A 56,162-nucleotide genomic window follows, 5' to 3' on the forward strand; every position below is an offset into this window, starting at 1 on the left:
GGAGATCCCGGACAGGGCCTGCGTCTCGGCGGCGGTGAGCGCCGCCTGCTGCACGATGCTGCGTCCGTGCAGCCACACGCCGGCCTCGATGAGCCCGAGCACGATGAGCATCAGCACCGGCGCGAGCACGCCCCATTGCAGTGATTCGCTCAGGCCACGCTCGTCGCGCCGACGTCGCACGACGACCGACCGCGACCCCCGGCGGGTGCGGCCGGCCGCCTCACTTGGGCATATTGGATTCGACATAGCTGCGCACGGCGGCGATCACGATGCCGGCAACCACCACGGCGCCGGCCAGCAGCACGGCGTTCTCGGTGGACTGCGACAGGCCACGTTCATCGTCGCGGGCGCCGTGGTCGTCGCGGACCGCCGGCGTGGGCATCGCGACGAATCCGACGACCAGGGCGGTGAGGCGGCTCAGTGTCTCCAGTGCTCTGCTTGCCATGTGGATCAACTCCTTGTGGGGGGCGACCCCGGCGGGTGCCGGGATCGGTGGGGATGGTTCAGGTCAATTCCGTGCGGGGCGCCCTCATGCCACACCGGCCAGGCGCATCAGGGGCGGCGCGATGAACGACAGGCCGAAGACCATCACCGGCAACGCCATCCACAACGTCATGCGTTCGCTGACCTCCTGGGCCTCCATGCGCCCCGCACTGAGGTGGGCGTCGCGCAGTTCCTCCACGCGGGCGGCCAGCGCCTCGGTCAGTGAGGCGCCCTGCTCGTCGAGCTGCATGATGTCGGCGAGGTCCTCCAGGGGAGGTAGGCGCAGGTCGTGGGCCAGCCGCCGCAGGCCGTCCCAGGGCGGACGCTGTTCGAGTCCCGCCTGGGCCAGCACGCCACGCACCCGCCGGAAGATCGCCACATCGGACACCGATGCGGCTGCCGACAGGGCCTGGGTGGCGGAGCGATTGGCCATGCGTTCCAGCATCACGAGGTCGAACAGCGTCAGCAGCGCCTCGTCGGCCTCGAACCGGGTGCGCTTCGACCCGGCCCGCAGCGACAGGTCGGGCCAGCACCAGCCCAGTGCGCCCAGTGCCAGCGCCACCAACAGGGTGGGGGCACGCAGCGGCGAGCCCATCGCCGCGCTGACCGCCGTGACGATGGTGGGCAGCGCCAGGCCGGCCAGGCACAGCACGATCTTCTCGGCCATGAAATCGCCGATCGACCGGTCGCTGAGCTGCAGCATGCCTCGTGCGCGACGCCCCAGGGGCAGGTGCAGACGCGCATAGGCGTAGGCACCGAGGCGCTCCAGCGAGGAATCGGCGTCGCGCACCAGGTCTTCTTCGGGGCCCTGCCGGCCGGCCACGGTGCCATCCAGCGCGGCAAAGGCGTCGCCCATGCGCACCGGACGACGTGCCCAGCCGGCGAGCACGAGGAATGCGCCCAGTCCTGCCACGGCACCGGAGATGATCACCAGGATCGCTGGGTCAGGCATCGTCACCCCCGGCGGGGGCCAGCTCGACGCCGTCGCCCTGCAGGATGCGCTCCCGCTGCTCGGGCGTCGACATGCGGCGCAGCATCACCAACGAGCCCAGGTAGGCGGCCAACAGGCCGGCACCGAGCAGTTGGCCGGTCGGTGTGAGGTAGGGCGCCACATAGTCGGGGTTGAACACGGCCACGCCGACCAGCACCACGACGGTGATGAGCGTCACCTGACGCACCACGATGCGCGGTTTCGCCCGCTCGGTGGCGATCTCGCGCAATGACTGCAGGCGACGCCGGGAGTGCTGGCCCAGTGCCCGCAGGGCGTCGCCGGTGCCGGTGCCACCGCGGCGGGTGGCCACGATGAGGGCGGCGATGATGGCGTCGGCATCGGGGTGGGCCAGGTCATCGGCCATCGCCCGCAGTGCCGAGGCGGTGGACCAGCGGGCATCGAGCCTGGCGATCAGCCCGTCGACGGGGGCCCGCAGCACCGGCGCCACCTGGTTGCGGGTGGCCCGGATTGCGTCGGGCACCGACTTGCCGGTGGACACTGATCCGATGAGCAGCCGCACCCACCGATCGCAGGCCTCCAACACCTCGACGTCACGGTTCGGGGGCGCCGACAGCAGGCCGGGCAGCACCAGGATCAACGCGGGCACGCCGCCGGTAACCAGCAGCGATCGTGTGAGCAGGTAGCCGACGAGCGCGCCGGCCACCGCCAGTGACCAGCTGATCTGTTGGGCACGGGTGGCGCCGTGCCACCGGGCGCGCACCAGCACCGGGATGCCCGGGCCCGAGACATCGCCACGACGACGCGGCCTGCGCACCAGCCCCTCCACCACGGCGAAGACACCGAAGATGGCGGCGGCACACAGCGCGACGAGGACCGGGTTCATCGCCCACGCTCCCGCGACGCCGGGTCGCCGGCGCTCCGACGATGGGTGGCCGGAGCGCCGGTGGGCTCCGCGAAGGGGGCCAGATCGTCGAGCAGGCCCTGGCCCGGGTCGAACACCTGCGGCTCACCGGTACGGGAGGTGGCGTAGACGAGGTGGGTGGTGGGCTGGCCATTCTCCATCGATCCGGTGAGTGCGCGGATCTCGGAGATGAAGCGCTTGCGCACCCCGCCGCGCCAGGTGTCGTCCACCAGCGAGACATGCACCAGCAGGTGCACGTTGTAGGCGATCTGGCGATAGGCCTCGTCGAGGCGCAGCACACCGCCGGCCGCCACGCGTGCCGCGAGCCGGTCGATGGTGGATGCCGCTGAATGCGAGTGGGTGGTGGTCAGCGCGCCGGCGCCGGATTGCATGGCCTGGAGCATGGCGCCGGCCTCGTTGCCACGTACCTCACCGATCACCAACCGGGACAGGTTCTGGCGCAGGGCCTCGGGAATCAGGTCGGCGACCGTGTATTCGCCGATGCGGCGTCCGTCGACCACCTCGCCCAGGCCGATCTTGGCCTGCAGGGCCACCATGTTCTGACGGCGCGATTGCAGGTGGGTGAGCAGCTCGTAGTCGGTCTCCAGCGTGCCGAATCGCTCGGTGGCCGGGATCGCGCCCACCATCGCGCGCAGCAGCGTGGTCTTGCCGGCACCCTGGTCGCCGGAGATCACCACCGACTTGCGGGCCAGCACGCAGCGACGCAGCAGGTCGGCCACCTCGGTGGGCATCATCGAACCGTGGGCCAGTTGCTTGAGGCTCACCTCGGTGAGCAGGTGCTGACGGATGATCACCGAGGGACGATCGGCCAGCCCGAAGGCCACCGCATGCAGCCGGAACTTGTTGCCCAGCGCCACGGTGATGGTGGGGTGGGCGTCGTCGAAGGGCCGCGGCGGATCGGCGTTCTCGCCCAGGAAGCGCACGGCGGCCACGAGTTCGTCGTCGGAGTCGGCCACCGGGTCGAGCCGGGTGCGGCGCCCGTCGCCGAATTGGGCGAAGACGCAGTCGTAACCGTGGATCTCGATGTTCTCCGCCTCGGAGACCTCGAAGATCGGCTGCATCCGTCCGTAGCCGAAGATGGCGTCCTCGACGGCCTTCACGTACCGCTGTTCCAGGGCGATCGGCCACAGGGCCCGGCCGGCGCGGTTCAGCTCGTCGGCGTAGTCGTGCACGGCGCGCCGGATCAGCGAGCGGCCCATCAGCCGGCGATCATCGTCGGCCATGCGTCGGTGGTGTTCCTGCTCCCACCGGGCCTGTTCGGCGGTGATGAGCTCGCTGATCGTGGACCGCAGCTGGGCGACGATGGACCAGTCAGTGGTTTGGTGGCCCGACGGGCCGGGGACACCGCCCGCACCCGGACGCTGATTGTCGGCGGCCTGCATCGGCGTGCCGACGGGACGCCCAGCGGGCACCGTGCCCGGGGTCCGCACGCGGTGGGCTGCTCCTGCAGAGGTGGGGGCCGACTCGGATTCCTGCGGGACCCCACGCTGCGGGAGGTCCACCGGCTGCGTCCCGAGCGGTGAAGCGGACGCGGAAACGTTCGCCGGGGTCGTGACGACCTGGTCAAGGAGCGACAGGGCGTCGGCCAGGCCACCGGGGGACGGGCCATCCCCCCGGTCAGGGTGCGGTGCCCCATCCCCCGCGTGGAGCGGTGGCGCAGCCTGCCCCGGACGAAGGAACGGAAGGGCTCGTCCCGGGCCAAGGGGCGGCAGATCGGACGCGCGGTGGGTCATGGTCGGGGCCTCCCGGTTGCCAGCGGCGGGTCCACGGGGCCGGCCATCCGATCGCGAGCGCCCGGGGTGACGCCGGCGGACTGTACGGGTGCCCGGCCGATGCTCCCTGTCAGCGGGTCATGCGATCGGGAGGTCCCCGTCGCGAGGTCACGGGAGGAATTCGGTGTGGCGATCACGCGGGCCGAGACGGCCGATGCCGCCGCACTGGCACTGCGCATGAATGAGCGCTCACGGAAGCGGCGCGGCTCGTCGCCACCCTCGCTGAGCACGGCGGCCTCCTCGGGCTGCCAGGCCATGTCGGCAACCACCGGCACGCCGAATTGGGCCTCCACGTCGCCATCGGAATAGGGCCGCGAGGGGCCCACCACGAGCAGCCCCAGCTTCGCCGCAGGCGCCAGGGCTGCCGTCCGCTCACGAAGGGGCGGCAGGTGGAGGCGGGCGGCGGCCAGTGACCGCAGTGAGCTCCGCACCACCATCAGCACCACGTCCGCGGCACCCAACAGCGCCGAAGGCAGGCCCTGATGGCCGACGCGCCCGGCATCCACGATCACGTCGACCCCGCTGCCGGCCAGGCCGGCGAGGGCCTCGGCGACTTCGGGCCAGACGGGATCGAAGACCGCGACCGATCCCGGATGGGAGAACCCGGGCAGGAACTGCCGGGCGACGGGGCGGGACTCCGCCACGGCCGGGGCGCCGGGCCGCTGGTCGGCGATGGGCTGCCCCGTAGCATCGAACCGGCCCATGGCCTGGTCGGGAACGCCAGCCGATCCGGCGGGCGCGTCGTCCAGCAGGGAGACCGTGCGGTCCCACAACAGCGGGGCCACCGGACGCATCTCGCGGTGCGCCTGGGCAAGTTCGACCAGGCCGCGCGTGGCCAGCGGCCGTGCGCCGAGCCAGCCCGCCTGCACGGTCTGGGAGACATCGCGATCAGAGTCGACCAGCAGCACATCGCGCGGCCAGCACAGGGTGAGTGCCAGGGCACTGGTGGTCACGCCGGGTGATCCGGTGGCGCAGGTGAGCAGGACGATGGCCATCAGGCTGCCGTCCCGTGCACCACGACGAGACGTCCCGCCGCGGCCAGCGTCGCGATCCGCAAGGAGGCACCGGCCGGCACGTCCAGGTCGAAGTTCCAGGAGCCGTCGGACTGACGGCTCGGGGTGCCCACGATGGTGGCCGGCACGCTCAGCTGCTCAGCCCTGAAGCTGGCGTCATCGGTGGGCCCGGGGGCGGCCGAGATGATCACGGCCGAACCGGCCACAAGATCACCGGGAACGCGGCCGGCCACGAGGTGGACCCCCACGTGATGGCGCCCGGGACGCACGGTCTCCTCGCCCAGGGCGCTGGCCGGCACCAGCATGCCCTGCTGCAGTTCCACCAGGGCGGTGGTGCCGATCAACGTCGACAGCTGTTCGGCCCCGATGGTGGCGACGCCGGGCGCCGAACCGATGCTCGTGGTGCCCAGGTCGGCGCCGTCAATGGTGGCGCCACGCGGCACGGCGCGCACCATGACCACGACCTGGCGGGCGTCGGTTGCCTGGTGCCAGGCCACGGCGCAACCAAGTCCGCCGAGGCAGGCACAGAGCACGCCGATAATGAGGGTCTTCTCAGATGAGGGTGTAGGTCGGCCGGGCGCGTCGGTCCGCAGATAGACGTCGAGGTCTCCCGACGATGGAGGTTCCTACGCCATCCATCCGAAAGACCTCGACGTGTCCGACGCTACCCCGCCGGCCGGCTTCGGCCGCCCTGACCTGACCGCCTTCGCTCGACTCGACGGCCTCGGTCTGAGCGTGACCGGACAACGACTTGAACCGGATCGTGCGGTCCTCGCGTGCCGCGTGGTGGAACCAGATCAGTGGTGCCGACGGTGCGGCAGCGAAGGCGCTGCTCGTGACACCGTGATCCGGCGGTTGGCCCACGAGCCGCTGGGCTGGCGACCGACCGTGCTGGAAGTTGTAGTGCGCCGCTACCGCTGTGCCGACTGCGGACACGTGTGGCGCCAAGACACCAGCGCCGCGGCGGAGCCACGCGCGAAGCTCTCGCGCACCGGGCTGCGGTGGGCGCTGGAAGGGATCGTGGTCGCACACCTCACCGTCGCCCGTGTCGCCGAGGGACTCGGGGTCGCGTGGGACACCGCCAACAACGCGGTCCTGGCTGAAGGCAAGCGGCTGCTGATCAACGACCCCACGCGGTTTGAGGGCGTGAAGGTCATTGGCGTCGATGAGCACGTCTGGCGCCACACCAGGCGTGGCGACAAGTACGTCACCGTGATCATCGACCTCACCCCGGTCCGCGATGGCGCCGGCCCAGCAAGGCTGCTGGACATGGTCGAGGGCCGGTCGAAGGCGGCGTTCAAGACCTGGCTCGCCGACCGCGACGACGCCTTCCGTGACGCGGTCGAGGTGGTCGCGATGGACGGCTTCACCGGGTTCAAGACCGCCGCTGCAGAGGAGATCCCGGACGCGGTCACGGTGATGGATCCCTTCCACGTCGTGCGCCTGGCCGGTGACGCCCTCGACAGGTGCCGGCGCCGGGTCCAACTCGCGATCCACGGGCACCGTGGGTTCAGGGACGACCCGCTCTACAAGTCGCGGCGCACGCTGCACACCGGCGCGGACCTGCTCACCGACAAGCAGAGCGACAGGCTACGCGCGCTGTTCGTTGATGACGCTCACGTCGAGGTCGAGGCGACCTGGGGTGTCTACCAGCGCATGATCGCCGCCTATCGCCACGAGGACCGGCAACGTGGCCGCGAGCTCATGGAGAAGCTGATCACCGACCTCAGCGCCGGCGTCCCCAAGGTGCTCACCGAGCTCACCACCCTGGGCCGGACCCTGAAGAAGCGAGCCGCTGACGTGCTCGCCTACTTCGAACGACCCGGCACCAGCAACGGGCCGACCGAGGCGCTCAACGGACGGCTCGAACACCTGCGCGGCTCCGCACTCGGGTTCCGCAACCTGACCAACTACATCGCCCGAAGCCTGCTCGAGACCGGCGGCTTCAGACCCCAACTCCTACACCCCCGATTGGGATGAGCCGATAATGATCAACCGCGGACTTCTGCGCGCACGCAACGACGGGACTGCCCGGCGTGTGAGCTCGGAAAGTGATTTGCGGGGAAATGCCACCATGGAGAGATCCCTTTCGGCACGGGCCGGGGGGACCCGTGCGTGAGAAACATAGATGAATCCCATTCCGCAACTCAACTCAGATTTGCACCATTGTGGACGACCGCATAGTTATCCACAGGCATTGACATCGACGAATTCAGGCGTGTCGCCGACCCCGGCCAACGAGGAACTAAACCTGCGTCCCCCAAGAGATTGATGGCATTCACCCTTGTCATCACCGCAATGACGCCCAGCGGGCCGGCGAACCACAGCGATGCCATTCATCGCGCGGCACGGGCCCGCTGAATCCCCTTGGGGGAAACCGGAAAGATTCCTGCCGGCACGACGCCGAATCACCGCCAGCGGCGACCATGCCGAACTTCAGCGTGCCCCGCTCATGGTTGACGCCGCACTGCGCCGGGGAAGCCCCGTGAACGGCCACTGGACACGGCGCCCACGCCCGCACGGCCAGCACCCGCCGCGCACCATCAACGACAGCGTCCGGCCGGGAATTCGCCAGCACCGCCCGGGATGGAAACGCGCCGTGGAAGGGGCCGGTCAGACATCTTCACCAGATCCGGAAAGGTGGAGAAAAGCGGCCCACCACTAGGCCTTTCACCATGTTGGCTAACGACGCCTGATCCGGATATATCTCCGGAAGTCCTTGCCCTTGAAGGGATTGGAGATCGAGCACGGAAGCGTCCAACCGCGCCAGGCGGAGACGATCGTCAACAGGCTGCCGACAGCCATCGCAATCACCGCGCCCCACGCCGAATCGCCCAGCTTGTAGAAAATCACCACGAGAACCGATGAAACCAGCGCCGACGTGGCGTACAGGGTGTTGTCACCGAAGATCACGGGCATCTTGCGGCTCAACAGATCGCGCAACATGCCACCACCGGTTGCCGACACGACGCCCAACAGCACCGCCTGCACGGGGCCCAGCCCGAAGACCAATCCCTTGTGCGTTCCGGTGTAGGCCCAGGCACCCAGTGCCAACGCGTCCATCAGGGGGAACAGCCGTTCCTGGAAGACCTTGCGGATGGGCACGACGAAGGCCACCAGCGCCCCGACGGCCGCCAGCGGAATGTAGATCGGGTTGGTGAGCGCCACCGGTGTGCCGCGACCGAGCAGCACGTCGCGCAGGATGCCACCGCCCAGCCCGGTGGCCAGTGCGAGCACGGTGAATCCCACCAGGTCGAAGCGCAGTCGCTTGGCGGTGATGCCGCCCAGGATCGCATTGGCCAGCACTCCGATGAGGTCGATCACGAGGAATGCCTCGCCCATGATCGGCAAGGTGCCTGCACCGATGGGCATGAGGGGCTCCCGCTAGAGGCTTGGCCGGAAGGCGGTAGAAGTGCCTGATTTCACCGCGTGGACGCTCGCATCGTACAAGGCTGGCGCACGCCCACGATGCAGCCCGCAGCTTGTGGAACACCACCACCGCCGCGTCCACAGGGCCCCCTGGTCAGCCCCCTGAGCCCTACCATGGTGCCGTGCCCGAGCAATCCCGCAGCGTCCGCAGCCACCAGGCGATCATCGATGCCACTGCCGACCTGATCCGCACCCGTGGGGTGGCGGGCACCTCCATCGCCGACATCATCACCGCGTCGGGAACCTCGGCGGGCTCGATCTACCACCACTTCCCCAACAAGCAGGCGATCGTGGTGGAGGTGGCGCACCAGACGATGCGCTGGCCACTCACCGCCATCGAGGCCTACCTCAACCGTCCCGCACCACCCGCCGACCTGTTCGGCTACGCCCTGGACGCCCTGCGCGTGGCTCCCGAGCTGAGCGACCTGCTGGTGCAACTGGGCTCGGGCTCCCTGAGCGACGATGAGCTCGGCCGCCAGCTGCGTGCCGAGTTCAGCCAACTGCGCGATGCCCTCGACGAGACCCTGGCCGTGTGGGCCACCCGCAACGGCCTCACCGACGACCGGGTCGCCGGCCTGGGCCAGATGCTGGTGGGACTGGTGCTCGGCTACGCCGCCCAGCGCGTGCTCATCGACCAGTTCGATGAGGAGGCCTATGTGTCCCACGGCAAGGCGATGCTCGACGCGGCGGTCTGCCGACCCGGCAACGACCAACTCCCCGACGGGCGCTGACACCGGCCCGGCAGCGTGCATGCGTGCATTTCCACCCTCAAGAACCATTGACTGGCGACGCGCAGGTGGGAGAATTGAACTGACAACACAGCGGTTGTCACCCGGCCCGCAAGGCCGCGGCCGCATCGGTTCCGAAGGAGGAATCATGATGCACAGTCGACGCAGGCTCGTCTACAAGTGGGTAACGATCACCGTCCTGATGCTGGGCCTGGCCGTGGCCATCGACGTGATGATCGGCGATCGTCGCTCCGACATCGAATACCTGATGTGGTCCGTGACCGCCGCCGCCATCGGATATGCCGGATCCTTCGGTCACGACTGGTGGGTGCGCGCCGGCTTCTCCGGACGCCACCACCCGCTCGCCGGCTGAGCCGCACCAGATCGGCCCCACGACATCGGTCGCGCGACACCAGTCCGGCGTCGCAGGCCTCAGAAGATCAGCTTGCGCACCTCGGCGCGCGCGTCGGTCATGCCCGGGCCGTACCAGGCCATCGGACGCTCGGGCATGATGCGCACATCCATGCCCTCGAACGCCTCGGGCCCGTCGGTGGGGCTGAACGCATAGGGCTGGTCCATGAGCAGCACGCGGTCGGCGCCGCTGGCCTGCAGGGCGTACAGGTCCACCTTGGGATAGCGGGCGTTCTTCCAGTCGTCCACCGGCAGCGGGGCCAGGTCGACGCCGCTGCGATGCAGCACATCGGCCACATAGGTGTTGGGGCCCACGACCATCCACGGGTCACGCCAGATGCAGACCACCGCGCTGGCGGTGACGGTGGGATCGGGCTCGGCCCAGTTCTGCTCGGCACGGGTCAGCCAATCGGGCCGTTCCCTGCCCAACGCTTCGGTGAAGAGCCTTGTCAGGCTGGTGATCGCGCTGTCCACGGTGTCGATGCTGGTAACCCAGACGGGCACGCCATCGGCCCTCAAGTGCTCCACGTCGAACGCCCGGTTCTCCTCCTGGTTGGCCACCACGAGGTCGGGGTGCAGCTGCTCGATCACCGTGCGATCGGGATTCTTGGGGCCGCGCACGCGCGTGACCGGATGGCCGGCCACCTCGTCGAGGTTCTCCGGACGCACGCAGAAGTCGGTGGCCCCATAGATGATTTCGCGGGCGCTCTCGGCAAGCGCCTCGGTGAGCGAGGGCACCAGGCTCACGACGCGCTCCACGGGGCGGGAAATCCGCACCGGGGCCCCCAGATCGTCGGCCAGCAGGTCGCCGCCCATCAGTTCGTCAGACATCAGTGCTTCCTCTCGCTTGTGGCCATCATGGCACCGCGACCAAGGCCGCCCTGCGTCAGCCCGCAGAGGGCTCCTCGGCTGCGCCGGGCTCGCGCGATGCGTCAGGCGCACCGGGCTCGTCGGGCGCGTCGGGGGCGGTGTTGGCCGCCTCCTGCGGGTACAACATGCGACGCCCCTCCATGATCGTCTCGCCGAGATCGGCCAGCTGGCCGTCGGGGGTGAGGATCAGGAACACCGGCACCCACTGCAGCATGGGATTCGAGGCGCTCATCTCGGTGACGTCCTTGCCCACCTCCACCAGCGTCGTGTCGACGAACTCGCCCTCATAGGGCGAGCCGGTCTGGATCGCATTGATGAAGCTCTGGCGCCCGGTGGGGCGTCGCAGGCGGCCGCCGGCACCCAGCACCACGGGCCACAGCGAGGGACGCTGCATCAGCTTCGAGAACTCGGTGACCACCGGCAGGATGAGCAGGCCCTGCTGCTCACCGCGCAGGCTGAGTCGTGCCGTCAGCTCACGAAAGTCCTTGGCCACCTCTTCGAGCTCGCCGTCGGGACGGTTCGTCAACAGGGTTCCGTCGGGATTGACCGACACCCGGTAACCCTGGACCTGCCGGGGCGCCTTGCCACGCTGGGGGCCCTTCGGCCCTGTGCTGCGACTCACCGTGCTTCTCCATTCGATTGCCCATCGGGACCGTTGGCTCCAGCCCGCGCATGGGTCCACATTAATTGGACGCTCCCACAGCGCCAGCATCCCCCCGGTGCACAGCCTGCGCCGACGCCTATTTGATCCAGCCCTTGTGCAGTGCGTAGGCGAGGTCAACCAGCTTGCGGTCAGGGGTGATGAGGATGAATCCGGGCACCCAGTGCACCCGCTGGTCGGCGGCGTGGGAGGCCTCCGCGAGGTTCAGGTCATTGACCAGCGTGCCCACCTGCGCCAGCGTGACGTCGTGGTATTCGCCGTCGTATGCCTCGTTGGCCCCGAAGGCATCCATGAACGCATCGGGGTCATCGGGCGACACCAGCGCGCCGGTGGTGGCCACCATGATGGGACGCGGTCGCGGTGCGGCCATGCCGTCGCCGAAACCGGTGACCACGGGGATCTTGGTGACGCCGCGCTGGGTGAACTGCTGGTCGAGGTCGTCGAACAGCACCGCGAAATCGGGGGCGATCGTGTGGTACTGGTCGTCGTCCTCCATCTGAGCGATGCTTCCGTCAGTGTCGACCACCACCGAGAAGACCTCCAGGCCGGTGCCGGGGGTGCTTACGCTCATCGTGGATCTCCATTCGTCAGGCCGTATGCGCGCCACCTGTGGCGTGACTCATCAGGCAGAATGCGCCACCATCCGTGGCGCCGCGGGCCCCTCCACACTAGGGGGCACGGGGCCCTGGGCTGCCGGGGCCCCGCCGCGGGCCCGTGCCACGCGCGCCGCCCGGATGCCGTTGGCGATCACGATCACCTCGGCGCCCTCATGGATCAGCACCACGGTGGCCAGGCCGAGCACCCCGGTGATGGCCAGCGGCAACAGGGTGGCAATGATCAGCAGGGACAGGGCGATGTTCTGGTTCATGATGCGCCGCCCGCGCCGGGTGAAGGCGAAGGCCCCGGGCAGCAGCCGCAGGTCACTGCCGGTGAAGGCGACGTCGGCCGATTCGATGGCGACGTCGGATCCGCCGGCGCTTCCTTGTCCGCCGCGTGCACCCATCGCGATGCCGAGGCTGGCCGCCGACAGGGCCGGCGCGTCGTTGATGCCGTCGCCGATCATGGCGGTGGGCGTGCGCCGTGACAACTCGCTGACCGCGCTCGCCTTCTGTTCGGGACGCAGCCCGGCGCGCACATCGTCGATGCCGGCCTGACGCGCCAGTGCCTGCGCGGTGCGTTCGTTGTCGCCGGTGAGCATGGTGACGCCGATGCGCTGCTCGCCCAGTGCGCGGATGGTCTCGGCGGCCTCCGGGCGCAGCTCGTCGCGGATGCCGATGGCCCCGAGCGGCTGTCCGTCGCGGTGCACGAGCACCACCGTCATGCCGTCGGTCTCAAGCTGCTCAACGCCGGCGGCCCGCGCGCCGGGCGCCAGCCAGCGGGGACTGCCGACGGTGATCTCGTGGCCCTGCACACGGCCCCGGATGCCCCGGCCGGGGAGCTCGGTCACGTCGGTGGCGCCGGGCGCGTTCGTCGCAGCGGCGACGATGGCGGTGGCCAGCGGGTGGTTGCTGCCGCGTTCCAGCGCCGCGGCGGCGTCGACCACCTGCTGCTCGCTGACGCCGGCGGGGCGGGCGTCAGCGGTGGACGCCGTGCTGGTTGTGGACGCCGGGTCTGTCGTGGACGCTGCGTCACTCGTGCGCACGCTGTCCTCCATGGACCCACCGTCCACTGTGGACGCTGTGAGCACGCGCCCCACGCAGGGGCTGCCCTGGGTGAGGGTGCCGGTCTTGTCGAAGGCGACATGGCGCACGGCCCCGAACTCCTCGAAGGCGGCACCGCTCTTGATCACCAGGCCGAACCTGCTGGCGGCACCGATGGCGGAGACCACCGTCACGGGCACGGCGATGGCCAGCGCACACGGCGAGGCGGCCACGAGCACCACCAGGGCCCGGCCGATCCACACCTCGGGGCTACCCAGCAACGAGCCGAGCACGCCCACCGCCACGGCCAGGATGAGCACGCCGGGCACCAGGGGTGCGGCGATGCGGTCGGCGAGGCGGGCGCGACGGCCCTTCTTCGCCTGCGCCTGCTCGACCAGGGTGACGATCGTGGTGAGCGAATTGTCGCTTCCGGGCGCGGTGGCGCTCACCTGCAACGGACCCGAGATGTTGATGCACCCGGCGGAGACCGCGTCGCGCGAGCCCACCTGCACCGGAATCGACTCCCCGGTGATGGCCGAGGTGTCCAGCGAGCTGGCGCCGTCCCGCACGACGCCGTCGGTGGCGACGCGCTCGCCGGGGCGCACCAGCAGGAGGTCACCGACCTGCAGCTGCGACGCCTCGACGTCGGTCGGCTTGCCGTCCACCAGCACGGTGGCCGTCTTCGGGGTGAGCTCGAGCAGGGCGCGCAGGCCGCTGCGGGCCCGGTCCATGGCCTTGTCCTCAAGCGCCTCGGAAATGGAATACAGGAAGGCCAGGGCGGCGGCCTCGGCCACCGCACCCAGGATGACCGCACCGATGGCGCTGATCATCATCAACAGGCTGATGCCCAGGCGTCCCTTCAGCAGGGCCCGCAGGGCACCGGGCACGAAGGTCGACGCGCCGAGCAGCAGGCCGGCCCAGTAGAGCACCAGCGAGGCCGTATTGGCCTGGGCCAACGCGCTGACGAAGCCCGCGGCCAGCAGCACGCCGGAGCCGATCGGGAAGATCACCTCACGGTCGCGCCACCAGGCGAGCTCGTCGTGGTCGTCCGCGCCGGCGGGCGCATCGTGGTCGCAGCACTGCGTTGCGGAGCTCATGCCCGGGCCTCCAATTCGATCGGCTGGTCGGCCTCATTGAGGCAGGAATCGGTGGGTGTCACATCGAGCGCCACCTGCGCGAGCTGCACCAGGGCCGCCGACAGGTGCGCGCCGGCAATGGCATAGCGCACCCGGCGCCCCTCATAGGTGGCACTCACCAGGCCGCAATCGCGCAGGCAGGCCAGGTGGTTCGACACATTGGCACGCGACAGCTCCAGGTGCTCGGCCATCTGCGCCGGATAGACCACGCCGTCGACGATAGCCAACAGCAGGCGGCACCGCGTGGGATCGGCCAGGGCATGGCCCACCCGCGCCAGAGCCTGTTCGCGCGTCTCATGAATCATCACGGACGCAATAGTAAACCCTCGGCTGAACCATCACAACGGATTCCCATGCCGGACGCCGCCCCACCCGCGCCCCGCTCCCCAGCACGCATTCGATCCGAGCCGCCCCAGTCGGTAGGGTCGGGCAGGTTATGTGGCTCCCCTCATTCTTCAGCCGCACGTTCGGACGCGCGGGCAATAATGGCCGAATGGCATCTGCTCCCGGACACGTGCGGGTTCGCCCCTACATGGACTCCGACGCCGGCATCACGCGGTCGATCTTCCTGCAATCGGTCACGCTCACCGCTGCCGAGGACTACACGAAGCAGCAGATCGACGCCTGGGCCTCGCCCCAGGACCGCCCGCTTGACGAGTGGAACCGCGACCGGCAGGAATCGGGCACCCTGGTGGCCGTGGTGGCCGGCGTGGTGATGGGCTTCACCGACATCCGCGAGACCGGCTACATCGACATGTTGTTCGTCTCGCCCAAGTTCGTGCGTCGTGGCATCGGCTCGGCGCTCCTGCGGGAGGCCGAGAACCGGGCGCGCATCGCCAAGGCACCCCTGTTGTACTCGAATGTGAGCATCACGGCGCGTCCCTTCTTCGCCCACCACGGCTTCGTGGAGGTGGCCGAGCAGCACCCGATCATCCACGGCGTGCAGGTGAAGAACTACCGGATGAACAAGCACCTGTTCTGACGAAGCCCGTCGCCCGGGCCGGGGCCAACGTTGCGGGCAGGTCCGCCGCAGCCAGCAGCGCTGGACGCCATCACCCCTTGTCGGGGCCGGATTCCTCGTCGGCGCTCGCCTGCGGGGCACCCTGCGTCCCGGGCTCCTGCCCACCATGGTTGCGGCGCTGCACGGCATTGAAGTACTTCGCGTCCAGTGGCACCAGCCGACCGTCCGACTCCTTCAGCACGAACAACGGCACCCACAGGGTGTCGGGCAGCTTCTGGTTCATCTCGCCCACCACGACACCCACCCGGGTGAGCGTCACATCGTGGCGATAGCTGCCCTCATAGGCCGAGCCCTGCCGGATGGCGGTGGCGTAGGCATTGCGGTCCTCGGGCTCGTTGAGCACCCCGTCGCGGGTGACCTCCACCAGCATCGACTTCACCGGCTTCGTGCCCTTCTGCAGGCCCACCACGATCGGCAGCATCAACAGTCCCTGCGCGCGACCCACCGGGTCGGACTCGCGGGCCAGCTCGGCGAAGTCCGCCGCCACCGGCGTCACCTCGTCGCCCTCACGCACGGCAACCTCACCGTCCGCCTGCACCAACACCGGGTGCAGGTCGATCTTCAGATGTTGCGGCTCATCAGCCATGGCATTCCTCCACCCACTCGTCGCACATCCCAGCCCAGGGACCCCCGGTACCCGACCTCCCCGACGCTAGTTCGACGCGGGCTCACAAATCGGCCGTCTCAAGCTGGCGCGCCACGGCCTCGCGTGCCTCCTGCAGGTGCCCTATGCGCTCGTCGATCTGCGAGAGCTGGCGCACCAGTGCCTGCCGGGTGGCGTCGCAGAAGGTCGTCGCCTCGTCGGCAAGGCAGGGCGACAGCCGCTTGAGCTGCTCACTGGTGAGCCCGATCGCGAACAGGGCATGGACGCGTCGGGCGCGCGCCACGTCACCCGCGTCGTAGTCGCGGTAGCCATTGGACAGCCGCCGGGCCGCGAGCAGCCCCATGTCGGTGTAGTAACGCACCTGGCGGGTGCTCAACCCCGCCACCTCGGCGAATTCCCCGATGCGCATGCCACTCCCCCATCGATGCCCCGTCCCGAATCCGTGGATGGGCTCCGGACGCCGACTTGACCTTCACACTGATGTCAACGTTTGCGTTACCGCTGTGAAACGCATTCCAGTCCTGTCCTTTGCGGTGATGTTCCTGGTGGCCACCGACACCTTCCTGGTGGCACCGCTGCTGCCCGATCTGACGCGCCGCTTCGGGAACTCACCGCGCATCGCCGGATGGATGGTCTCGGCCTATGCCATCGGCTATTGCCTCACCGCGGTGTTCTCCGGGCCGATCTCCGATCGCTTCAACCGGCGCAATGTGTTGTTCGCGGGCACCATCGCCTTCTGCGTGGCCACCTTCGCCTGCGGGCTGGCCTGGTCGTTCCCGGCCATGCTCGCGCTGCGCTTCGCCACCGGGGTGGCCGCGGCAGTGGGCAGCCCGCAGATCTGGGCGGCGATCCCCCAGCTCGTGGCCCCCAGCAGGGTCGTCGCGACGATGGCCGCCCCCACCGCCGGCCTGACGATCGCCCAACTGGCCGGCGTGCCGGTCGGCAGCTTCCTGGCGGCCGTGTCCACCTCGACGCCCTTCTTCGTGGTGGGGGCGGTGGCGGCCCTGGTGGCGATCGCGGTGGGGATCTGGTTCCCCTCGGTGCCACCGACCGGTCACTCCGGCGGCATCATCGCCCAGTACGCGGGCCTGTTGCGCACGCCCCATGCGCCCACCCGGTTTGCCGCCTACCTGGTGTTCCAGTTGGGCAACTTTGCGGTGTTGTCCTTCGCGGCCACCTGGTTCGCCCGTGGCTTCGGGCTGAGCGTGTCGGGGATCGGCGTGGCCATGATCGTATTGGGCGCCGGCAACACCCTGGGTGCCGTCGTGGGGCCGCGCATCGTGCGTCGCGTCGGGCAGGGACGCACCCTGGCGGTGGCCATGGCCTGCTATCTGGTGGGTTACCTCGCGCTGCCCTTCAGCGCGGGCATCGTGGCCGCCGCCGCGATCCTGTCGGGCACCTTCTTCCTGGGCGGCACGATCTTCCCGGTGTTCATGGGCCTGTTGCAGTCGTTGACCACCACGGCGCGCGGCACGGTGTCGGCGTTGGCCAATATGTTCATGTACCTGGGCTCCACCATCGCGGGGATCATCGGCGGGCCCCTGCTCGCGGCCCTGCCGGGCTTCTGGGGCATCAGCCTGCTGGCCATGGTGGCCATGGCCGCGTCGCTGGGACTGTGGGCCGCCTCGGGTTCACTGCGCCGCATGCCGGCGTCCGCCGCACGGGGGTCACGCACCGAACCGGCCACCGGCTAGGCGATCCCCGTGATTGCATGAGGCCATGCCAACCGCCGTCGTACTGCAGCATGTCGCCTTCGAGGACCTCGGGCTGTTCGCGCCACGCCTGCGCGCACGCGGCTATGGGCTGCAGGTGTTGCAGGCTGGCGTCGACGCCCCCGAGCCCCTGGTCGACGCCGACCTGGCCGTCGTGCTGGGTGGGCCGCTGGGGGCCCGTCCCGACGCCGAGTTCCCGTGGATGGCCACCGAGCTGGAGGCCCTCACCAGGCGGGTGCAGGCCCGACGCCCGACGCTCGGCATCTGCCTGGGTGCGCAGTTGATGGCCGCGGCGCTGGGCGCCAGCGTCGAGCCCATGGGGGTCAAGGAGATCGGCTATGCACCGCTCACGCTGACCCGCGAGGGTGCCGATTCGCCGCTGTCGGTGCTCGGCAGCGCCCCGGTGCTGCACTGGCACGGCGATCGCTTCGGCCTGCCGGACGGCGCCGAGCTGTTGGCGTCCACCCCCACGTGCGACCACCAGGCATTCCGGCTGGGACCCAACCTGCTGGGCCTGCAGTTCCATCCCGAGGCCGATCCGGCACAGATCGAGCGCTGGCTGATCGCCTACGACGACGAGCTCAACGCGGCGGGCATCGCCCCGCATGCGCTGCGTGACCGGGCGCGCACCGACGGCGTCGCCACGGCCCGCGTGGCACCCGGACTGGTGGACGCCTGGCTCGACCAGCTGGCGTGAGCCGGCCCCTGGACGGGATCGGGCTCGTGGGGTTGGCCGACCCGCTAGTCTGCTGAGTATCCGGCCTTGCCGAAAGGATGGCAGTGAAGGACATCATCGTGTTCTCCGGCTCAGCCCATGAGCCATTTGCCGAACAGGTCTGCCAGCACCTGGGGGTGCGACTGTCTCCTGTGAACATCTCCCGGTTCAGCAACGACTGCCTCCAGGCGCAGCTGCTGACCAATGTGCGCCAGCGCGATGTGTACATCGTGCAGCCGCTGGTGCCGCCCACCCAGGACCACCTCATGGAGCTGCTGCTCATGGTCCAGGCCGCCCGGGGTGCCTCGGCCGACCAGATCACCGCGGTGATACCGCACTATTCGTATGCGCGCTCCGACAAGAAGGACGCCTCGCGCATCAGCGTCGGCGGCCGCCTGGTGGCCGACATGCTGAGCACCGCCGGCGTCGACCGCGTGCTCACCATGCAGTTGCATGCGCCGCAGGTGCAGAGCTTCTTCTCGGTGCCCGTCGACCAGCTCACCGCCATGGGCGTGCTGGCCCGCTACTTCCAGGAGCACTGCGAGAACTCCGTGGTGGTCAGCCCCGACTTCGGCAACGCGAAGAGCGCGTCCACCTTCGCCCGCCTGCTGGGCGTGCCGGTGGCCGCCGGCAGCAAGCGACGCCTGGGCGACAACAGGGTGGTGATCGACACCATCGTGGGCGACGTGGTGGGCAAGCACTGCATCGTAATGGACGACGAGATCGCCACCGGCGGGTCGATCCTTGAGCTGGTGCGCAAGTTGAAGGACCAGGGTGCGGTGGACGCATCGGTCACCTGCACGCACGGACTGTTCGCCGGCAATGCGCTGGAGAAGCTGTCGGGCGAGAAGTTCATCACCGAGATCGTGTCCACCGATACCGTGCCGGAGCCGGCCGAGCACTGGCCCGAATTGCACGTGCTGTCAGTGGCCCCGCTGTTCGCCGAGGCCATCGATCGCATCCACAACGGCAAGTCGGTGAGCAAGATGTTCGAGGGCATCGATCCGGTCTATGCACCCCCGAAGGGCCAGGAGGGCCTGTTCTGAGGTCCACCGGGCGCCTGTCGCGACGACATTCCGCAATCTGGCGCGGGATGGGGGCGGGCTGGGCGCCAACGTCGGTGCCCAACCCGCCCCCATCTCCATGTGACGACCATCCACGCACGGTTGTTCCCGCGCGAAGACCGTCCAGCCGCCTCAGTGCTGGGCGCGCAGCACCTCCCGACCGAAGGTGAAGGCACGCACCAGCGAGACGATGCCCATCACCACCATCGAGGCGCCGGTGAACACCATGAGCATCACGGCCGACCAGGCGGGCGTCACCAGCACGATGATGCCGGCCAGCAGCGAGATGATGCCGAAGGCGATGGCCCAGCCCCGTGACTGGGCACTGCCCGATTCCAGCAGCGCGAGCACGCCCTCCATGATCCAGGCGACACCAATGATGATCGCCACCACCACCAGCAGCGTCTCGCCGGACAACCCGGGATTGCGCATCATCACGACGCCGCCGAGGATGAACAGCACCCCGAACAGGATCGACAACAGGCGCGACCCGACATGGATCAGCGGGGTCACCAGCGCCATCACGATGCGGATCACGCCCTCGACCAGCAGGTAGGCGCCCAGGATCACCGCGAGCGCGATGATCGTCTTGCCGGGCCATGCGAGCAGGGCGATGCCCAGGCCCAGGGCCAGCACGCCCAGCAGCGCGAAGCTGGCGCGCACCGTGGTGATGGCCCGCCGGGTGAGGTCGGGTGCATTGAGACGGAAGACGTCCCAACCGGACAGGTGTGATTGATCAGTCATGACAACTCCAGACGGATGGACGCTCCATCCGAATACAACGTTATCGACCTTCGTCACGCGATAGCACGGGCGGCCACCCGCCAGCAATCGGCGTCAATCAGCTTGATGACGCGATAATCACGCGTCCCGGCGTTGCCCGACCGGAATTGTCGTCGCCTGACCGGAATCGTTCAGCTTGCGATGAGGCCCACCCGGGTGGGGATCTCCTGGCGCTGGCCGCCCACGTGACGGATGTGCAGGTCGTTCTTCTCGTCGGCGCTCTCGGTGCCGTCGGCGGTGGTGCCGAGCACCTGCAGCTGGGTGCGGTAGGCGCGCAGGGCCTCGACCACCACGTCGCGCGACCGCACGTCATCGGGGGCGAACCATGCCGCCCCGGGCACCTCGGCGGTGGGGTCGGAGACGATCTGGATGCACGGGATGCCGACGTTCTTGGCCGCCGCGCTGACCACCTGGTGGGTGCGCAGGTGATCGGGGTGGCCGTAGCTGCCGGCGTCGTCGTAGCTCACCACGGCCGACCATTCGCGCTGGCGCAGCCCCGTGATGAGGTCCTCGATCTCCTCCTTCTTCGGCGACTTGGTCAGCGAGATCGGACTCGCGTCGGGCGCGGGCCCGGCTTGCGTCGGCGTGACCCACACCATGCCGGAATCGAGGTAGTGGCGTCCCTGCTGGGCCGGTGCCCGGAACGGCGCCTCGCCCAGGAAGTACTGCTTGCGCACCCCGAGCAGGTCGCAGGCGGCCTCGAGCTCGCGCTCACGCTGCACCACCAGTTGGTCCTGGGTGATGCCGGCGGGCAGCACCCCGGGCACCACTTCGCCACGTTCGCCGCGGGTGCAGGTGAGCAGGTCAACCCGGGCGCCCGAGTCGGTGAGCCCGGCGATCAACGGACCCGTCTCCAGGGTCTCGTCGTCCGGATGGGCATGCACCACCAGGAGCGACAGCCCGGCCGGCTTGTTCATGATCTGGTCGATGATTTCTGCAGCAGTGCTCATGCCCTGTTCCCCTCATTGAATGCGGCGATGACTCGTCGATAGCTGTCTTCCAGGCCCTGTGCCATCACAGTCCAGGTGTGTTGGCAGGCGAACTCGCGGGCAGCGCGGGTGAGGCGCTGGCGCAGGGCGCCGTCGTTGCGCACCGATTGGGCGGCCGCTGCCCAGCTCGCGGGGTCGCGGTCGTCAAGCAGGATGCCGGTCTTCCCGTCGAGCACGGCCTCGGGGATGCCGCCGGTGCGGGCGGCGATCGGCGGCACGCCGCTGGCCTCGGCCTCCAAGCAGATGATGCCGAAGGTCTCCGAGTAGCTCGGGTTGATCAGCGCGCAGGCGCCGCGCAACATGCTGGCCAGCTCGTCGCGGCTCTGCGAGCCCAGGAATGTCACCTTGTCGGTGAGGCCCAGCTCGCCCACCAGCGCATGCAACGACGCTTCGTAGTCGGCGAAGTCGGCCGATGCCTCGCCGGCCACGATCAATTGCGGACGATCGTATTCGGGGATCTCGGCCATCATCCGGATGGCGAGGTCGGGGCCCTTGAGCGGTTGCAGGCGGGCGGCGAACAGGAAATAGCATCCGCCGGTGTCGTCCCAGGCCCAGTGGCGTTGGCCGGCGCGCAGTGGATGGAACTGCTCGGTATCGACGCCGGGATGCACCACGTCGATGCCGTCGAAGCGGTGGTATCGCAGCTCGACGGCCCGACGCTCGGCGTGGCTCACGGCGATCACCAGGTCGGACTCGCGCGCTGAGAGGGCCTCGCCGGCGACGCGGCCGGGTGACTCGGCGGGCTCGCCGTCGGCCAGGCTGGTGGATCCGCTGGGCGCGGCCACCGAGTGGAAGCTCTGTACATGGGGCAGTCGCCACTGGCGGGCGAGTGGCAGTGCGGCCACCCCGCTGAACCAGTGGTGGGAATGGATCACGTCATAGTTTCCGGGCAGGCGGGCCATGGCGGCACGGAACGGCTCGATGAGCTCCTCCGACGCGCTCTTGGCCATCGGGTGCGGCGGACCGGCGTCCAGGTTGAGCAGTCGCACGCCCTCGGCCAGCTGCTCGACGGCCGGTTCGCCGGGATGGTCGCGGCGGGTGATCAGGTCGACCTGGTGGCCGGCGGCGGCCAGCGCCAGGGCGGCATTGAGCTCCACGACGTTCATGCCACCGGCGTCCGCCGATCCCGGAGAGGCAATGGGGGACGTATGGAGCGACACGAAGCCGATGCGCAGGCCCTCGCCCATGGTGCCCCCTGTCCTCCCCCAAGCATTCCAGTCCTCCTTCAAGCATTCCACATCACCGTGCACGCGGCGAGGGTGAACAACCAGCATCCGCGCAGGGCGCAGCAGCGGCGGGTCCGGGCGCTCCCGGCGGGTATCACCGGCCGGGGACGCGCCGGGCCCTAGGCTCATGGCCATGACGTTTCGCCTGCGTGCCCGCCCCGTGATCGCCGCCCTGTCCGTGCTGGCTCTGGCCGCGTGCGCGCAGCCGCCCTCGGCGCGTCATACCGAGACGGGTGACGGACCCACCTCGCCCGCCTCCAGCGCCTCGTCATCGGCCACCGGGGCACAGGCGATCCGTGGCTTCGATTTCGTCCACGCCGACTGGTACGACGCGAACGGCAATGCCACCGTGCGCAATGGCGCGTCGGCCAGCCCCGAGGCCAGCGACAAGTCATGGGCCAAGGTCGATGAGGCCAATGCCGGCAATGCCACGCAGTTCGGCGACCTGAATGGCGACGGATTCGCCGACGCCGTGGCATGGATCACCGTGGGCAACGGGTCGAGCTACTGGCACTACGCCTATGTGTGGCTGTGGGACGACGCGCAGCACACGGCAGTGCAGCTGCACCAGCCGGTGACCGACGACAAGCAGTGCGGCAATGTGACCAAGACGTTGACGATCTCGGACGCGAAGATCACCGTCGACCGGCTGATCCGTGCCGGGGAGGCCTGCTCCGACCAGCCGGCGCATCCGGTGGCGAACACCATCGCGATCGAGGGTGGCTTCCCGGTGCGCGAGACGCCGGTGCGGGCCAGCACGATGCCGGCCCTGGCTGCTTCCTCCGACGCCATGCAGCCGGGCGCGCAGTTGAAGAAGCCGCTCAAGCTGGCACCGGCTGCGGACGCCCCCGAGCTGGACCTCGGCCAGGTGAGCTTCATCGTGCTGGGCGGTCAGCGCGGCACCCTCGACAACGGCTTCCACCAGGTGCTGTTCCGCGCGTCCGGTGACCCGGTCACCTGGTACACGGCGTACACCGACGAGATCCAGTAATCAGCCGGCGTCCATCGCCAGCTGCTCACCGGTCAACGAATACCAGCCGGTGCGGGCGTCCGAGCCCGTTCCGCTGGACACCCTGGCCACCACCTCGTTGAATCTGTCGGACCATGCGACCTGCACGACGCTGGCCGAGCCCTGTTGCGCGGGCAGGCCGGTGGTCTGCAGGTGCCCGACGAGGGAGGCGACATCCACCGCGTTGATGTCGAAGCGGTGGGCCTCCAGCTGCGCGGCATCGGCGGGCGCATCGAGTGTGGTGGTGGGCAGCATGGTGCCGTCGGCGGCGCTGCACAACCGCGACTGGCGCAGCCATGTGTTGGTGCCATCGGGCTCGGCCTGGCGCCACAGCGCCTCGACGCCGCAGCTGCCGCCGGTGATACCCAGCCCCGCCGTGGCGCTCCCGGCGTCGGCCAGCACGGTGAGCTGGCCCACCTGCCCGCCGGGAGCGAGCTGGCGCAACTGCCGCAGCACGATCTCCAGGGAGGTGCCGGCGGCGAACGAATCGAGCTCGTAGACATTGGCCACGCCGATGCGGTTCGGCGAGCTGAAGCCCTTGATCAGGTTGGTGCTGACCTGCGCCTCGGGCGAGTTGCACCGTGATGTGTACCGGATGGCGCCGCCCCAGCTGACCGTGGCGTCGACCTGGGCGTCGGAGGCCTCGCACTGGTCGTCCTGGCCACGCAGGTCGGTCCAGGCCGCCATGAGCGCGCTCGGGGCGAAGCCGTCGCCGGAGACCACGCCATTGGTGGGCGTCAATGGCGTAACTGTTCAGCTGGTGGGTTCGGGGGTCTGGCGGGGTGTGCGGCGTGTCGCGTCGCTGGTCCGGGGGCTGGAGGTGGAGTATTCGGGGCATGCCGCGGTCGCGTAAACCCACCTATGACGAGCTGGTCGGGCTGGTGGCCGCCCAGGCGGCCCAGATCGCTGAGTTGGAACGCCAACTCGGGTCGACCTCGCGCAACTCGTCGAAGCCACCCTCGGCAGACGGGTTGGCCAAGCCGGCCCCGAAATCCTTGCGGCGCCCCTCAGAACGGCACCCGGGCGGCCAGCCCGGCCATCCGGGTGCGGCCCTGCGCCAGGTCGATCATCCCGATCACATCGTGACCCACGCCCCGGACCGGTGCCCGGCCTGCGGCGGGGTCCTGGACGAGTGCTGCGACGTGGGTGTGGTGGCCCGGCAGGTGGTCGACCTGCCCCAGGTGCGCGCGGTGGTGACCGAGCACCAGATCCTCACCCGCCGGTGCGCCTGCGGGCACCTGACGGCGGGGACGGCTCCGGCCGGGGTGGCCGCGCCGGTCTCCTACGGGCCGGCGGCCCGTGCGGCGATGGTCTACCTGGCCGCCGGCCAGTACATACCGATCAGGCGGGTCGCGGTGACCATGGCCGACCTGCTGGGGATGCCCGTGTCGACCGGGGCGGTGGCCGCCGCCGTCGAACAGGCGGGCGGTGAGCCCCTGGACGCCTTCACCGGCCAGGTGGCGGGCCGGATCGCCGCATCCCCTGTCGTCCACGCCGATGAGACCGGGCTGCGGGTCGCTGGGAAGCTGCACTGGGTCCACTCGGCCTCCACCGGTCAGTACTCGCATATCAGTGTGCACCGGCGGCGGGGCCGGGCGGGGATGGATGCCGCCGGCATCCTGCCCGGCTGCACCGGTGTGCTGGTCCATGACGCGTGGGCCCCCTACGACACCTACGAGCACGTGGACCACCAACTGTGCTGCGCCCACCTGATCCGCGAACTGGTCGCGGTGGCCGACCACCACGACGCCCACGACCCGCCCGGGGCGTTCTGCTGGGCCCGCCAGGTCCTCGACGCCCTCCTGCCGCTGATCCGCGATCCCCACGCCGCCGCAGGACAGGCCGACCCCGGACTGCTGGAGGCCGGGCGGCGTCTCATCGTCGACGCAGCACGACTGGGTGCGGATTCGGGAGTGCCCGGGAAGGTCGGGGCGAAGCACCGCGCCCTGGCCCGGCGGATCAGTGCCCGGATCGACGACTACCTGCGCTTCGCCACCACACCGGGCCTGGCACCCGACAACAACGCCGCTGAACGCGAGATCCGCATGGTCAAGGTGCATCAGAAGGTCTCGGGATGCCACCGCACTCTGACCGGCGCCGAGGGCTTCCTCCGGCTGCGCTCCTACCTGTCCACCGCCACCAAGCAGGCCTGCAACACCTACCAGGTCCTCGTCGACCTGTTCAACGGACAGGCCTGGACCCCAGCCACCACCTGAACAGTTACAATGGCTGGTTGGCAACCAACTCGACGGGTTTCTGCGGCAGCGCCCGCCAGCGCTGCTCGGCACCGTCGCCGGTGCGCACGGTGACCTCCAGGGCGAAGTCCGTGAGCCGCAACGCGGTGACGCCGACCGCCCCGGAACGCTGCAGGGTGCTGCCGACGGCCCAGTCGATGAAGCCCTGGCTGGCGGCGACATCATCACGCGGGATGTCCTCTCGCATCCGGGCGCGCATGCCGGGCAGCACGGCGGCGATCGCCACGAGCACCACCAGCACGAGCACCGCGGGCAGCAGCGGGGAGCGGGGCGGGCGCAGGGACGACGCCTCAGCCACGGGCGTCCGGGGCGTCCACGGGTGGACGAGGGGGCTCGATGCCGGCGCCCTGCGCGGGCGTGCCGGCCATCAGCACCCGCTCGCTCAGCTCGTCGACAAGGTCCTGCACGCGTTCGATGAGCGTGCGTTCGGCCGGGCCGCGCGGGGTCGGTTCCTCCACGGCGTACCACCACTCGTCGGCCCAGGTGATGAGCGGCTCCCAGCGCGGGAACTCGGCGGCGGTGAACAGGGCGGCCTCGCGCTTGGACGCCTGGCGCAGCAACCGGGCCGAGTACCAGGCACGGCACATGGTGAGCACGGCGTACACCTGCTGGTCCATGCGGGTGTGGCTGCGCGTCCACTGTGGCCAACCCGCCGCATGCTGGCGCACCGCGCGCAGGAACTCGTCGCGGGAGAACTCGGGCAGCACGGTGTCGGCGGGGTCACCCACCAGGTCGACCGAGCGTTCCCGGATCGATTCCCAACTCAGCACGTTCAGCTCGGTGAGCGGTTCCAGGTGCAGGGTCTCGCCGGCCTCCGAACGCAGTCCGACGTGCTGGCCGGTGCGGAATCCCGCCAGGCCGGGCAGCCCGACATATTCGATGTCGATGCGGTCGCCCCAGCCACTGAACTCGTCCTCCACGCCGGCGTGGATGTCGCGCACGGTGTCGAGCATCGCGCGGTCGGGATCGACGTCGGTGACCACGAGCAGGTTGACGGTGGCCTGGCTGGGGCTGAAGTCGGTGTCGGCTAGCCCGCCGCCCAGGTAGATGCCGACCACGCGCTCGCCGACCGCTTCCATGATCGCCCCGACCAGGGCCATGAGTAGATCCTCTTCGACAAGCATGGCGCACCTCCCTTTCGTCCTATCCTCGCGCGTCGTGGCGCGCGATGCCACGCCCGGGGGCGACAAGCCGGCATGGCGGATGTCGCCGGCTGCTGGATCGTCTAGTCTCAGGACATGCAAGACATCACACTTCCTGAGGGGCTGCGTCTCAACGAAGAGAGCCCCACCAATGACCAGTCCGGAGCTGGGTTCGCCACCATCGACGTGTCGACGCGCCTGTGCACCGGACGCATCCACCTGCATGGCGCCCAGGTGACCGCCTGGCAGCCGCGTGGCGCCAGCGAGCCGGTGTTCTGGCAGAGTGCCCAGGCCCAATTGGCCTCTGACAAGGCGATTCGTGGCGGGGTTCCGATCTCGTTCCCGTGGTTCGCCGATGGCCGCTCACACAATCAGAAGCCGGCCCACGGCCTGGCGCGACTGGCCGATTGGAAGCTCGTCGACGCCTCCTCGACGCCCGGTGGCGAGGTGACGGTGCGCCTGCGCCTCGACGACGAGACGCTGGCGAAGTCGAAGTTCGCGCCGGACGCCGAGGTGACGCTGGTGGTGACCATGGGCGTGGCCGTCCAGATGTCGCTGGTGGTGCGCGCCGGCAGCGCCGCATGCCATTTCGAGGACGCGATGCACAACTACTTCCATGTGGGCGATGTCACCCGGGCCAGCGTCAAGGGCCTGGACGCTGCGCGCTACCTGGACAAGGTGAGCGGACGCGACGGCCAGCTGCAGGAGGGGCCGGTGACCTTCAGCGGCGAGACCGACCGCGTCTACCAGTCGGTGGCCAGCGCCTCGATCGTCGACCCGGTGCTCAACCGCACGATCCGCATCGAGAAGAGCGGCTCGGAGAGCACCGTGGTGTGGAACCCGTGGAGCAAGCGCAGCGAGAAGGACTTCGGCATGGCGCCGGGCGAATGGCAGCAGATGGTCTGCGTCGAGACCGCCAATGCGCTGGCCGACGAGGTCTACCTCGAGGCCGGCGAGAAGCATGTGCTCAGCCAGGTGATCTCGCTGGGCTGAGGCCCGATCGCCCACGACGTCCACAGGGGCGGGTGGGGCACCCTCCACGGTGCCCCACCCGCCCCTGTGCTGGGTCTACCCGTCGCTGACGGCCCGCACGACGCTGTCATAGTTGGCGAGCGCCTGCCCGGTCACCGATTCGGGCACACCGAGCGAACCCTCGGGCGTGCCGGAATACAGGATGTGCCCGCCGTAGACGCCGGCACCGGGGCCCACGTCGATGAGCCGGTCGGCCTGGCTGATCACCTGCAGGTTGTGTTCCACCAGGATCAGCGTGTTGCCCTGGGCGACCAGCTCGTCGAACAGGGTGATGAGCCCGGCGACGTCGCTGAGGTGCAGCCCGGCGGTCGGCTCGTCGAGCAGGTAGATGCTGCCCACCCGGTTGAGTTCGCCGGCGAGCTTGAGGCGTTGCAGTTCGCCGCCTGACAGGGTGGTCATCGACTGGCCGAGCGTCAGATAGCCCAGGCCCACCCGCGCCACATTGTCGAGCTTGGCGTGCACCTCGGGCACCGGCGCGAAGAACTCCAGGGCGTCGTTGATGGCCATGGTGAGCACCTCGGCGATGTTCTTGCCGCGGTACAGGTAGCCCAGCGCCCGGTCGTTGTAGCGCTGGCCGTGGCACTGCTCGCATTCCTGCACCACCGGATCCATGAAGGCCATGTTGGTGATGGTGACGCCCTTGCCCTTGCAGCGTGGGCAGGCGCCCCGCCCGTTGTAGCTGAACCACGACGTGGCCACGTGGTTCGCCGCCGCGAACAGCTTGCGGATCACGTCGAGCACCTCGAGGTAGGTGGCCGGCGTCGAACGGATGTTCACGGTGATGGCGCTCTGGCGCAGGTCGACGTAGTCGCCGTGCAGCTGCTCGCGCAGGGCCTCGATCAGCGAGCTCTTGCCGGCCCCGGCCACACCCGAGATCACCGTCTCGACGCCCAGCGGCACGTCCACCGAGACGTCGTGCAGGTTGTGCAGGCCCACATGGCGCAGCGCCAGGCTCCCGGTGGCCGGCCGCGGCGCGCGGTAGCGCAGGGGCTGGTGCAGCATGCGAGCGGTGAGGGTGTCGGACGCCATCAGCTCGCCGTAGCTGCCGGTGAAGGTGACGGTGCCACCGGCACTGCCGGCCCCGGGGCCGATCTCGATCACGTGGTCGGCCATCGCGATCACCTCGGGATTGTGCTCCACGATCAGCACGGTGTTGCCGCGCGCCTTCAGCTTGCGCAGCGCCTTGTTGATCAGGGCGATGTCGTGCGGGTGCAGGCCGACGCTGGGCTCGTCGAGGATGTACACCAGGTCGACGAGCTCGCTGGTGAGGAACTTGGCGATCTTGATGCGTTGGGTCTCGCCGCCCGACAGGGTGCTGGTGATGCGGTCGAGCGTCAGATAGCCCAGGCCGATGTCGATGAGCGATTGCACCTTGGTGTGCAGCTGGCGCACCACCTCGGCCACCAGCGGCTCGGTGACCGAATCGAGGAAGTCGCGGGCGTGCACCAGGTCCATCCGCGACACATCGGCGATGTTGAGCTGGTTGATCCGGCTGGTGAGCGCACCGGGACGCAGCCGCGTGCCGCCGCAGGCCGGGCAGGGCCGACGCGTGACGATGGCGGCCAGGGCCTCGAGGTGGTGCGCCGCCTCCTTCTTGCCGATGATCGAGCGACGGATGCGCGGGATCACCCCCTCGTAGAGCGCCGACTTCGGCCAGGCCGCCGGGGCATCGGTGAGGCGGTGGCGCGGCGCATTCATCAGGGTGTCGTATTCGTCGGGCGTGTAGTCGCGCACCGGCTTGTCGTTGTCGAACAAGCCGCTGTTGGCGTAGCGCTTCCACCGCCAGGTGTTGGGGCCGAAGCTGACGAAGGTGATGGCGCCCTGGTTGAGTGACTTGTCGGGATCGATGAGCTTCGACTCGTCGATGTCGTCGACATATCCCAGGCCCTGGCAGCGCGGGCACATACCTTGCGGCAGGTTGAACGAGAAGGTGTCGGAGTAGCCGACGAAGGGCTTGCCGGCGCGGCTGAACAGCAGCCGCAACAGCGAGTAGATGCCGGTGTAGGTGGCCAGCGTGGAGCGCACCGAGGTGTGCATGCGTTGCTGCTCGATGACGATCGCCACCGGAAGGTGGTCGATGGCGCCCACATGGGGCTGGCCGAACTTCGGCAGGTACTGCTGGGTGAAGCTGGGGAAGGTCTCGTTGAGCTCCCGCCGTGACGACGCGGCGATCGTGTCGAACACCAGCGACGACTTGCCCGAGCCCGACAGCCCCACGAAGGCAGTCACCCGGTACTTGGGGATGGTGACGCTGACATGCCTCAGGTTGTTCTGCCGGGCGTCGTGCACGCCGATGAAGCCTTGCGGGAACTGATCCATGGCCGTCCTTGATGGGGGTGCCTTCATCCTAAACGGCGCCTGTGACATCCCCCGGGGGCTGCCATCGCGGGGCATCGGCGGCCCCCGGGGCGTCCACGGGCTTCGGACTGCGGGCTCCTAGACTTCGGGAGGGGACGCCTGCCGGCACGCGGCACCCGACATGCAGGAGGTGCACATGTCCATTGCCTTCCACGGCATCGGCCTGGACGCCGAGGGACGCTGCACGCACTACCACCAGGCCTCGGATGTGGTCGCGCTGAAATGCGCGCAATGTGGCCGCTACTACGCCTGTTACCAGTGCCACGATGCGCTGGAGCACCACCGGTTCGTGGCCACCGGACCCGACGAGCCGGTGCCGACGCTGTGCTGCGCCTGCAATACGGCCCTGAGCCATGAGCAGTACTCACAGGGCGCCTGCCCAGTGTGCGGCCACGAGTTCAACCCGCTCTGCGCCCTGCACAAGGACATCTACTTCACGGGTCGCTGAGGTCACGCGAGGAGGCCCGGACCCCAGACACGAACATGCGAAGGCCCACCCTCCGGCGAGGCGACGCAGTCCGTAAGATTTTCAGGACAAGTGCCTCGTCGGAGGGTGGGCCGGGCAGATCCCCTATCCACCCAACGACCGTCCCCCCGCCGGGACATCGACAGCCGGCCGAGCCCAGACATAGGCGTGACCCCCGGCAACGCGGCGCAGTCCGTAAGATTTTCAGGACAAGCGCGTTGCCGGGGGTCAGGCCGGGTAATGCGTGACTACCTGCCGGGCGTCACTTACCGAGCACGCCCTTGGCGACCTCGGCCACGTGCTCGCCGGTGAAGCCGAACTCCTCCATGAGCAGCGAGCCCTTGGCCGAAGCACCGTAGTGCTCCAGGCTCACCGAGGCGCCCTTGAAGCCGACGTACTTCGACCAGCCGAGAGACAGCCCCGCCTCGACGCTCACACGGGCGTCGATGCTGGAGGGCAGCACCTCTTCGCGGTACTCCGCGGGCTGGGCATCGAACCACTCCTGGCACGGCATCGACACCACGCGGGTGGCAATGCCCTGGGTCTCCAGGATGTCCTGGGCGTCCAGTGCCGGCTCCACCTCGGAACCGGTGGCGATCAGGATCACCTCGGGCTTGCCGTTGCGGGCCTCGCGCAGCACATAGGCACCCTTGGCGACGCCGTCGGTGGAGGCGAACTCACCCGAAGTGCGATCGACGGTGCGCACATTCTGGCGCGTCAGCACGATGCCGGCCGGACGATCGTGGTGCGACAGAATCTCGACCCACGCGGCAGCCGTCTCGTTGGCATCGGCCGGGCGCACGATGTCCAGGCCCGGAATGGCGCGGTAGCTGGCCAGGTGCTCCACCGGCTGGTGGGTGGGGCCGTCCTCGCCGACGCCGACCGAGTCGTGCGTCCAGACGAACACCGAGGGCGCACCCATGAGGGCGGCCAGGCGTACCGGGGGACGCATGTAGTCGGCGAACACGAAGAAGGTGCCACCGAAGGCACGAGTGAGGCCCGACAGGTTGATGCCGTTGAGGGCACCACCCATCGCATGCTCACGGATGCCGAAGTGCAGCACGCGCCCATAGGGATTGCCGGGCCATTCATCGGTGGCGCGGTCGGCGGGCAGGAAGCTCTCGGCACCCTCGATCGTGGTGTTGTTCGAGCCGGCCAGGTCGGCGGAGCCGCCCCACAGCTCGGGCAGCTGCTCGGCCAACGCCGAGATCACCTTGCCACTGGCCTTGCGGGTGCTCACCGCACCGGCCTCGAAGCTGGGCACCTGCAGGTCGTCGGGCAGCTTGCGGGCCAGCACGCGGTCGAGCAGTGCGGCCTGCTCGGCATGCGAACCCTGCCATGCCGCGAAGCGCTCGTCCCAGGCGGCCCGGGCGCCCCTGCCGCGCTCGGCCAGGGCCTTGCGGGTGTCGGCAACGATGTCCTGGTTGAAGGTGAAGGGCTCGGTGGGGAATCCGATCACCTTCTTCATGGCGTTGATCTCGTCCTCGCCGATGGCGGCGCCGTGCACATGGGCACTGCCGGCCATATGGGGCAGCGGCCAGCCGATCACGGTGGTGAGGCGGATCAGGCTCGGCTTGTCGGTGACCTTCTTGGCCGCCTCGATGGCGTCGAACAGGGCCTGCACGTTCTCTTCGTAGTGGTCGCCACCGTTGGTCCAGTCGATGTGCTGCACATCCCAGCCGTAGGCGGCGTAGCGGGCCTCGACGTCCTCATCGAAGGCGATGCGGGTCTTGCCCTCGATGGTGATGCGGTTGTCGTCATAGAAGACGATGAGGTTGCCGAGCTCCTGCACGCCGGCCAGCGACGCGGCCTCGGACTGCACGCCTTCCTGCATGCAGCCGTCGCCGGCGATCGAGTAGACGTAGCGGTCGAACACGCTGGCCCCGGTGTTGTCCGGGTCGTACAGGCCGCGCTCTCGACGGGCGGCCATGGCCATGCCGACGGCCATCGAGATGCCGGCGCCCAGCGGGCCGGTGGTGGCCTCGATGAACTTCGTGTGGCCGTATTCGGGGTGGCCGGGAGTCCGCGAGCCCGCCTGGCGCAGGTACTTGAGGTCTTCCAGCTCAAGGCCGAGACCGCCCAGGTAGAGCTGGGAGTACTGCAGCACCGAGGCATGCCCGGCCGACAGCAGGAAGCGGTCGCGACCGATCCAGTGCTCGTCGTCGGGGTCGACGTTCATCACCTTCTGATACAGCAGATAAGCCAGCGGTGCCAGCGAGATCGCCGTTCCGGGGTGGCCACTGCCGGCTGCCTCCACGGCATCCGCGGCCAGTGTGCGGGCGATGTTGACCGCCTCGCGATCTTCGTCAGTCCACTTCAGGTCGCTCATCCTTGTATCCTCCGATTCATTGCTTCCCTTCCATTGTGCCTGTTTATCGGGGCGGGCCAACCATGAAGATGTCAAGGTCGGCGCCCCGGGGGCACCCGATTCCGCGCAATGGCCAGCTGTCACATGGCCTGCCCGTCGTTCGCCAGCTGCCCATCGCCCGCCAACGGCTCGGCACCAGCCGGCTGCTGGGCGTTCGCCAGCTGCTCGGCACCGGCCACCAGCTCGGCATTGTCGATGCGCTGGGCCCTCGCCAGGGCGTCGCGACGGATCTCCTTGAGCCGGTGCATCACCGGGTTCGCACCGCGGCCGAAGTAGTCGTGCAGGTGCGAGTACTCGGCATACAGCAGGTCGTAGTCCCGGGACCGTTCGGGATCGGGCGTGTTCACGTTCTCGGCCTTCGAGCCCATGGCCGCCGACGCGGTGCGCACATCGGGGTAGGCACCGGCCGCCACGGTGGCGAAGATCGCCGAGCCGAGCGCGCCGGGCTGCGGGGCGGTGCACAGCGACAACGGCATCTTGGTGACGTCGGCCATGATCTGCATGAACAGCCTGTTCTTCACCAGCCCGCCGGCCATCACGAGTTCGTCGACGGCCACGCCGGCGTCGCGGAAGGCCTGGATGATGCGCCGGGCACCGAAGGCGCTTGACTCGAGCAGCGCCCGGTACTGGTCCTCCGGCGTGGTGGCCAAGGTCTGGCCGAGCATCAGCCCGGTGAGTTGGGCGTCGGCCAGGATCGACCGGTTGCCGTTGTGCCAGTCGAGCCCGATCAGCCCGTGGGCCCCCACCTGCTGCAGCTCCGCCTTGCGGGTGAGCAGCTCGTGCACCGGAATGCCCAGCTGGTCGGCCTCCTGGTGGTAGCTGGCCGGCACGCAGTTGTCGATGAACCAGGCGAAGATGTCGCCCACGGCGGTCTGGCCGGCCTCATAGCCCCAAGAACCGTCGACGATGCCGCCCTCGACGACACCGAAGATGCCGGGGACCAGCACCATCTGCGGGCCCGAGACCACGTAGCAGGCCGAGGTGCCCACGATGGCGGCCATCTGGCCGTTCTCCACCGCCTTGGCGGCGGGCGCGGTGACATGCGCGTCGATGTTCCCGGTGGCCACGGCGATGCCCGCGGGCAGGCCCATCCGCTGCGCCACGTCGGCCCGCAGGCCGCCGGCCCGGGCACCGAGCGGCAGCACCGGGGCATTCATCTTCTCGGCGTAGACGTCGGCCAGGCCCGGGTTGAGCTCGGCCAGGAACTCGCGGGAAGGGTAGCTGCCGTCCTGGAACATGCGCTTGTAACCGGAATCGCCGGCGGCATAGGCCAGCTGGCCGGTGAGGTACCAGGTGAGCCAGTCGACCGCGTCGCAGAACACCTCGGTGGCGGCGTACACCTCGGGTGCCGCCTCGAGGGTCTCCAGCACCTTCGGCAGCGCCAGCTCCGAGGACAGCATGCCGCCGTAGCGCTCCAGCCATGCCTCACCGCGGGCCTGCGCGAGCTCGACGATGCGATTGGCCTGCTCATAGGCGCCGTGGTGCTTCCACAGCTTGATCCAGGCGTGCGGGTTGTTGGCGAACTCCGGCAGGTCGCACAGGGGCGTGCCGTCGGCCTTGCAGGCCAGCACGGTGGCGGAGGTGACGTCCACGCCGATGCCGATCACCAGCGCGGGGTCGATGCCGGCCTCGGCGAGCGCACCCTGCACCGACGCGTAGAGCGCCTCCAGGTAGTCGTCGGGCGCCTCCAGCGCGAAATCGGGGGGCAGTGTCTGGCCGTCGGCGGCCGACAGGGTGCGACTCATCACACCATGCGGATATTCATGCACCGCCGTGCCCATCATCTTTCCGTCACTGACGCGCACCACGGCGGCGCGTCCTGACAAGGTGCCGAAATCAAGCCCGATGACAAACTGGTCAGACATGGGGTCCTACTTCCTTGTAAGTCCTACCGTGTAAGAATTGTTGATGGGGAAATGCCCCGGAACGGGAATTGTCCTGCGACGCACCCGATATCCACCATGGCGCGCATTCCGGCGTTACCGCGATGGCCTATTCATTGCAATGATTCTACCTGCCGCGCGAAACGGCCACCCCGCCTGCCGACGGGCCGTGCCGGTGGGTGGACCCGGCACGCCGGATCCACCCACCAACCGTTCAACTCACTCGTTCCAGTACTTCTGGCCGCCCCAGGGACGCTCGGCCCAGAAGCCGCCCGGTGCGAACAGCTTCTCCACCTCGTCGTGCAGCACGCCGGTCTCGAACAGGAAGTCGAGCAGGGTGTAGCGGCTGCGGATCAGGCGCGCACGGTAGTACGTGTCGTGGAAGCGCTGTTCGGTCAGGCCGATCTGCCCGGGATGGTAGACCGCGCCGACCTGCTTGAGGATCGACTCCACGTCCACCGCGGGCATCACCTGCGAGCGGCAGCGCTGCTGGATCTCGGGCCACTTCTCCTTGACGATCGCCAGCCGGGCGCGCAGGGCGTCGGCGTCGATGTACTTGGCCATCGTCTGCTTGACCGACGGCTCGAGCATGGCGCCGGTGAACGACTTGCGCACGATGGCTTCCTGCTCGTCGGCGGTCGGCCACTTGGCCACGGCGGCATCGATATCGAGCGCACTGAAGTCGATGTCGAGGATCTTGTCCCACAGCGCCAGCACCGAGATGGTGCCCAGGCCCACCTTGAGCCCGTGCGTCAGCGGCGGATCGTCGTCGAAGCCCAGGTGCTCCATCTCCCACACGTGGGAGAACTGGTGGCCGGCGCCCGAGGCGGGACGCGAGCTGATGCGGTACTTCTGCATCGCCAGGCCCGACATGATCAGGCCCTCGGCCAGGCCGTCGAAGGCCTCCGGGTTGCCGTCGGCAAGCGCCTGCGGGTTGCTGATCGCACCGCGCAGCGGGCCCTGCACCAGGTCCCAGGTGCCCTTGTCGATGGGCTCGATGCCCAGTTCGTCGGCCAGGATCCAGTCGGCACCGGCGGGCACCTTCTCGATGAGGTCGCCCAGGCCGGTGGCAGTGCAACGCTGCGGCGCTGCGGCCATGATGCCCAGGTCGGCGACCAGGCCCTGCGGGGCCCGGCAGCTCATCGTGTGCTTGAAGCCGTTCTCGGTGATGGACGCACCGAACGCCGCATAGCCGTCCATCGAGGCGGCGGTGCAGACGTTCATGTAGCGACGTCCGAGCTCATCGCTGGCCCGCTTCACCAGGTCGTTGAGGGTGCCCGAGCCGATCGAACAGGCGATCGCGTCGGTGGCCTTGAGGTGGTCACGCACCTTCTCGACGTTCTCGTAGCTGGCGTACAGCGTGGGATGGCCCGGGAAGACGAACGGCTCGTCGAGGGTGATCCCGGCGTCGGTCAGCGACTTGGTGACGGCCTCGCCGGCCACGCCCCAGGTGATTCCGTCGGCCACGACAATGGCGTGGGCATTTCCGAACAGCTGCTTGAACACCTTTCCGGTGTCGGGCAACACATTCTGGCCCATCACCACCACATCGGTGTCGTCAGCGTCGGCCAGGGCCTTCGCAATGAGATCAGACATGAAGTTCTCCAATCATTTCTGTGCAGCCTCGTGGTCCACCATGTCGTGGATCATGGACTGAAGCTGGGGGTAGGTGTCGCAGTACTTGTCCACGTAGAACTGGTATTCGTCGTGCACGGCCTGGTTGGGCTCGATCACGTCGATTTCGTGCACCATGTTCTCCGACGCCTCGGGAAGGTCCTTGTAGAGGCCCGCGCCGACGGCGGCCAGCATGCAGGTGCCCAGCACCACGGCGTCGCCGACTTCGGTGAGCGTGATCGGCACGCCGGTGACGTCGGCATGCATCTGCATCCAGTCACGGCTCTTGGTGGCGCCACCACAGGCGACGATGCGCTCCACGTCGAAGCCGCCGGCCTTCATGGCGCGCAGGTTGTGCGCGGTGCCGTAGCAGACGGCCTCCTGGATGGCGTGGTACATGTGCGCCGGGGTGTGTGCCAGCGACAGGCCCCAGATGATGCCGCGGGCCTTCGAATCCGAATAGGGCGTGCGGTTGCCCTGGAAGTACTCGTTGATGATCAGGCCGTCAGAGCCGGGACGGATGCCGCGGGCCTTCTCGTTGAGCACGTCGTAGGGGTTGAGGCCAACCTTCTCGGCGGCCGACACCACGTCGGCGGCGAAGTTGTCCTTGAACCACTTCAGCACCGAGCCGGTGGACACCTGGCCACCCTCGACGGTGAACTGGCCGGGCATCACGCCGTCGCTGTAGCCACCGAAGAAGCCCTTGCCGTGGATCTCGGTGTCGGTCTGGCCGGTGAGCACATGCGACGATCCGGTGATCAGGGCCATCGAGCCGGGCGAGAGCACGCCGAGCCCGATCTGGCCGGCCCAGGCGTCGGCGGGACCCTGTGCCACCGGGATGCCGGGACGCAGGCCCAGCAGCTGGGCGGGGATCAGGCCGAGCTGGCCAACCGGCTGCCCGAGGTCGAGCACGCGGTCGGAGATCTTCTCGAACACGTCACCGACGCCGATGGTCTCGTAGAAGTCGGTGGGCCAGCCGCCCTGGGCGCGGTTGTAGTACATGCGCAGTGCGGCCGAGTTGATGTTGGTGGTCCACTCGCCGGTGAGCTTGTAGGTCACCCAGTCGGGCGCGTCCACCAGGTGCGCGGCGCGTGCGTAGATGTCGGGCTCGTGTTCCTTGAGCCAGGCGGCCTTGAAGGGGAACCACTCGGCGATGGCCGGCGAATGGCCGCCGCCGTTGTACAGCTTGGCCACCGAATCGGAGTCGGCGGCACGGGCGGCCTGCTCGGTGGCGCGCACGTCCATCCACATGATGGCCGGACGCAGTTCCTCGCCCTTCTCGTCCATGGCCACCAGGGTCAGGGTGGTGGCGTCGTAGCTGATGCCGGCGATCGCCGAGGCGGGGATGCCGGCGTTGGCCAGCACCTTGTGGGTGGACGCCTGCAGCGCCTTCCACCAGTCCTCGGGGTTCTGCTCGGCCCAGCCCGGACGCGGGTGGGTGGTCTCGTAGGCGGTTGACGCGATCGCGATGGGGCGTCCGCGCAGGTCACAGATGGCCACACGGCACGATTCGGTGCCGTAGTCGATGCCCATCACGTAGGGCCCGGAGCCGTTGGTATTGCCGATCATTTCGTTCTCTTCCTTGAGTATGAGACGAGCGTTAGTCGTTGTCTTCGGTCCAGCCGAGCTCGCGCCACGCGGACGCGGGGATCAACTGGTCCACCCGGTCGAGCACATAGGTGGGGTGATGTGCATCGTCCAGGCCCCTGATGTCGTCGGGGGTGGCTTCTCCGGTGAGCACGCAGGCCGAGCCCATGCCGGTGTCCAGCGCCATCTGGATGTCGGTCTGCAGGCGGTCGCCCACCATGACGCAGCGCGACACCTCCACGTCGAGACCCTGAAGTGCCTCGGCGAGCATGATCGGCGAGGGCTTGCCCAGGTTCACCTGGGACTTCATCTGGGTGCAGGCCTCGATGGCCGCCACGACGGCGGCGCAATCGGGCTCGCCGCGTCCGCCCGGGAAGGGGCAGAAGTGGTCGGGGTTGGTCTGGATGAGGAATGCCCGCTTGTAGAACCACATCGCGTCGAAGGCCACCTGCAACTTGTGGTAGTCGAAGGTGCGGTCATAGGAGGCGATCACGATGTCGATCTCGGACGGGTCGTCGGTCAGGGTGAACCCCGCCTTGCGCAGGGCGCGCTTGAGCGGCTCCTCCGCGACGGGGAACAGCTTGGCGTCGGGATGGTTCTCCTTGAGCCAGCGCGTGGTGGTGACCACGGTGTTGCAGATGTCCTCGATGTCGGTGGGCAGGCCGAGCTTGGCCAGCTTCTCGACGTATTGCTCGGGGTCCTTGGTCGGGTTGTTCGACAGGAACCGCACCGGAATCCTCCGTCGCCGGAGCTCTTCGATCATGCGCTTGGCACCGGGCAGCAGTTGATCACCGAGGTAGATCGTGCCGTCCAGGTCGAACACATAGGCCTGTGCGAAATCTGTCGGGACGTTGATGATGTCAGCAGTTGAGGTGTCAGAACTCATGGGGAAGTCTCCTGTACGACGGATGGATCCGGTTGCGGTCATGTCTGCACGTGCTCAGTTCACGAGAACAACATCGCCAGCGAGACGACCACCGTGTTGCCGAGCCAGATGGAGGCGGCCGGGGGGTCGATATGGCTCGTGCCGCGGTCGTACCACAGGCGGGCGCAGAACTCGCCGAGCAGTGCGGTGAACACGCCGAAGACGGCGGCGATGATGAGTGCCAGGAAGGCCATCAGCCAGGTGTGGGAGTCCCACGTGCTGGTGGCGGTCCAGGTGTAGGTGGAGAAGGTCTTGCCCATCAGGATGGGGAAGAACTGGATGGCGGCCAGGCCGGCGATGTTGGTGACGTGGTGCTGCACCGGCATGTTGCGGTTGGTGATGAGGAACAGGATCACGATGGCCGAGATGCCGAAGGTGAAGCTGTTGGCATTGGCGGCGGCCAGGGTGTTGGCGAAGCCCCGCTCGGTGAGGTAGGCGCCGACATTGCCGGCCAGGAACAGGGAGGCGCCACCGGCCAGGATGCCGAACAGCGAACCGATCGTGAGCAGCTGGGAGGGCTTCTCCTGCCATTCCAGCCAGCGGCCGTTGGGGCCCGGCTTGATCTTCTGCGGGAAGGTCGTGGCGTCAGGGTGGAAGGCCTCTGCGTTGTGCAGCGAGCCCCTCATGAGGCCCTTGCCGGGCAGGCCGCCGAAGACGACGCGGGCCAGCAGGCCCGACAGCAGCACCGACAGTGCCACCGAGTCGGTGTGGGTGCCGAACCACGGGATGTGGCTGACGCCGATCTGGCACAGGTAGCCGAAGATGCCGAACAGCGAGCCGACGTAGACGATGTCGGGCTTGCCGAGGCCGGCGAGCGGCGAGTTGACGTCCTTGCCATCCTCGAAGTAGCCCCGGTAGCGCGCATAGATCGCGGCGGCGACACCACCGGCGAATGCGATGTGGGGGCCCATGAAGGGGCCGAACGCCAGGTAATCAAGCCCGAAGGTGTTTCCCGTGGCGGCAAAGATGCCCCAGCTGGCGATGACGGCGAAGCCAGTGAGGACGAATGCGTAGTTGCCGCCGATGGCGGCGCCGACCGCACCACCGGCGATCGCAGCGAGGAGCCCGAAGAGGAAGACTCCCAGAGAAGCGGTGAACATCGATGTTCCAATCTGTGAGGTGGGCTGGGCCCACAACCGTTGCTGATACTGCTTGGCCGATTCTTCATTGAATCGGGTGGAGCACCCCCCTGGATGCCCCACCCGACGTGCATATGGCCGTCGCCGGGCGAACCCGACGAGTTACTACCTGTTCCTGCTTGCACATTTCTTCTTGTCCCGGTGGGAGACGAGGACTCCCATCGCGACAAGCCTGTGGAGCGACGCCGTGGCGCCGCCCGCTGATCTTGGCAGACGCGGAATCCCTCGGTTCCATCGCCCCCCGGGAATCCCGGTAGGGGCGGTGCCTGCCAGCCTCGCTGATCTTGTATGGAGGCGAGGCCAAGGGCCTCGCCGATTGTGTGTGGACGCGAGGCCGGGGGCCTCGCTGTTTTATGTGGATGCGAGGCCGGGGGCCTCGCCGGGTTTGGTGGACGCGGGGCCTTTCAGCCCCGCGCCCTGGGTGCCGACTTCCCCGTGTTCGGGCCGCTCCCGCGAGGTGACTCGGGAGAGTGTCGCCGGCCCTCGGCGGCGTTGTCAGCGAGCCGTCAGCAGCTCGTCACTGAGTTGTCGTCGGCTCCGGTCTCCTTCTCGTACTCCACGATCAGGTCAACATTGGCCTTCGAGTGCGAGGTGGGGTCAAAGGTGTAGTCGAGGAACTCGTGGGCCAGGCGGCGCGCCAGCTCCAGGCCGATCACGCGCTCGCCCAGGCACAGCACCTGCGCGTTGTTCGACATCACCAGGCGCTCCACCGAGAAGCTGTCGTGGGCGGTGCAGGCACGGATGCCGGGCACCTTGTTGGCCGAAATGGCCATGCCCATGCCGGTGCCACACACGAAGATGCCGCGGTCAGCGTCGCCTTCGGCGATCACGCGTGCGCCGGCAATGCCCTTGCGCGGGTACGGGGTGGTCTCTCCGGGGGCGATGCCCACGTCGATCACTTCGTCCACGCGCGGATCAGCTTCGAGGTCAGCCTTGATGGCTTCCTTGTAATCCACACCAGCCGCGTCTGCGGCCACTGCAACCTTGAATCCCATGACTCCTCCGAGCATCGCTGGTCGGTACAGGCTCCGACGCCCACACCGGACGTTTTGTCTGACGCTCAAGATAACACGGAATGTGGTGGAAACCACCCCGGGGATGAGAGTTTGTGGACGAACCGCTGTGAGTTTGGGCGGATGGCGCCCCCGATGGGCGGTGCGAGCGGCCCCGGACGCGCTGCTGACAGCGGGTTGGCGCCCGGGCACCAGTATTCACATGCCCGGTTCACACCGCCACCCCGGGGTGGGATTGGCCCTCGAGGGTGACGACGCGGTGGCCCTGGGCCCGTCGCGCGCGGGCGCGCGCGGAGGTCTTTCATGACCCCGACCACGTGACCACCCGGGGCCCGTCGCGCGCGGGCGCGCGCGTTCCCCTTTGTTGGAGCGCTCTGGCCATCTGCTCCGGGTGGGACAGGCGCCCGGGGGTCGGGGGGCGGGCGTCGAGCCCCCCGAGCTCGCTGTGGACACCATGGACCAGGCCTAAGCTCTCAGTGGGCAGTTGTGCGGGAATGACGCCGCACAGGTGACCATCCAAGGGCGCATCCCGTCCCGAACGACCACTGCGGGCGGGTTCATCCGCAGCTCCGTCGTCCGGACACCCGGTTCCGGTCGTCCGCATCCGGCGCGATGCAGGTTTCGGAAGATGGGGAGGACCTTTACGTCGTCTACCCTGCAAAGGTCCTCCCCATCCCTACCTTCGGGCTGTCCTCGGCACCGGACGCCACGCCCGGCGCCGCGCTGATTCGTCGCTGGGTGGGCAGTTGTGCGGCAATGACGCCGCACAGGTGACCACTCAGGGCCACCTCGGGCCGGAGCCGGCTTCGTTAGGGTTGGGCCATGACTGAACGCAGATCGGTTCTCATCACCGGGGCGACCCGCGGCATCGGCCGGGCCATCGCCGAAGAGCTGGCCGAGGGCTGGCACATCCTGGTGGGCGGCACGCATGCCGACACCGTCAATGAGCTGGTGGCCTCGCTACCCAGCGCCGAGCCCTTCGTGGTCGACCTCACCGACGACGCCGCCATGGCCGACGCGGCCGCCCGCGTGGGCCAACTCGACGCGCTGGTGCATTCTGCCGGCGGCATCGTGGTGGGCCCGATCGCCGAGATGGACCCCCAGGCCTGGCGCGACCTGTTCGAGATCAATGTGGTGGCGGTGGCGGCGCTGACGTCGAAGCTGCTGCCCCAGCTGCGCGCGTCGCACGGCCAGGTGATTGCCATCAACTCGGGCTCGGGTTTCCACACCCGCGCCAACCAGTCCGCCTATTCGGCCACGAAGCATGCGCTGGTGGCCGTCACCAACGGCCTGCGCGACGAGGAACGCGGCCAGGTGCGGGTGACCTCGATCCATCCCGGCCCCGTGGACACCGATATGCAGGTGACCATGCAGGAGCTGCTCGGCGGCACGTACCAGCCGGAGAAGTACCTTCACGCGGCCGATGTCGCCCGGACGGTGGCACTGGCCCTTGAGATGCGTCCCGGCGCGAATGTCGACTACCTGTCCGTGCGTCCGGCCGGCTGATCCGGAATCGGTGATCAGGGGCACCGGCCATGTGCCGGGCCCCGTCACCCCCCAGCGTCGATCCCTCGGCGGCACCGTCCCCTGTGCACAGCGCCTCCGGACGAACACCCGCCCGGATGGGTCATGGTCGTTGGGTGGTCACACTCAGAGCGACGACCCCTGACGCGGGTCGTCGGCAATCATCAGCTGCACCCCGGCGTCGGTCAGCTCGTCGATCTGGGCTTGCGGGGTGCCCGAGTCGAGCACCACATGGTCGAACTCGGTGAGGTCGGCGAACTTGAACAGGGCGCGCCGGTGGAACTTGGTGTGGTCGAGCAGCAGCACCCGCACCTCGGCGGATTCCAACATGGCTCGCTTCACCTCAACCACCTCCTGGTAGGGGTGGAAGCAGGCCAGGTCGGAGATACCCGAGGCCGACAGGAAGCAGATGTCGGCGTGCATGGCGCGCACATTCTGCACGACGGTGGGACCCATCAGCGCGTGCGCCCAGGCCTGGTATTCGCCGCCGGTGACGAACAGCTTCGTCGAACGGTTCTCGGCCACCTCATTGGCGACCAGCAGCGAGTTGGTCACCACCGACACCGACGACAGGTCGGCCAGGGAACGCAACAGCCACACCGCCGACGAGGAATCGTCGAGCATGATCGAGCTGCTCGGGGTGACCAGCTGGCCGGCCTTGGCCGCCACCCACTGCTTCTCCTGGGAGCTCTGTTCCACCCGGAACTCGGCGTCGGCCTCGTGCAAGCCGCTGGCGACCGCCACCACCTGGCCGCGGTGGCGTTGCAGCACGCCGCTCTCCTCCAGCGAGGCGACGTCGCGGTAGATCGTCATGGACGAGACGCCGGTGAGCGCGGCAAGGTCCTCCACGCTGATGGTGCCCTGCTTGATCACCATCTCGGCGATGGCGAGCTGGCGTTCCTTCTGGCCTTCCAGATGGCGCTTCTCGACACCGTTGTGAGAACTGCTGACGCTCATTGCCGTGTTGCCCCTCAGTGTTCGTCCCTCGAATCGCCCGCCGACGCCGGGCGGGTGAGTGCTGCTGCCAGCGTCCGCCCCGGCTGCCGGTTGTGGGCTCAGGCTATCCAAGGCACGCAACCGGATTTCGGTCGGGCCGGGGTCACTGGCCCGACATCACATCATCCCTGGTGGGCGCGGGCCACCTCGCCGGCGATGCCGAGCATCTGCACATAGCCGGGGCCGGTCCAGGCGGCGCGCCCGATGAACAGGCCCTCCACGCCGGGGATCCCCAACAGCTCGCGGGCATTGCCCGGATTCGCGGAGCCGCCGTAGATCACTGCGGTCACCGCGTCGCCGTAGCGCGACTGCAGTGCGTCGAAGGCACGCAGGAGGTCGTCGCGCTGCGGTTCGCGTCCGTGCTCGCCGATCGCCCAGATGGGCTCGTAGGCCAGGACCACCGACGAGGGGTCGACGCCCTCCAGCGCGGAATCGGCCTGATCGGTGATGAACTTCACCGAGTCGCCGGCGTCGAAGACCTCCTGGGATTCGCCCACGCACAGCACGGGACGCAGGCCGTGACCGATGATCGCGCGCACCTTCTTGTTGACCACCTCGTCGGTGTCACCGAAGTTGGCGCGACGCTCGGAGTGGCCCACCTCGACCAGTTGTGCCCCGGCGTCGGCGACCTGCGGCACGGAGACCTCGCCGGTCCATGCGCCGGCGTCGGCCCAGTGCGCGTTCTGCGCGCCCAGCAGCACATCGGAGTCGGGGCCGAGCAGCTTGCTGACCTCGGCCAGCACGGTGGCCGGCGGGATGATGAAGGCCTGCACCCCGCCCCATGCGCTGTGGTCGGCCTGCTTGAGCGCCTCCACATAGGTGCGTGACGACGCGCGCGTGCCATTCATCTTCCAGCTGGTTCCAACCCAGAGCATGCATTCTCCTCATCGACGATGCGGGGGGTGTCGCGCCCGACCGGGGCCGGGCGCGACAACCCTTCGCGTGATTATCAGCTGTTCGCGAGCCGGTCGGCCAATCCCGACATGAGCAGCGCGAACGAGACCGCGCCGGGGTCCTGATGGCCCAGCGAGGCCGTGCCGTGCGTGCGGGCGCGCCCCTTGCGGGCCACCATGTCGGCGGTGGATTCCGCGCCCTTGGTGGCGGCCTTCGCGGCGGCGGCCCAGGCCGTGGCGAGGTCATCGCCGGCGTCCAGCCGCGCGGTGAGCTCGTCGGCGAACGGAGCTGTGGCGTCCACCATCGTCTTGTCGCCGGGACGCGCCTCGCCGAGTTGGGCGAAGCGGCGGGCGGCGGCGATGGCGGCGCGGCCGAGACGGTCGTCCGTGGCGGCCTGGTCGTCGGAGAGCATCGTGCCGAGTTCGCGCAGTGCGGCGCCCCACAGGGCCCCCGAGGTGCCGCCGGCGCCCTCGGACCAGGCGGCGCCGGCCACGTCGAACAGGGTGGACGTGCCGGCATGGGCGGCAACTGCCTGCTTTGCGGCCTTCAGTGCCGCGGTGCTGCCCAGCACCATGCCCTGGCCGTGGTCGCCGTCGCCGGCGATGGAGTCGAGCTTGCCCAGCGACGCCTCGTTGGCGCTCGACATGTCCGCGAGGGCCTGCAGCAGCGGCAGCAGCTCCTCGGCCTGCGCGGCGGATTCGGGGCTGCCGGCCCGGATGGCCACCTTCTCGTCATGGGCGACGACCTCGCGGCGCTGACCGGCGGTGACGCTGCCGGTCTTGTAGGCGGGCGAGTCGCCGGGGGCGAGCCACAGTTCCTCGAGGTCGGGGTCGAGGTACATCAGGGACAGGGAGACCCCGGCCATGTCGAGCGATGTCACCTGCTCGCCGACGATGGGGTGCACGATCGTGAGTCCGTGCTCGGTGAGCAGCTTCTTCACGGTGCCGTAGAGCACGAACAGCTCTTCGTACTTGGTGGCGCCCAGGCCGTTGACCAGCACGGCAACGTGGCCGTCGTAGCCGCCGGCGGTGCGGGTGGGTTCCTCGGCGAGGACGCGTTCGACCAACAGCGTCGCGATGCCCTCGGCGGTGTCCATCTTGTGGCTGGAGATGCCGGGCTCGCCGTGGATGCCCAGGCCCAGGGCGTATTCGCCCTCCGGCACGGTGAACAGGGGCTCGTCAGCGCCGGGCAGGGTGCAGCCGGTGAAGGCGACGCCCATTGACCGGGTGGCCTCGTTGGCCTTGTTGGCGGCGGCCTCGACGGCGTCCAGGTCGCGTCCGGCGGCGGCTGCGGCGCAGGCGGCCTTCACCACGAACAGGTCGCCGGCGATGCCGCGGCGGTCCTTCCAGTTCTGGGGGGTGTCGGAGGCGATGTCGTCGGAGATGGTGACGATGCGGGTGTCGATGCCGTCGGCACCCAGGGGGGATTGTGCCGCGCCGAACTGCAGGCGGTCACCGGCATAGTTGCCGAACAGCAGCACCGCGCCGCCGCCGTGGTCGGAGGCGCGCACCACCGACTCCACCTGCGAGGCGGAGGGTGAGGCGAAGATATTGCCGCAGACGGCGCCATGGGCCATGCCGGGGCCGACCCAGCCGGCGAAGGCCGGGTAATGGCCCGACCCGCCGCCCACGATCACGGCGACCTCGCCCTGCGGGCTGTCGGTGGCGCGGGTCACCCCGCCATGTACCTCTGTGAGGTAGTCCTCGTTGGCCGCCACCATGCCGGTCAGGCTGTCGGCGGCGAACTGCTTGGGATCATTGACCAGATACGTCATCGTTCTGCTCCGAAATGTCTGCGGGGCTCACACCCCGGGTTCGATTCGCTACATCATATAGGATGCAGCGCTGGGTGGGAACACCGCTGCGCCGCTGCTTGGGGTTTCTAGGTTAGTTGCCCGCCGCTCCGGCCGAATCGGGGGCACATGCGCGCATGTGGCGTCGACCAGCCCCGAGCAGGCACCATCTCCCTGCCCATCCGCATGCCACGAGAGGTCACGATCATCCAGAGGAGCCAAACCGCTAGCCTTGCGACTGTGGATTCGCAGTCAGCTCGCATCGATCAATTGACGCCTCTGCGCTCGCGCGCACTGGTCGACGATGTCTACGACCTGCTGCTCGACAAGCTCACATCCGGCGAGCTCGCACCTGATACGGCCCTGGGCATCGACCCGTTGGCACGCCAGTTGCGCATTTCACCCACCCCCATCCGCGAGGCGCTGGCCCGCCTGGAGCACACGGGTCTGGTCCATCGGGCGGCGAACCGGGGATATCGAGTGGCGCCCCCGCTGTCCCTTGAGCAGATGCTTGAGCTGTTGGATACCCGCCTGGTGCTTGAGGATGGTGCCATTGAGCGCGCCATGAGGCACGCGGAGGACCTGCTCCCCGACCTGGACGCGGCGTACGAAGAGCACGCCCGCGCCGCAAGGGCCCTCGAGGGATCAGGGGCCCTGCACGACCAGCATCGGATCCACGAGTACTACGCCGCCGATTGGGCCTTCCACCAGACGATCCTGGACCACTCGCACAACCGCTATATCAGCCGCGCGGTCAACTCCCTGTCCTTCAGCTTTCACCGAATGCGGCAGACCAATGCCATGGGCACCACGGACGCGCCCGTCGCACTCGCGGAACACGCGGCAATCCTCAATGCGGTGCGCACACTCGATGCCGCCGCCGCCCGTGAGGCCCTGGACGTCCACCTTGCAAGCCTCACCAAGCGGGCGACCGACGCCGCCGGCAACCCCACCGACTGACACCAGCGGGCAGGGCCGTCGGACGACGTCGACCATGCCTAGGAATCCGCACTGACGCGACGGCGAACCGCCCCGCGCAGGGCCAGCGCCATGATTCCGGCGAGGATCACCGAACAGCCGAAGAACACCGATGCCAGGGCCAGCGATCCCGTGGTGTCCTGGATCCAGCCACCCACATAGGGCCCCAACAGGCCTCCGAGGTTTCCGATGCCGTTGATGATCCCGAAACCGGCACCCACGGCTTCGGGCCGGACCAGCGTGGAGTTCATCGTCCAATAGGGACCGAAGAAGCTCAGCTGGCAGGCGGTCGCGGCGGCAAGGGCCAACACGACGAGCCATGGCTGGTTGGCGGTGATGAGGGTTGAGGTCGCCAGGATGACGCCGCCAACGATCAGCGGCACCGCGACCCGCACGTTGTACCGACCATCCCTGTCGGCACCCCGCCCATTGATCCAGATCGCTGCGGCCGCACAGATCGGGGGAATCGCGGCGACGAGCCCGACGGTGAGTTCACCCTTGAATACTGTCTTGAGGAGCGTCGGCAGCCACAGCTGGAGGCCGTAGAACCCCAACCACACCAACATCCCCATCAGGGCGAGCAACCACACATACGGTGACTTCACGGCAGCACGCCAGTTGGACGCGGCCGAGTCGTCACCATCGGCTGCCTTGAGGGTCGCGATCTCCTGCGCTTCCTGCGCCGAGAGCCAGCGCGCTTCGGCGGGGTCATCCGCCGCCACCCAGAGCCACAGCCCGACGCCGATGAGCAGGGGCAGCAGCCCCTGGATGACGAAGAGCTCGCGCCACGAGCCGTGCATCAGGATCAGACCGGCCAGGGGTGCAGTAATGACCGTGGCGATCGGGTTGTGCATGATGAACAGTGAAAACGCCCTTCCCTTCTCACTCTTGGGGAACCAACGATTGATCAGCACCATGAGTGCCGGCTGCACGCCTCCCTCGAAGACCCCGAGCATGAACCGGGCGGTGAGCAGCTGTCCATAGTTCGCCACGAATCCAGCAAGGATTGCGCACAGTCCCCACCCCAGCATGAGGCAGAAGACGACCTTTCTGGCACTCCATTTCTGGGCGAGGTAGCCGCCGGGCACCTGGAGCACCAGGTAGCCGATGAAGAAGATGCCCGCCGCGAACCCGCCCTGGGCCGCATCCATGTGCAGGCTCTCGCGGATCTGGCCCATACCGAACCCAATGTTCACCCGGTCGATGTAGGCGATGATGTATATGACCAGGATGACTGGGATCAGCCGGGTCCATCGACGATTGGTACTTCCCGCACGGGCCCGATCAGTCAACTCCATTTTGTCATTGCTCATGACGATCCCCTGCACTTTCGATCGCCACCACGCGAGCTGGCCCGCCGTCGGAATGCTTGATCTTGAGGGGGAGGGCAAACAGGTCAAAGTTCTCGGCGTGCACATTGCGAAGGTTGCAGAGGTATTCGATCTGAACCACCCCCTGGGTCAGGAGGACGGAGTGACAGGCCCAGTCCTCGACCGGGTCAGTGCTCGGCACGAAATCAGGGTCGTAGTCCTCGCGAATTCCCCGGTCCTGGGGGAAGTCGAATCCCACTGCCTTGATTCCGCAGTCCAGGAGGAAGCGAGCTCCCCCGGCAGTGATCCACGGCGAATCAACCCAGTACTGGGGGGTGGTCGTCGGGTGTCGCAGCTCGTGGTCAGACCTGATCAGGGCGATTTCTCCCGGCTGAAGCGCTGCGGCTCCGCCCTCCCTCAGCTCCTTCTCCCCCAGCGCGGCCCGATCCCCGTGTCCCGAGACATCGACCATCCGCGCCGGACCAAAGAACCTGTCCAGGCCCATCTCGTCGATGGTCTCCATGTCGGGTGATACATGGAACGGCGCGTCGCAATGCGAAAAGGCGTGGGCAGCCATGCGCAGGAGGGTTGAGTGGAAGGTGAAGTGGGGTTTTTCCAGCTCCTTCTCCCCGAACTCGGGGCCGAAGCGCCAATGTGGCTCGATCAACATTGATAGGTCAACTGCGCGCGGCAGCTCCTGTGCGTTCGATGTATTCATGTTTCACCTCAAAGCGTCATTGCTGGATGAGAGGGAGCCGAACCGCCAATGGTCCGACCTGTTGGTCTTGTGGGAATTGATGCGTTCCCGACGCGTGGGCCACAATCCGTGGCCCCATCGGGATCATGTGTTCAATGGCTCACGGCCTCGAAGTTTCGGTGCCATACGCCCGGGCGGGGGCTGCCACCCGCGACAGCAACGATTCTTCGAGCCCATACGTCCTCACCGCGGTCCCGATGAATGCATCGCTCTGTTCATCGGGAGACCAGTCCCGGGAGATCTCCAGGAATCCTCCGAAGATGTCGTCATAGGATCCGCACAGGGAGTCCACCGGGAAGTTCGAAGCGAACATGATTCGTTGGGATCCGAAAGCCTCGAACAGCGTCTCCACGATCAGTCGGTTGTTCTCCGCCCGCCACGGCACGCTCGGCAACCCGATGCCCGAGATCTTCATCACGGTGTTCTGACACGCCGCAAGCTCGTGGACGGCCCTGCTTCAGCCCTGCATCATCTCCGGGGACCTGTCCGACGGAAGCGCCGCGTGGTTGACGATGATGGTTTGCTGCGGGTAGCTGCGCGCGAGGTCCACGGCCTCCCGCATGTGCCACCAGGCAACCTGCAGATCGAACAAGAGGCCGTTTTCGGCAACGAGCCGGTACCCCTGCCTCCACTGGGGATCCATCATCTTTGAGGGATGGGACGCAGCCTCCGCCGGCGAAGCGGCCTGACCCGGCTTGTGCCTGACAGAGCGCACGATGGGCATCTGTGAATACCGGCTCATCATAATCCACGGTGTAGCTGAGGTCTGAACCCGCCGGTTTCGAGGAGGGATCTGGCGACATAGTGGGTGAGGTTGCGGAAGCCGAGGGCTGATCCGCGGAGGTGCTCGAGGCGGCCATTGATCGCCTCTGTGGGACCGTTGCTGGTGCCGGGCCGGTCGAAGTAGGCCAGCACGTCGACCGCCCGCTGCTTCAGCGTGCGGCCCAGTGTGCGGAGTTCGACCAGCGCTGCTGGGACGCCGCTGGCGAGGCTGGCGATGAGCTTGTTCATGAGGTCTCGGCCGCGAGCAGGGTCGGGGTCGCGGTAGGCGGTGACCATGCGTTGGTAGGCCGCCCAGGTGACCTCAAGTTCGGTGTGCGCCTCGTCAGCGAACAGGGCGTCAAGCCGGGTCTTCTGTTTGTCGGTGAGCAGCGATGCTCCGGTGTGCAGGGTTCGCCGGGCCGAGTAGAGCGGGTCGCCGGCACGGCCGCGGTGGCCGTGCAGATCCTGTTGGATTCGACGGCGGCACCGGTCGAGGGCGTCGCCGGCGAGCCTCACGACATGGAAGGGGTCCATCACCGCGACCGCATCAGGCAACTCCTCGGTGGTGGCGGTCTTGAATCCGGTGAAGCCGTCCATCGCGACGACCTCCACCCGGTCGCGCCACGCCTGGTCACGCTCAGACAACCACTGCTTGAACACGCTCTTGGAGCGGCCCTCGACCATGTCCAGCAACCTGACCGGTCCACTGTTCGTCCTTGCCGGCGTCAGGTCGATGATCACGGTCACGTACTTCTCGCCGCGACGGGTGTGCCGCCACACGTGCTCATCCACGCCGATCGTGGTCACCTTGTCGAACCGGTGCGGGTTGTTGATCAGCACCCGCTTACCCTCGGCGAGCACCGCGTCGTTCGCTGTGTTCCAGCTGATGTCCAAGCCTTCGGCGATCCGGGCCACGGTGAGGTGGCGCACCACGATCCCTTCCAACGCCCACCGCAGCCCGCGGCGCGACAGTCGGGTCTTGGCCTCCGCGGCCCGGCTCGTGTCCTGGCGCCACACATGAGCGCAGTCGGCGCACCGGTACCGGCGGACGAGCACCTCCAGCAGGGTCGGCCGCCACCCGAGCGGTTCGTGAGCGAGCCGACGCACCACCGTGTCCCGCAACACACCATGCTGGCCGCAGCGGTGGCACCAGTCGTCCGGCTCGACAACCTGACAAGCGATCACCGCCCGTCCAGGCTCGAGTCGTTGACCAACCGCAACCAGGCCCAGCTCGTCGAGCCGGCAGAAGGTGGTCAGGTCAGGGGTCGCGAAGGTAGCGTCAGGCACGTCGAGGTCTTCCCGATGGGTTGGTGTGAGAACCCCCATCCTCGGAAGACCTCGACCCCTACCCGGTGACCGACACACCAGCCACCATCACACCCCCACTACACCGTGGATTGTGATGAGCCCGTTTCGCGGGGATCGCGAGGACCTGGCTGATCGTGGCGATCGCGTCAGGTGCCCGGTAGCTGGCGTAGGTGAAGAACGACCGCAGCGCCGCCCGGCGGGCGTTGCGGGTCGCGACGGAGTTCCCGCGCTCGGTTTCCAGGTGCTGGAGGAACCCGCCGATCAGGTCTGCGTCGAGATCGGCCAGCGTCAACGCCGATGGCGCGATCCCGGTGGCCCGCTCAGCGTAGGTCAGTAGGAGCCGGAACGTGTCGGCGTAGGCGGCTTTCGTGTGCGGGCTGGCATCCAGATGCCGGTCGAGCTTGTCGGTGAAGAACCGTTGCAGCAACGGCGCGAGGTCACTCATCACCGCCCCCTCTCGCTTGGATGCGCTCCGCGAGAGCAGCCGCCAGTTCGGGAGTGTTCGACAGATACCAGTAGGTCGCCTCCGGGCCGACGTGTCCGAGGAACGCCGACAGCACCGGCATCATCGCGTCGACATCGCCGCCGGTTCGGATGTGCCCGATCAGGGTGTTCGTCGCGAACGAGTGCCGGAAGTCGTGCAGCCGGGCGGCCGGCTCGGTCGGCCCGCCGGCCAAGCCAGCGGCCTCGCGGATCTCTCGGAACGTGTTCCCCGCGGTTGAGCGGGCGATCCGGGTGCCTCGGCGGGCGACAAACACCGCGGTCGTCTTCGGGACCGGGAACGTCCGATCCCGTAGCCGCCGATACCTGCGGATCGCGGTCATCGTCGTCGGGCGGAGTGGGACGAGGCGGGACTTGCCGAACTTCGTGTCCGTGACCCGCACCCAACCGCTGCCATCACCGGCATCGTCGTCGATGGTGATGTCGTCGTCGTTGAGGTTCCTCGCTTCGCTGATCCGCATCCCCGTCACCGTCAGCAGTCCGAGTAGCGTTTGCCAGGAAGCCGCCCGGACTCGTGGGGTCAGCCTGCCGCGACCAGCAGCGTGTCGATCTGCTGGTCGGTGAAGATCCGCGGGCGAGGACGATGAGCGCCGTAGGGTCGTCCGTCCAGGACGGGGACCTCGGTCGCGGGGTCGAACCAGGCGACATGCTCGGCGAACTGGCGGACATAGTTCAGTCGCTCCAGCACCGTGCCGCGGGAGAACTGTGCTGCCCACGCGGTCGCCAGATCCCGGCGGATCGTGGGCTCACCGGCGTCTTCCATCCAGCCGACGAACGCATCCAGAGTCTTGCCTGGCGCGACGAGCTTGAACCCGAGTGCCCGCCGGGTCGCCAGGTAACCGTCCATCAGATCGCGCAACCCGCTCATCGTGGACACCTGCCCAATGACGCGGCCGCCGGCCATTCGGGTGCGAGAGCGGTGAGCCGGTTCTTGTCGACCTTGGCGTAGAGCGCGGTCGTGCGTAGATGCGCGTGGCGTAGCAGCCCCTGGACCTCCTGCAACGTCGCCCCAGTGGCGAGCATCCCGGTCGCGAACGTGTGCCGCAGCCGGTGTGGGCCGAACTTCTCCACCCCGGCCTTGATGCAGATTTGCCGGATCGTCCCGCAGACACCGTTGGCGCTCAGTGGCTGGACCGGATCGATGACCGTCCAGAACACCTCCTCGCCCTGGACCCTGCCGCCGCGGCCGTGGAGCACGTAATCCTCCAAGGCGTGGCCGACCTCGTCGGGCAGTGGGAGCTCATCGACACGGTCGCCCTTGCCCCGGATGCGTAGGCTTCCGGTGCGCCAGCCGATGTCGTCGAGCCGAAGGCCGGCGATCTCACAAGCGCGCAGCCCGAGCCCGGTAAGAAGCAGCAGGATCGCCCGGTCACGCAGCCCTTTCGGTGAACGCAGATCGAGAGTGTCGAACAGTGCCTCGATCGTGCCCGCCGGCACCGGGTCCGGAATCGATGAGAGTCGCCACGCCGCCGCGTGCGGCACCACCCCGGACAGGTCCTGTCCCATCCGACCGGAGCGGTGAGCGTACTGCAGAAACGAGCGCAGCATCACCAGCTGCTTGCCCAACGTCGATGCCTTCAGCCCACGCGCTGCTTCCAGGTCCACCCACTCGATCAGCATCGCCGCGGTCAGCTTCCGCAGCGACTCCTCGACCGGCGCGGGCAGCCACTCCACGAATGCTGCGACGCGAGCCGTGTACGCGGCAGCCGTGCACTCCTGCGCTGATCGCTCTTGGAGCAGCCACCTCTCGAACTCATCCAGCACATCCCGCACGTCGGCGCGGCGCTGATCACGATGAACCACCATCTCGGTCCTCCTCGACCTGAAGCCGAGCGATCCCAGCGACCGCCCCGGTCAGATCAAGCGAACCCCGACTCCAGAGCCAATGGTTATGTTGACCGGCTCAACCATTCACCCCTGCCCCGCCTGGGCGCTCACCGAGCCGGTCAACATAACCCCGAGGTCGACATACCATCGCCAGATCACTGCTCGAGACCGGAGGCTTCAGACCCCGACTACACCCTCAATTATGAAGAGCCGGTCAAGGCCGAGGGACGCTGCCCGCCCCTGCCGCACCACCCGTTCCGCACAGCGAGGAAGACCTTACCGATGTCGATCCGACTGGCGTCGGAGGGGACCTCCAGGTGACCAGCGTCCCGTCGGCAGTGCGTGGGTCTACAACCACCGACTTAAACCGCTATGGCCGCCGGTGATTGACTTCGTGCGCCGATCAGCTGCTGGGCGTCCGGAAGTCCTTGCTATCTATTGCGGCGGTCTCGGATGTCGTCGCGCTATGCGTTGATACCGCACTTGATTCCACTCGATGGGACAATCGGTTTGGGATGCATAGAGGGGTTGTAGAAAGGGCATTCAGAAGGGGCGGTAGGGGATGGCCAGAGACTATGACGCGCCGCGCGAGACGGATGAGGACCTGACCGAGACGCCGGTGGCGGAGATGCCGGGGCGTGAGCCGAGCGTGGCCACGATCGATGATGACGAGGACCTGCTCCTCGCGGAGACATTTGAGCTTCCTGGGGCCGATCTGTCCGGTGAGGAACTCACCGTCCAAGTCGTCCCGAAACAGAAGGACGAGTTCACCTGCACCCGGTGCTTCCTGGTTCACCACCACAGCCAGCTGGTCAGCACCGTGGGCAGCGAGCCGGCGGTGTGCGCCGAGTGCGCGACGGAGTGAGCGGTGCCGGACCTGGGCGGGCTGGTCGTGGTGCTCATCTTGGCCGTCTGCCTCGTCAGCATGCTGCTCCTGGCCCCGCTCGTTGAGGCGTGGCTCTGGCGGGCGATCGGCCACGAGAACCACACCGGTGACAACTGGCCTGCCGCCGAGGATGAGTCGCCAAGCCTTGCAGGTCAGGCGCGGCCTTCGCCTTCGGTGAGCCCGGCGTCCGTGGAAGCGGCGTCGCTTTCTCACCGCCGCAGCACGGGCGGGGCGCCGGTGTCGTGACGGGGCGACGGCTGAACGGCAGAGAGCTCGGCCTGCCCGGTCTGGCGGTAGCGCTCAGTGAGGCCACTGACTGGCGCGGCGAGGCACTCGAGCAGCTCGGCTTGGTGCGGTGGGAACCAGGGATGGGCGCGGTGCCGGTGCTGGAGGGCATCACCGCGGACCTGACGGCTCGCCGGTGGGTCCTCATCGAACGGTCCGGGCCCCGCGAGGAGCCCACGCTGCTCGTCTCTGGCTTGTTCACCGGCCCGCACCCGATCGTATGGGAGCGTCTGGTCCACCACGGCGGCGGACTCCTCCTCGCCGTCCACGACTCCGCACCGGAGGGTCAGATGCCCTCATTGTGGGTCGGTGTGGTGCGCGCCCACGTGGGTCGCGCAACCGACATGACGCCACCGGGCCCGCCGGTATATAGTGGTGCCCCGGGCTTCGGCGGCACCCCGTCTGCCACCAGGGCAGGAAGAATGACAGGAGGTGTTCGTGGAAGTCTGGCCGGGCACACCGTACCCGTTGGGGGCGACCTATGACGGCACGGGGACGAACTTCGCCCTGTTCTCCGAACTCGCCGAGCGGGTGGAGCTGTGCCTGTTCGATGACGCCGGTGCCGAGACGCGGGTGGAGCTGGCCGAGGTCGACGGGTTCATCTGGCATGCCTTCCTGCCGAGCGTGGGCCCGGGGCAGCGCTACGGCTACCGGGTCCACGGCCCATACGACCCGGCCCGCGGTCAGCGGTCCAACTCCGCGAAGCTGCTGCTGGACCCCTACGCCAAAGCGGTCGAGGGGCCGGTGGACTGGGACGAGTCACTGTTCGGCTACCGCTTCGGCCGGCCGTGGGAGCGCAGCGACGCCGACTCTGCGGCCCACCAGACCCGGTGTGTGGTGGTCAACCCGTACTTCGACTGGCGCGGTGATCGTCCGCTGCGCATCCCGTATCACGAGTCGGTCGTCTACGAGACCCACGTGCGTGGCCTAACGATCGGCCATCCGGAGCTGCCACCGGAGCTGCGCGGCACCTACGCCGGCCTGGCCCACCCGGCCGTGGTGGAGCACCTGCAACGCCTGGGTGTCACCGCGGTGGAGCTGATGCCCGTGCACGAGTTCGTCAACGACCACCACCTCGTCCAACGTGGGCTGTCGAACTACTGGGGATACAACACCATCGGGTTCTTCGCCCCGCACCACCGCTACGCCGCCCAGGGCACACGCGGGCAGCAGGTGGCCGAGTTCAAGGCGATGGTCCGTACCCTGCACGAGGCGGGCATCGAGGTCATCCTTGACGTGGTCTACAACCACACCGCCGAGGGCAACCACCTGGGCCCGACCCTGTCCTTCCGCGGCATCGACAACCCGGCCTACTACCGCCTCGCCGCCGACCCGTTTTACTACGTGGACTACACGGGCACCGGCAACACCCTCAACGTGCGTCATCCGCACGCGCTGCAGCTGATCATGGACTCGCTGC

The 56,162-nt window shown here is 68.3% G+C and carries 56 protein-coding genes and 1 pseudogene (2 of these 57 running past the window's edge); 16 read left to right on the forward strand and 41 right to left on the reverse strand.

The window, feature by feature from the left end; genetic code table 11:
- The 7 genes from RM25_RS12045 to RM25_RS10325 all read right to left on the reverse strand — a co-directional run.
- Window positions 1-180: the 5' portion of a TadE/TadG family type IV pilus assembly protein gene (locus RM25_RS12045; RefSeq protein ID WP_052809193.1), read on the reverse strand. Its footprint begins 177 nt before the window's first position; only the first 180 of its 357 coding nucleotides appear in the window; it begins with the start codon at window positions 178-180; the stop codon falls past the left edge of the window.
- A gap of 40 nt (window positions 181-220) precedes the next feature.
- Window positions 221-445: a hypothetical protein gene (locus RM25_RS10300; RefSeq protein ID WP_013162041.1), complete on the reverse strand. Its 225-nt coding sequence runs from the start codon at window positions 443-445 to the stop codon at window positions 221-223.
- Window positions 446-529: 84 nt separating this feature from the next.
- Complete coding sequence (locus tag RM25_RS10305) at window positions 530-1,435, reverse strand: hypothetical protein (protein WP_013162042.1); 906 nt, start codon at window positions 1,433-1,435, stop codon at window positions 530-532.
- Window positions 1,428-2,318 (reverse strand): type II secretion system F family protein, encoded by an 891-nt coding sequence (locus RM25_RS10310; RefSeq protein ID WP_044636430.1) that lies wholly within the window; start codon window positions 2,316-2,318, stop codon window positions 1,428-1,430. Before RM25_RS10310 ends, RM25_RS10305 begins: the two co-directional genes overlap by 8 nt.
- On the reverse strand, window positions 2,315-4,090 hold the full coding sequence (locus RM25_RS10315; protein WP_013162044.1) for a TadA family conjugal transfer-associated ATPase: 1,776 nt from the start codon (window positions 4,088-4,090) through the stop codon (window positions 2,315-2,317). The genes RM25_RS10310 and RM25_RS10315 overlap by 4 nt, the downstream gene beginning before the upstream one ends.
- Window positions 4,087-5,124, reverse strand: a complete 1,038-nt coding sequence (locus RM25_RS12050; RefSeq protein WP_013162045.1) for a hypothetical protein — start codon at window positions 5,122-5,124, stop codon at window positions 4,087-4,089. The genes RM25_RS10315 and RM25_RS12050 overlap by 4 nt, the downstream gene beginning before the upstream one ends.
- Window positions 5,124-5,639: an SAF domain-containing protein gene (locus tag RM25_RS10325; RefSeq protein ID WP_144406068.1), complete on the reverse strand. Its 516-nt coding sequence runs from the start codon at window positions 5,637-5,639 to the stop codon at window positions 5,124-5,126. The genes RM25_RS12050 and RM25_RS10325 overlap by 1 nt, the downstream gene beginning before the upstream one ends.
- A 157-nt stretch (window positions 5,640-5,796) precedes the next feature.
- Here RM25_RS10325 and RM25_RS10330 point away from each other — a divergent pair, with 157 nt between their 5' ends.
- Window positions 5,797-7,122, forward strand: a complete 1,326-nt coding sequence (locus RM25_RS10330; protein ID WP_026138135.1) for an ISL3-like element ISPfr2 family transposase — start codon at window positions 5,797-5,799, stop codon at window positions 7,120-7,122.
- A 702-nt stretch (window positions 7,123-7,824) separates the two neighbouring features.
- Here RM25_RS10330 and RM25_RS10335 read toward each other — a convergent pair.
- Window positions 7,825-8,514: a trimeric intracellular cation channel family protein gene (locus RM25_RS10335; RefSeq protein WP_044636432.1), complete on the reverse strand. Its 690-nt coding sequence runs from the start codon at window positions 8,512-8,514 to the stop codon at window positions 7,825-7,827.
- A 179-nt stretch (window positions 8,515-8,693) separates the two neighbouring features.
- On the opposite strand from RM25_RS10335, the gene RM25_RS12055 reads away from it, so the two are divergent.
- Complete coding sequence (locus RM25_RS12055) at window positions 8,694-9,302, forward strand: TetR/AcrR family transcriptional regulator (protein ID WP_013162048.1); 609 nt, start codon at window positions 8,694-8,696, stop codon at window positions 9,300-9,302.
- 145 nt (window positions 9,303-9,447) lie between these two features.
- Complete coding sequence (locus RM25_RS10345; RefSeq protein WP_013162049.1) at window positions 9,448-9,672, forward strand: hypothetical protein; 225 nt, start codon at window positions 9,448-9,450, stop codon at window positions 9,670-9,672.
- A 59-nt stretch (window positions 9,673-9,731) separates the two neighbouring features.
- On the opposite strand, the gene RM25_RS10350 is transcribed toward RM25_RS10345, so the two are convergent.
- From RM25_RS10350 to cmtR, 5 genes are all read right to left on the reverse strand, one after another.
- A complete protein-coding gene (locus RM25_RS10350) occupies window positions 9,732-10,511 on the reverse strand; it encodes a helical backbone metal receptor (RefSeq protein ID WP_041704873.1) in 780 nt (259 codons plus the stop codon).
- 85 nt (window positions 10,512-10,596) lie between these two features.
- Entirely contained in the window at window positions 10,597-11,202 is a 606-nt protein-coding gene (locus tag RM25_RS10355; RefSeq protein WP_013162051.1) for a hypothetical protein, read from the reverse strand.
- Between the two features lie 118 nt (window positions 11,203-11,320).
- Window positions 11,321-11,812, reverse strand: a complete 492-nt coding sequence (locus RM25_RS10360) for a hypothetical protein (RefSeq protein WP_013162052.1) — start codon at window positions 11,810-11,812, stop codon at window positions 11,321-11,323.
- A 51-nt stretch (window positions 11,813-11,863) separates the two neighbouring features.
- Window positions 11,864-13,978, reverse strand: a complete 2,115-nt coding sequence (locus RM25_RS10365; RefSeq protein ID WP_013162053.1) for a heavy metal translocating P-type ATPase — start codon at window positions 13,976-13,978, stop codon at window positions 11,864-11,866.
- Window positions 13,975-14,322 (reverse strand): Cd(II)/Pb(II)-sensing metalloregulatory transcriptional regulator CmtR, encoded by a 348-nt coding sequence (cmtR, locus tag RM25_RS10370; protein ID WP_275451356.1) that lies wholly within the window; start codon window positions 14,320-14,322, stop codon window positions 13,975-13,977. The genes RM25_RS10365 and cmtR overlap by 4 nt, the downstream gene beginning before the upstream one ends.
- A gap of 188 nt (window positions 14,323-14,510) precedes the next feature.
- Here cmtR and RM25_RS10375 point away from each other — a divergent pair, with 188 nt between their 5' ends.
- The gene (locus RM25_RS10375) at window positions 14,511-14,999 is read left to right on the forward strand and encodes a GNAT family N-acetyltransferase (protein WP_013162055.1); all 489 of its coding nucleotides are present in this window, start codon (window positions 14,511-14,513) and stop codon (window positions 14,997-14,999) included.
- Between the two features lie 70 nt (window positions 15,000-15,069).
- On the opposite strand, the gene RM25_RS10380 is transcribed toward RM25_RS10375, so the two are convergent.
- The gene (locus RM25_RS10380; protein WP_013162056.1) at window positions 15,070-15,624 is read right to left on the reverse strand and encodes a hypothetical protein; all 555 of its coding nucleotides are present in this window, start codon (window positions 15,622-15,624) and stop codon (window positions 15,070-15,072) included.
- Window positions 15,625-15,706: 82 nt separating this feature from the next.
- The gene (locus tag RM25_RS10385; protein WP_013162057.1) at window positions 15,707-16,051 is read right to left on the reverse strand and encodes a MerR family transcriptional regulator; all 345 of its coding nucleotides are present in this window, start codon (window positions 16,049-16,051) and stop codon (window positions 15,707-15,709) included.
- Between the two features lie 94 nt (window positions 16,052-16,145).
- Here RM25_RS10385 and RM25_RS10390 point away from each other — a divergent pair, with 94 nt between their 5' ends.
- The 3 genes from RM25_RS10390 (at window position 16,146) to RM25_RS10400 (ending at window position 19,115) form a co-directional block, all read left to right on the forward strand.
- The gene (locus tag RM25_RS10390; RefSeq protein WP_036941512.1) at window positions 16,146-17,336 is read left to right on the forward strand and encodes an MFS transporter; all 1,191 of its coding nucleotides are present in this window, start codon (window positions 16,146-16,148) and stop codon (window positions 17,334-17,336) included.
- A 25-nt stretch (window positions 17,337-17,361) separates the two neighbouring features.
- Window positions 17,362-18,051 (forward strand): glutamine amidotransferase, encoded by a 690-nt coding sequence (locus tag RM25_RS10395; RefSeq protein WP_013162059.1) that lies wholly within the window; start codon window positions 17,362-17,364, stop codon window positions 18,049-18,051.
- 83 nt (window positions 18,052-18,134) lie between these two features.
- Window positions 18,135-19,115, forward strand: a complete 981-nt coding sequence (locus RM25_RS10400) for a ribose-phosphate diphosphokinase (RefSeq protein WP_013162060.1) — start codon at window positions 18,135-18,137, stop codon at window positions 19,113-19,115.
- Between the two features lie 150 nt (window positions 19,116-19,265).
- Here the strand turns inward: RM25_RS10400 and RM25_RS10405 are convergent, their stop codons facing one another.
- The 3 genes from RM25_RS10405 to RM25_RS10415 form a co-directional block, all read right to left on the reverse strand.
- Entirely contained in the window at window positions 19,266-19,877 is a 612-nt protein-coding gene (locus RM25_RS10405) for an HdeD family acid-resistance protein (protein WP_044636434.1), read from the reverse strand.
- Between the two features lie 170 nt (window positions 19,878-20,047).
- Window positions 20,048-20,866 (reverse strand): PIG-L family deacetylase, encoded by an 819-nt coding sequence (locus RM25_RS10410; protein WP_044636435.1) that lies wholly within the window; start codon window positions 20,864-20,866, stop codon window positions 20,048-20,050.
- Window positions 20,863-22,092, reverse strand: coding sequence for a glycosyltransferase (locus tag RM25_RS10415; RefSeq protein ID WP_044636436.1), 1,230 nt, complete (start codon window positions 22,090-22,092; stop codon window positions 20,863-20,865). The genes RM25_RS10410 and RM25_RS10415 overlap by 4 nt, the downstream gene beginning before the upstream one ends.
- Before the next feature lie 172 nt (window positions 22,093-22,264).
- On the opposite strand from RM25_RS10415, the gene RM25_RS10420 reads away from it, so the two are divergent.
- Window positions 22,265-23,122, forward strand: coding sequence for a hypothetical protein (locus RM25_RS10420; RefSeq protein WP_044636437.1), 858 nt, complete (start codon window positions 22,265-22,267; stop codon window positions 23,120-23,122).
- On the opposite strand, the gene RM25_RS10425 is transcribed toward RM25_RS10420, so the two are convergent.
- A complete protein-coding gene (locus RM25_RS10425; RefSeq protein ID WP_060759142.1) occupies window positions 23,123-23,881 on the reverse strand; it encodes a hypothetical protein in 759 nt (252 codons plus the stop codon).
- Between the two features lie 95 nt (window positions 23,882-23,976).
- Here RM25_RS10425 and tnpC point away from each other — a divergent pair, with 95 nt between their 5' ends.
- A complete protein-coding gene (tnpC, locus tag RM25_RS10430) occupies window positions 23,977-25,356 on the forward strand; it encodes an IS66 family transposase (RefSeq protein WP_097784151.1) in 1,380 nt (459 codons plus the stop codon).
- 4 nt (window positions 25,357-25,360) lie between these two features.
- Here tnpC and RM25_RS10435 read toward each other — a convergent pair whose 3' ends face one another.
- Both RM25_RS10435 and RM25_RS10440 read right to left on the reverse strand, forming a co-directional pair.
- Window positions 25,361-25,693 carry a hypothetical protein gene (locus tag RM25_RS10435; protein ID WP_044636439.1) on the reverse strand — a complete coding sequence of 111 codons (333 nt, stop codon included), beginning with the start codon at window positions 25,691-25,693 and terminating at the stop codon, window positions 25,361-25,363.
- Window positions 25,686-26,519 (reverse strand): aminoglycoside adenylyltransferase domain-containing protein, encoded by an 834-nt coding sequence (locus RM25_RS10440; RefSeq protein WP_155642784.1) that lies wholly within the window; start codon window positions 26,517-26,519, stop codon window positions 25,686-25,688. Before RM25_RS10440 ends, RM25_RS10435 begins: the two co-directional genes overlap by 8 nt.
- Window positions 26,520-26,633: 114 nt before the next feature.
- Between RM25_RS10440 and RM25_RS10445 the strand changes: the two genes are divergently transcribed.
- Window positions 26,634-27,530, forward strand: a complete 897-nt coding sequence (locus RM25_RS10445; RefSeq protein ID WP_048770022.1) for a D-hexose-6-phosphate mutarotase — start codon at window positions 26,634-26,636, stop codon at window positions 27,528-27,530.
- Between the two features lie 75 nt (window positions 27,531-27,605).
- Here RM25_RS10445 and RM25_RS10450 read toward each other — a convergent pair whose 3' ends face one another.
- Window positions 27,606-29,888 (reverse strand): ATP-binding cassette domain-containing protein, encoded by a 2,283-nt coding sequence (locus RM25_RS10450; protein WP_044636440.1) that lies wholly within the window; start codon window positions 29,886-29,888, stop codon window positions 27,606-27,608.
- A gap of 175 nt (window positions 29,889-30,063) precedes the next feature.
- On the opposite strand from RM25_RS10450, the gene RM25_RS10455 reads away from it, so the two are divergent.
- Window positions 30,064-30,375: a CHY zinc finger protein gene (locus RM25_RS10455; protein WP_013162069.1), complete on the forward strand. Its 312-nt coding sequence runs from the start codon at window positions 30,064-30,066 to the stop codon at window positions 30,373-30,375.
- A 280-nt stretch (window positions 30,376-30,655) separates the two neighbouring features.
- On the opposite strand, the gene tkt is transcribed toward RM25_RS10455, so the two are convergent.
- The 7 genes from tkt to RM25_RS10490 form a co-directional block, all read right to left on the reverse strand.
- Window positions 30,656-32,722 carry a transketolase gene (gene tkt / locus RM25_RS10460; RefSeq protein ID WP_044636442.1) on the reverse strand — a complete coding sequence of 689 codons (2,067 nt, stop codon included), beginning with the start codon at window positions 32,720-32,722 and terminating at the stop codon, window positions 30,656-30,658.
- 119 nt (window positions 32,723-32,841) lie between these two features.
- Window positions 32,842-34,626, reverse strand: a complete 1,785-nt coding sequence (locus RM25_RS10465) for a ribulokinase (RefSeq protein WP_044636443.1) — start codon at window positions 34,624-34,626, stop codon at window positions 32,842-32,844.
- Between the two features lie 237 nt (window positions 34,627-34,863).
- Window positions 34,864-36,240 (reverse strand): sn-glycerol-1-phosphate dehydrogenase, encoded by a 1,377-nt coding sequence (locus tag RM25_RS10470; protein ID WP_013162072.1) that lies wholly within the window; start codon window positions 36,238-36,240, stop codon window positions 34,864-34,866.
- A 12-nt stretch (window positions 36,241-36,252) separates the two neighbouring features.
- Complete coding sequence (locus RM25_RS10475; protein ID WP_013162074.1) at window positions 36,253-37,827, reverse strand: FGGY-family carbohydrate kinase; 1,575 nt, start codon at window positions 37,825-37,827, stop codon at window positions 36,253-36,255.
- A gap of 31 nt (window positions 37,828-37,858) precedes the next feature.
- Complete coding sequence (locus RM25_RS10480) at window positions 37,859-38,731, reverse strand: HAD-IIA family hydrolase (protein ID WP_013162075.1); 873 nt, start codon at window positions 38,729-38,731, stop codon at window positions 37,859-37,861.
- Between the two features lie 59 nt (window positions 38,732-38,790).
- Window positions 38,791-39,870 (reverse strand): DUF7973 family transport facilitator, encoded by a 1,080-nt coding sequence (locus RM25_RS10485; protein WP_013162076.1) that lies wholly within the window; start codon window positions 39,868-39,870, stop codon window positions 38,791-38,793.
- 545 nt (window positions 39,871-40,415) lie between these two features.
- Window positions 40,416-40,904 (reverse strand): ribose-5-phosphate isomerase, encoded by a 489-nt coding sequence (locus RM25_RS10490; protein WP_013162077.1) that lies wholly within the window; start codon window positions 40,902-40,904, stop codon window positions 40,416-40,418.
- Window positions 40,905-41,744: 840 nt separating this feature from the next.
- Here RM25_RS10490 and RM25_RS10495 point away from each other — a divergent pair.
- Entirely contained in the window at window positions 41,745-42,428 is a 684-nt protein-coding gene (locus tag RM25_RS10495; RefSeq protein ID WP_044636444.1) for an SDR family oxidoreductase, read from the forward strand.
- Between the two features lie 144 nt (window positions 42,429-42,572).
- On the opposite strand, the gene RM25_RS10500 is transcribed toward RM25_RS10495, so the two are convergent.
- The 3 genes from RM25_RS10500 to RM25_RS10510 form a co-directional block, all read right to left on the reverse strand.
- Window positions 42,573-43,403, reverse strand: coding sequence for a DeoR/GlpR family DNA-binding transcription regulator (locus tag RM25_RS10500; RefSeq protein WP_044636445.1), 831 nt, complete (start codon window positions 43,401-43,403; stop codon window positions 42,573-42,575).
- Between the two features lie 161 nt (window positions 43,404-43,564).
- The gene (locus RM25_RS10505) at window positions 43,565-44,317 is read right to left on the reverse strand and encodes a triose-phosphate isomerase (RefSeq protein WP_044636446.1); all 753 of its coding nucleotides are present in this window, start codon (window positions 44,315-44,317) and stop codon (window positions 43,565-43,567) included.
- Window positions 44,318-44,391: 74 nt separating this feature from the next.
- Complete coding sequence (locus RM25_RS10510; RefSeq protein ID WP_044636447.1) at window positions 44,392-46,110, reverse strand: dihydroxyacetone kinase family protein; 1,719 nt, start codon at window positions 46,108-46,110, stop codon at window positions 44,392-44,394.
- Between the two features lie 258 nt (window positions 46,111-46,368).
- Between RM25_RS10510 and RM25_RS10515 the strand changes: the two genes are divergently transcribed.
- Window positions 46,369-47,088: a GntR family transcriptional regulator gene (locus tag RM25_RS10515; protein WP_013162082.1), complete on the forward strand. Its 720-nt coding sequence runs from the start codon at window positions 46,369-46,371 to the stop codon at window positions 47,086-47,088.
- A gap of 38 nt (window positions 47,089-47,126) precedes the next feature.
- Here RM25_RS10515 and RM25_RS10520 read toward each other — a convergent pair whose 3' ends face one another.
- From RM25_RS10520 to RM25_RS10550, 9 genes and pseudogenes are all read right to left on the reverse strand, one after another.
- Window positions 47,127-48,419, reverse strand: a complete 1,293-nt coding sequence (locus RM25_RS10520) for an MFS transporter (protein WP_196485083.1) — start codon at window positions 48,417-48,419, stop codon at window positions 47,127-47,129.
- Window positions 48,409-49,086 (reverse strand): cyclase family protein, encoded by a 678-nt coding sequence (locus RM25_RS10525; RefSeq protein WP_230845490.1) that lies wholly within the window; start codon window positions 49,084-49,086, stop codon window positions 48,409-48,411. Before RM25_RS10525 ends, RM25_RS10520 begins: the two co-directional genes overlap by 11 nt.
- Before the next feature lie 187 nt (window positions 49,087-49,273).
- Window positions 49,274-49,612 (reverse strand): annotated as a pseudogene (locus RM25_RS12060) (amidohydrolase family protein); the annotation flags it as partial.
- An 18-nt stretch (window positions 49,613-49,630) separates the two neighbouring features.
- Window positions 49,631-49,765, reverse strand: coding sequence for a hypothetical protein (locus RM25_RS13320; protein WP_257009030.1), 135 nt, complete (start codon window positions 49,763-49,765; stop codon window positions 49,631-49,633).
- Window positions 49,766-49,914: 149 nt separating this feature from the next.
- On the reverse strand, window positions 49,915-51,222 hold the full coding sequence (locus tag RM25_RS10535; RefSeq protein WP_013162114.1) for an ISL3-like element ISPfr6 family transposase: 1,308 nt from the start codon (window positions 51,220-51,222) through the stop codon (window positions 49,915-49,917).
- A 58-nt stretch (window positions 51,223-51,280) separates the two neighbouring features.
- Entirely contained in the window at window positions 51,281-51,688 is a 408-nt protein-coding gene (locus RM25_RS10540) for a site-specific integrase (RefSeq protein ID WP_052809196.1), read from the reverse strand.
- Complete coding sequence (locus RM25_RS12070; RefSeq protein WP_255753398.1) at window positions 51,681-52,268, reverse strand: tyrosine-type recombinase/integrase; 588 nt, start codon at window positions 52,266-52,268, stop codon at window positions 51,681-51,683. The genes RM25_RS10540 and RM25_RS12070 overlap by 8 nt, the downstream gene beginning before the upstream one ends.
- Complete coding sequence (locus RM25_RS12075; RefSeq protein ID WP_129931493.1) at window positions 52,265-52,612, reverse strand: site-specific integrase; 348 nt, start codon at window positions 52,610-52,612, stop codon at window positions 52,265-52,267. The genes RM25_RS12070 and RM25_RS12075 overlap by 4 nt, the downstream gene beginning before the upstream one ends.
- Window positions 52,609-53,550 (reverse strand): tyrosine-type recombinase/integrase, encoded by a 942-nt coding sequence (locus RM25_RS10550; RefSeq protein ID WP_052809198.1) that lies wholly within the window; start codon window positions 53,548-53,550, stop codon window positions 52,609-52,611. Before RM25_RS10550 ends, RM25_RS12075 begins: the two co-directional genes overlap by 4 nt.
- 583 nt (window positions 53,551-54,133) lie before the next feature.
- On the opposite strand from RM25_RS10550, the gene RM25_RS10555 reads away from it, so the two are divergent.
- The 3 genes from RM25_RS10555 to glgX form a co-directional block, all read left to right on the forward strand.
- The gene (locus RM25_RS10555; RefSeq protein ID WP_013162095.1) at window positions 54,134-54,436 is read left to right on the forward strand and encodes a DUF4193 domain-containing protein; all 303 of its coding nucleotides are present in this window, start codon (window positions 54,134-54,136) and stop codon (window positions 54,434-54,436) included.
- Between the two features lie 3 nt (window positions 54,437-54,439).
- Complete coding sequence (locus RM25_RS10560) at window positions 54,440-54,703, forward strand: hypothetical protein (protein ID WP_044636450.1); 264 nt, start codon at window positions 54,440-54,442, stop codon at window positions 54,701-54,703.
- Window positions 54,704-55,180: 477 nt separating this feature from the next.
- On the forward strand, window positions 55,181-56,162 hold the beginning of the coding sequence (glgX, locus tag RM25_RS10570) for a glycogen debranching protein GlgX (protein WP_044636893.1). 1,151 nt of this gene lie beyond the right edge of the window; the window shows 982 of its 2,133 coding nt (coding positions 1-982); the start codon lies at window positions 55,181-55,183; the stop codon falls past the right edge of the window.

The organism is Propionibacterium freudenreichii subsp. freudenreichii (assembly GCF_000940845.1).
GTDB classification, from domain to species: Bacteria; Actinomycetota; Actinomycetes; order Propionibacteriales; family Propionibacteriaceae; genus Propionibacterium; species Propionibacterium freudenreichii.

Excerpts from the sequence above, each read along its gene's own strand:
- RM25_RS10505 (WP_044636446.1), bottom strand. The coding sequence starts at position 44,317 with ATGCTCTGGGTTGGAACCAGCTGGAAGATGAATGGCACGCGCGCGTCG.
- RM25_RS10490 (WP_013162077.1), bottom strand. The coding sequence starts at position 40,904 with ATGGGATTCAAGGTTGCAGTGGCCGCAGACGCGGCTGGTGTGGATTAC.
- RM25_RS10440 (WP_155642784.1), bottom strand. The coding sequence starts at position 26,519 with ATGCTTGTCGAAGAGGATCTACTCATGGCCCTGGTCGGGGCGATCATG.
- RM25_RS10335 (WP_044636432.1), bottom strand. The coding sequence starts at position 8,514 with ATGCCCATCGGTGCAGGCACCTTGCCGATCATGGGCGAGGCATTCCTC.
- RM25_RS10455 (WP_013162069.1), top strand. The coding sequence starts at position 30,064 with ATGTCCATTGCCTTCCACGGCATCGGCCTGGACGCCGAGGGACGCTGC.
- RM25_RS10375 (WP_013162055.1), top strand. The coding sequence starts at position 14,511 with ATGGCATCTGCTCCCGGACACGTGCGGGTTCGCCCCTACATGGACTCC.
- RM25_RS10345 (WP_013162049.1), top strand. The coding sequence starts at position 9,448 with ATGATGCACAGTCGACGCAGGCTCGTCTACAAGTGGGTAACGATCACC.
- RM25_RS10480 (WP_013162075.1), bottom strand. The coding sequence starts at position 38,731 with ATGAGTTCTGACACCTCAACTGCTGACATCATCAACGTCCCGACAGAT.
- RM25_RS10485 (WP_013162076.1), bottom strand. The coding sequence starts at position 39,870 with ATGTTCACCGCTTCTCTGGGAGTCTTCCTCTTCGGGCTCCTCGCTGCG.
- RM25_RS10495 (WP_044636444.1), top strand. The coding sequence starts at position 41,745 with ATGACTGAACGCAGATCGGTTCTCATCACCGGGGCGACCCGCGGCATC.
- cmtR (WP_275451356.1), bottom strand. The coding sequence starts at position 14,322 with ATGATTCATGAGACGCGCGAACAGGCTCTGGCGCGGGTGGGCCATGCC.
- RM25_RS10365 (WP_013162053.1), bottom strand. The coding sequence starts at position 13,978 with ATGAGCTCCGCAACGCAGTGCTGCGACCACGATGCGCCCGCCGGCGCG.
- RM25_RS10405 (WP_044636434.1), bottom strand. The coding sequence starts at position 19,877 with ATGACTGATCAATCACACCTGTCCGGTTGGGACGTCTTCCGTCTCAAT.
- RM25_RS12075 (WP_129931493.1), bottom strand. The coding sequence starts at position 52,612 with ATGAGCGGGTTGCGCGATCTGATGGACGGTTACCTGGCGACCCGGCGG.
- RM25_RS10300 (WP_013162041.1), bottom strand. The coding sequence starts at position 445 with ATGGCAAGCAGAGCACTGGAGACACTGAGCCGCCTCACCGCCCTGGTC.
- RM25_RS10315 (WP_013162044.1), bottom strand. The coding sequence starts at position 4,090 with ATGACCCACCGCGCGTCCGATCTGCCGCCCCTTGGCCCGGGACGAGCC.
- RM25_RS10420 (WP_044636437.1), top strand. The coding sequence starts at position 22,265 with ATGACGTTTCGCCTGCGTGCCCGCCCCGTGATCGCCGCCCTGTCCGTG.
- RM25_RS10395 (WP_013162059.1), top strand. The coding sequence starts at position 17,362 with ATGCCAACCGCCGTCGTACTGCAGCATGTCGCCTTCGAGGACCTCGGG.
- RM25_RS10415 (WP_044636436.1), bottom strand. The coding sequence starts at position 22,092 with ATGGGCGAGGGCCTGCGCATCGGCTTCGTGTCGCTCCATACGTCCCCC.
- RM25_RS10385 (WP_013162057.1), bottom strand. The coding sequence starts at position 16,051 with ATGCGCATCGGGGAATTCGCCGAGGTGGCGGGGTTGAGCACCCGCCAG.
- tkt (WP_044636442.1), bottom strand. The coding sequence starts at position 32,722 with ATGAGCGACCTGAAGTGGACTGACGAAGATCGCGAGGCGGTCAACATC.
- RM25_RS10555 (WP_013162095.1), top strand. The coding sequence starts at position 54,134 with ATGGCCAGAGACTATGACGCGCCGCGCGAGACGGATGAGGACCTGACC.
- RM25_RS10525 (WP_230845490.1), bottom strand. The coding sequence starts at position 49,086 with ATGTTGATCGAGCCACATTGGCGCTTCGGCCCCGAGTTCGGGGAGAAG.
- RM25_RS10520 (WP_196485083.1), bottom strand. The coding sequence starts at position 48,419 with ATGAGCAATGACAAAATGGAGTTGACTGATCGGGCCCGTGCGGGAAGT.
- RM25_RS10550 (WP_052809198.1), bottom strand. The coding sequence starts at position 53,550 with ATGGTGGTTCATCGTGATCAGCGCCGCGCCGACGTGCGGGATGTGCTG.
- RM25_RS10380 (WP_013162056.1), bottom strand. The coding sequence starts at position 15,624 with ATGGCTGATGAGCCGCAACATCTGAAGATCGACCTGCACCCGGTGTTG.
- RM25_RS10305 (WP_013162042.1), bottom strand. The coding sequence starts at position 1,435 with ATGCCTGACCCAGCGATCCTGGTGATCATCTCCGGTGCCGTGGCAGGA.
- RM25_RS10465 (WP_044636443.1), bottom strand. The coding sequence starts at position 34,626 with ATGTCTGACCAGTTTGTCATCGGGCTTGATTTCGGCACCTTGTCAGGA.
- RM25_RS10510 (WP_044636447.1), bottom strand. The coding sequence starts at position 46,110 with ATGACGTATCTGGTCAATGATCCCAAGCAGTTCGCCGCCGACAGCCTG.
- RM25_RS10450 (WP_044636440.1), bottom strand. The coding sequence starts at position 29,888 with ATGGATCAGTTCCCGCAAGGCTTCATCGGCGTGCACGACGCCCGGCAG.
- RM25_RS10540 (WP_052809196.1), bottom strand. The coding sequence starts at position 51,688 with ATGAGTGACCTCGCGCCGTTGCTGCAACGGTTCTTCACCGACAAGCTC.
- RM25_RS10410 (WP_044636435.1), bottom strand. The coding sequence starts at position 20,866 with ATGAGCACTGCTGCAGAAATCATCGACCAGATCATGAACAAGCCGGCC.
- RM25_RS12050 (WP_013162045.1), bottom strand. The coding sequence starts at position 5,124 with ATGGCCATCGTCCTGCTCACCTGCGCCACCGGATCACCCGGCGTGACC.
- RM25_RS10475 (WP_013162074.1), bottom strand. The coding sequence starts at position 37,827 with ATGATCGGCAATACCAACGGCTCCGGGCCCTACGTGATGGGCATCGAC.
- RM25_RS10470 (WP_013162072.1), bottom strand. The coding sequence starts at position 36,240 with ATGTCTGATCTCATTGCGAAGGCCCTGGCCGACGCTGACGACACCGAT.
- tnpC (WP_097784151.1), top strand. The coding sequence starts at position 23,977 with ATGCCGCGGTCGCGTAAACCCACCTATGACGAGCTGGTCGGGCTGGTG.
- RM25_RS10500 (WP_044636445.1), bottom strand. The coding sequence starts at position 43,403 with ATGAGCGTCAGCAGTTCTCACAACGGTGTCGAGAAGCGCCATCTGGAA.
- RM25_RS10445 (WP_048770022.1), top strand. The coding sequence starts at position 26,634 with ATGCAAGACATCACACTTCCTGAGGGGCTGCGTCTCAACGAAGAGAGC.
- RM25_RS10360 (WP_013162052.1), bottom strand. The coding sequence starts at position 11,812 with ATGAGCGTAAGCACCCCCGGCACCGGCCTGGAGGTCTTCTCGGTGGTG.
- RM25_RS10310 (WP_044636430.1), bottom strand. The coding sequence starts at position 2,318 with ATGAACCCGGTCCTCGTCGCGCTGTGTGCCGCCGCCATCTTCGGTGTC.